This is a genomic window from Algoriphagus algorifonticola, assembly GCF_007655305.1.
Taxonomy (GTDB): Bacteria; Bacteroidota; Bacteroidia; order Cytophagales; family Cyclobacteriaceae; genus Algoriphagus; species Algoriphagus algorifonticola.
Map to the genome: position 1 here is coordinate 1 of NZ_VLOG01000047.1, position 51680 is coordinate 51680.

The 51680-nt window shown below is 38.4% G+C and carries 50 protein-coding genes; 16 read left to right on the forward strand and 34 right to left on the reverse strand.

What is annotated here, in order from left to right:
• Positions 1-152 precede the first annotated feature (152 nt).
• The 3 genes from FL972_RS12135 to mnmA are packed head-to-tail and all read right to left on the reverse strand — an operon-like array spanning position 153 to position 3635.
• Positions 153-1625: a M28 family peptidase gene (locus FL972_RS12135; protein ID WP_144605731.1), complete on the reverse strand. Its 1473-nt coding sequence runs from the start codon at positions 1623-1625 to the stop codon at positions 153-155.
• Positions 1626-1683: 58 nt separating this feature from the next.
• Positions 1684-2391 (reverse strand): pseudouridine synthase, encoded by a 708-nt coding sequence (locus FL972_RS12140; protein WP_144605732.1) that lies wholly within the window; start codon positions 2389-2391, stop codon positions 1684-1686.
• A gap of 32 nt (positions 2392-2423) precedes the next feature.
• Positions 2424-3635: a tRNA 2-thiouridine(34) synthase MnmA gene (mnmA, locus tag FL972_RS12145; protein WP_144605733.1), complete on the reverse strand. Its 1212-nt coding sequence runs from the start codon at positions 3633-3635 to the stop codon at positions 2424-2426.
• A gap of 222 nt (positions 3636-3857) precedes the next feature.
• Here mnmA and FL972_RS12150 point away from each other — a divergent pair, with 222 nt between their 5' ends.
• A complete protein-coding gene (locus tag FL972_RS12150; protein ID WP_144605734.1) occupies positions 3858-5237 on the forward strand; it encodes an MATE family efflux transporter in 1380 nt (459 codons plus the stop codon).
• A 42-nt stretch (positions 5238-5279) separates the two neighbouring features.
• On the opposite strand, the gene FL972_RS12155 is transcribed toward FL972_RS12150, so the two are convergent.
• From FL972_RS12155 to FL972_RS12205, 11 genes are all read right to left on the reverse strand, one after another.
• Complete coding sequence (locus tag FL972_RS12155; protein ID WP_144605735.1) at positions 5280-6032, reverse strand: hypothetical protein; 753 nt, start codon at positions 6030-6032, stop codon at positions 5280-5282.
• Positions 6033-6110: 78 nt separating this feature from the next.
• Complete coding sequence (locus FL972_RS12160) at positions 6111-6782, reverse strand: CAP domain-containing protein (protein WP_144605736.1); 672 nt, start codon at positions 6780-6782, stop codon at positions 6111-6113.
• Between the two features lie 87 nt (positions 6783-6869).
• Complete coding sequence (locus FL972_RS12165; protein WP_144605737.1) at positions 6870-7118, reverse strand: acyl carrier protein; 249 nt, start codon at positions 7116-7118, stop codon at positions 6870-6872.
• Between the two features lie 322 nt (positions 7119-7440).
• Positions 7441-9309: a monovalent cation:proton antiporter-2 (CPA2) family protein gene (locus FL972_RS12170; RefSeq protein WP_144605738.1), complete on the reverse strand. Its 1869-nt coding sequence runs from the start codon at positions 9307-9309 to the stop codon at positions 7441-7443.
• A gap of 3 nt (positions 9310-9312) precedes the next feature.
• On the reverse strand, positions 9313-9879 hold the full coding sequence (locus FL972_RS12175) for an NAD(P)H-dependent oxidoreductase (protein WP_144605739.1): 567 nt from the start codon (positions 9877-9879) through the stop codon (positions 9313-9315).
• Between the two features lie 8 nt (positions 9880-9887).
• Positions 9888-10322, reverse strand: coding sequence for a (4Fe-4S)-binding protein (locus FL972_RS12180; RefSeq protein ID WP_144605740.1), 435 nt, complete (start codon positions 10320-10322; stop codon positions 9888-9890).
• A 188-nt stretch (positions 10323-10510) separates the two neighbouring features.
• Positions 10511-12160 (reverse strand): SLC5/6 family protein, encoded by a 1650-nt coding sequence (locus FL972_RS12185; RefSeq protein ID WP_144605741.1) that lies wholly within the window; start codon positions 12158-12160, stop codon positions 10511-10513.
• 41 nt (positions 12161-12201) lie between these two features.
• A complete protein-coding gene (locus FL972_RS12190) occupies positions 12202-12696 on the reverse strand; it encodes a hypothetical protein (protein ID WP_144605742.1) in 495 nt (164 codons plus the stop codon).
• A 59-nt stretch (positions 12697-12755) separates the two neighbouring features.
• Positions 12756-13103 (reverse strand): hypothetical protein, encoded by a 348-nt coding sequence (locus FL972_RS12195; RefSeq protein WP_144605743.1) that lies wholly within the window; start codon positions 13101-13103, stop codon positions 12756-12758.
• A gap of 63 nt (positions 13104-13166) precedes the next feature.
• Complete coding sequence (locus tag FL972_RS12200; protein WP_144605744.1) at positions 13167-14657, reverse strand: glycoside hydrolase family 32 protein; 1491 nt, start codon at positions 14655-14657, stop codon at positions 13167-13169.
• Positions 14658-14666: 9 nt separating this feature from the next.
• A complete protein-coding gene (locus FL972_RS12205; RefSeq protein ID WP_144605745.1) occupies positions 14667-15935 on the reverse strand; it encodes a glycosyltransferase in 1269 nt (422 codons plus the stop codon).
• 195 nt (positions 15936-16130) lie between these two features.
• Between FL972_RS12205 and rfbA the strand changes: the two genes are divergently transcribed.
• From rfbA to FL972_RS12225, 4 genes are all read left to right on the forward strand, one after another.
• Positions 16131-16991, forward strand: a complete 861-nt coding sequence (gene rfbA / locus FL972_RS12210) for a glucose-1-phosphate thymidylyltransferase RfbA (RefSeq protein WP_144605746.1) — start codon at positions 16131-16133, stop codon at positions 16989-16991.
• A gap of 160 nt (positions 16992-17151) precedes the next feature.
• The gene (locus FL972_RS12215; RefSeq protein ID WP_144605747.1) at positions 17152-17925 is read left to right on the forward strand and encodes an MlaE family ABC transporter permease; all 774 of its coding nucleotides are present in this window, start codon (positions 17152-17154) and stop codon (positions 17923-17925) included.
• Between the two features lie 13 nt (positions 17926-17938).
• Complete coding sequence (locus FL972_RS12220) at positions 17939-18670, forward strand: ABC transporter ATP-binding protein (protein WP_144605748.1); 732 nt, start codon at positions 17939-17941, stop codon at positions 18668-18670.
• A gap of 2 nt (positions 18671-18672) precedes the next feature.
• Positions 18673-19662: an MlaD family protein gene (locus FL972_RS12225; RefSeq protein ID WP_144605749.1), complete on the forward strand. Its 990-nt coding sequence runs from the start codon at positions 18673-18675 to the stop codon at positions 19660-19662.
• A 168-nt stretch (positions 19663-19830) separates the two neighbouring features.
• Here FL972_RS12225 and FL972_RS12230 read toward each other — a convergent pair whose 3' ends face one another.
• The 17 genes from FL972_RS12230 to FL972_RS12310 form a co-directional block, all read right to left on the reverse strand.
• Entirely contained in the window at positions 19831-20505 is a 675-nt protein-coding gene (locus tag FL972_RS12230) for an ROK family protein (RefSeq protein WP_144605750.1), read from the reverse strand.
• A 152-nt stretch (positions 20506-20657) separates the two neighbouring features.
• Positions 20658-21275: an NADPH-dependent F420 reductase gene (locus FL972_RS12235; protein WP_144605751.1), complete on the reverse strand. Its 618-nt coding sequence runs from the start codon at positions 21273-21275 to the stop codon at positions 20658-20660.
• A 418-nt stretch (positions 21276-21693) separates the two neighbouring features.
• On the reverse strand, positions 21694-22149 hold the full coding sequence (locus FL972_RS12240; RefSeq protein WP_144605752.1) for a preprotein translocase subunit SecB: 456 nt from the start codon (positions 22147-22149) through the stop codon (positions 21694-21696).
• A complete protein-coding gene (locus tag FL972_RS12245) occupies positions 22146-22628 on the reverse strand; it encodes a helix-turn-helix transcriptional regulator (RefSeq protein ID WP_144605753.1) in 483 nt (160 codons plus the stop codon). Before FL972_RS12245 ends, FL972_RS12240 begins: the two co-directional genes overlap by 4 nt.
• Before the next feature lie 4 nt (positions 22629-22632).
• The gene (locus tag FL972_RS12250; RefSeq protein ID WP_144605754.1) at positions 22633-23175 is read right to left on the reverse strand and encodes a hypothetical protein; all 543 of its coding nucleotides are present in this window, start codon (positions 23173-23175) and stop codon (positions 22633-22635) included.
• Between the two features lie 69 nt (positions 23176-23244).
• Positions 23245-23964: a hypothetical protein gene (locus FL972_RS12255; RefSeq protein WP_144605755.1), complete on the reverse strand. Its 720-nt coding sequence runs from the start codon at positions 23962-23964 to the stop codon at positions 23245-23247.
• 13 nt (positions 23965-23977) lie between these two features.
• On the reverse strand, positions 23978-25030 hold the full coding sequence (locus tag FL972_RS12260) for a hypothetical protein (protein WP_144605756.1): 1053 nt from the start codon (positions 25028-25030) through the stop codon (positions 23978-23980).
• A 1-nt stretch (position 25031) separates the two neighbouring features.
• A complete protein-coding gene (locus FL972_RS12265; protein WP_144605757.1) occupies positions 25032-25922 on the reverse strand; it encodes a toll/interleukin-1 receptor domain-containing protein in 891 nt (296 codons plus the stop codon).
• Positions 25919-29866: a class I SAM-dependent DNA methyltransferase gene (locus FL972_RS12270; protein ID WP_144605758.1), complete on the reverse strand. Its 3948-nt coding sequence runs from the start codon at positions 29864-29866 to the stop codon at positions 25919-25921. The genes FL972_RS12265 and FL972_RS12270 overlap by 4 nt, the downstream gene beginning before the upstream one ends.
• Before the next feature lie 114 nt (positions 29867-29980).
• Complete coding sequence (gene mnmE, locus FL972_RS12275) at positions 29981-31363, reverse strand: tRNA uridine-5-carboxymethylaminomethyl(34) synthesis GTPase MnmE (RefSeq protein WP_144605759.1); 1383 nt, start codon at positions 31361-31363, stop codon at positions 29981-29983.
• Positions 31360-31815: a thioredoxin family protein gene (locus FL972_RS12280; RefSeq protein WP_144605760.1), complete on the reverse strand. Its 456-nt coding sequence runs from the start codon at positions 31813-31815 to the stop codon at positions 31360-31362. Before FL972_RS12280 ends, mnmE begins: the two co-directional genes overlap by 4 nt.
• Before the next feature lie 10 nt (positions 31816-31825).
• Positions 31826-32725, reverse strand: a complete 900-nt coding sequence (locus FL972_RS12285) for a metal ABC transporter permease (RefSeq protein WP_317129944.1) — start codon at positions 32723-32725, stop codon at positions 31826-31828.
• Positions 32712-34004, reverse strand: coding sequence for a metal ABC transporter permease (locus FL972_RS12290; RefSeq protein ID WP_144605761.1), 1293 nt, complete (start codon positions 34002-34004; stop codon positions 32712-32714). The genes FL972_RS12285 and FL972_RS12290 overlap by 14 nt, the downstream gene beginning before the upstream one ends.
• 1 nt (position 34005) lies before the next feature.
• A complete protein-coding gene (locus FL972_RS12295; protein WP_144605762.1) occupies positions 34006-34794 on the reverse strand; it encodes a metal ABC transporter ATP-binding protein in 789 nt (262 codons plus the stop codon).
• Positions 34791-35705: a metal ABC transporter solute-binding protein, Zn/Mn family gene (locus FL972_RS12300; RefSeq protein WP_144605763.1), complete on the reverse strand. Its 915-nt coding sequence runs from the start codon at positions 35703-35705 to the stop codon at positions 34791-34793. Before FL972_RS12300 ends, FL972_RS12295 begins: the two co-directional genes overlap by 4 nt.
• Positions 35702-36364, reverse strand: a complete 663-nt coding sequence (locus FL972_RS12305; protein WP_091650635.1) for a metal-dependent transcriptional regulator — start codon at positions 36362-36364, stop codon at positions 35702-35704. The genes FL972_RS12300 and FL972_RS12305 overlap by 4 nt, the downstream gene beginning before the upstream one ends.
• 312 nt (positions 36365-36676) lie before the next feature.
• The gene (locus tag FL972_RS12310; protein WP_144605764.1) at positions 36677-37801 is read right to left on the reverse strand and encodes a glycosyltransferase family protein; all 1125 of its coding nucleotides are present in this window, start codon (positions 37799-37801) and stop codon (positions 36677-36679) included.
• A gap of 20 nt (positions 37802-37821) precedes the next feature.
• Between FL972_RS12310 and FL972_RS12315 the strand changes: the two genes are divergently transcribed.
• Together FL972_RS12315 and FL972_RS12320 are read left to right on the forward strand one after the other, a co-directional pair.
• Entirely contained in the window at positions 37822-38637 is an 816-nt protein-coding gene (locus tag FL972_RS12315; protein WP_144605765.1) for a 2,3,4,5-tetrahydropyridine-2,6-dicarboxylate N-succinyltransferase, read from the forward strand.
• 10 nt (positions 38638-38647) lie between these two features.
• Positions 38648-39250 (forward strand): tetratricopeptide repeat protein, encoded by a 603-nt coding sequence (locus tag FL972_RS12320; RefSeq protein WP_144605766.1) that lies wholly within the window; start codon positions 38648-38650, stop codon positions 39248-39250.
• A 27-nt stretch (positions 39251-39277) separates the two neighbouring features.
• On the opposite strand, the gene FL972_RS12325 is transcribed toward FL972_RS12320, so the two are convergent.
• The gene (locus tag FL972_RS12325) at positions 39278-39973 is read right to left on the reverse strand and encodes an outer membrane protein assembly factor BamD (RefSeq protein WP_144605767.1); all 696 of its coding nucleotides are present in this window, start codon (positions 39971-39973) and stop codon (positions 39278-39280) included.
• A gap of 202 nt (positions 39974-40175) precedes the next feature.
• On the opposite strand from FL972_RS12325, the gene FL972_RS12330 reads away from it, so the two are divergent.
• The 6 genes from FL972_RS12330 to FL972_RS12355 all read left to right on the forward strand — a co-directional run bounded on the left by FL972_RS12330 (position 40176) and on the right by FL972_RS12355 (position 46430).
• Positions 40176-40583: a DUF4332 domain-containing protein gene (locus FL972_RS12330; RefSeq protein WP_091650644.1), complete on the forward strand. Its 408-nt coding sequence runs from the start codon at positions 40176-40178 to the stop codon at positions 40581-40583.
• A gap of 88 nt (positions 40584-40671) precedes the next feature.
• Positions 40672-42210 (forward strand): helicase HerA-like domain-containing protein, encoded by a 1539-nt coding sequence (locus tag FL972_RS12335; protein WP_144605768.1) that lies wholly within the window; start codon positions 40672-40674, stop codon positions 42208-42210.
• A gap of 33 nt (positions 42211-42243) precedes the next feature.
• Positions 42244-43458: a BaiN/RdsA family NAD(P)/FAD-dependent oxidoreductase gene (locus tag FL972_RS12340; protein WP_144605769.1), complete on the forward strand. Its 1215-nt coding sequence runs from the start codon at positions 42244-42246 to the stop codon at positions 43456-43458.
• The gene (locus tag FL972_RS12345) at positions 43455-43805 is read left to right on the forward strand and encodes a hypothetical protein (RefSeq protein WP_144605770.1); all 351 of its coding nucleotides are present in this window, start codon (positions 43455-43457) and stop codon (positions 43803-43805) included. The genes FL972_RS12340 and FL972_RS12345 overlap by 4 nt, the downstream gene beginning before the upstream one ends.
• Before the next feature lie 94 nt (positions 43806-43899).
• Positions 43900-44859: a YheT family hydrolase gene (locus FL972_RS12350; protein WP_144605771.1), complete on the forward strand. Its 960-nt coding sequence runs from the start codon at positions 43900-43902 to the stop codon at positions 44857-44859.
• A 53-nt stretch (positions 44860-44912) separates the two neighbouring features.
• A complete protein-coding gene (locus FL972_RS12355) occupies positions 44913-46430 on the forward strand; it encodes an FMN-binding glutamate synthase family protein (protein WP_144605772.1) in 1518 nt (505 codons plus the stop codon).
• Here the strand turns inward: FL972_RS12355 and lhgO are convergent, their stop codons facing one another.
• Entirely contained in the window at positions 46431-47633 is a 1203-nt protein-coding gene (lhgO, locus tag FL972_RS12360; RefSeq protein WP_144605773.1) for an L-2-hydroxyglutarate oxidase, read from the reverse strand.
• Positions 47634-47798: 165 nt separating this feature from the next.
• Here lhgO and FL972_RS12365 point away from each other — a divergent pair, with 165 nt between their 5' ends.
• Entirely contained in the window at positions 47799-50276 is a 2478-nt protein-coding gene (locus FL972_RS12365) for a DUF5686 and carboxypeptidase-like regulatory domain-containing protein (RefSeq protein ID WP_144605774.1), read from the forward strand.
• Positions 50277-50324: 48 nt separating this feature from the next.
• Here the strand turns inward: FL972_RS12365 and FL972_RS12370 are convergent, their stop codons facing one another.
• Positions 50325-50522, reverse strand: a complete 198-nt coding sequence (locus FL972_RS12370) for a hypothetical protein (RefSeq protein WP_144605775.1) — start codon at positions 50520-50522, stop codon at positions 50325-50327.
• Positions 50523-50541: 19 nt separating this feature from the next.
• On the opposite strand from FL972_RS12370, the gene FL972_RS12375 reads away from it, so the two are divergent.
• Together FL972_RS12375 and FL972_RS12380 are read left to right on the forward strand one after the other, a co-directional pair.
• Positions 50542-51105, forward strand: a complete 564-nt coding sequence (locus FL972_RS12375; protein ID WP_144605776.1) for a hypothetical protein — start codon at positions 50542-50544, stop codon at positions 51103-51105.
• A 99-nt stretch (positions 51106-51204) separates the two neighbouring features.
• Positions 51205-51680: hypothetical protein (locus FL972_RS12380; protein ID WP_144605777.1), on the forward strand; the 476-nt coding region annotated here is incomplete at its 3' end.

Sequence of the window (51680 nt, forward strand, 5' to 3'; positions counted from 1 at the left end):
GATTGATTTTGAAGCGGTTTGGACTCGTAATAAGAAGTCTACTGCATATTTCGGGTTAAAAAGACTACTTCGTACGGGGACAAGAAAAAGCCCGAATTCAATTTGAATTCGGGCTTTTTTATGAATCAGTTTTTAAATCAATATCATTAGAATCAATTTCCGTAAAGATCTTTTCCCGCTTTTTCATATTTATCACCAGCCACCCAAACTGGCTTAGAAGAATCATTGGCAATTAGCTGTGCTGCCAAAATGTAGGACTTCCAATACTTGATGGCATAATCCAAATCAAAATTCTCCACATGATCTCCAGGCTTGTGATAGTACTTTTGAATTTCATCATCAAAGGCTTGAAAACCCAAAGAGAAAGTAGGAGCGGGGATACCCTTTCTGGCAAAGTTCACATTATCGGAACGGTCATAAAGTCCTTGCTCTGGAGCAGGATCAGGTATTGCTTTTAATCCAAATTCAATGACTGCTTTTGAAATTTGATCATCTCCTGTAGTTCTCCCTAGGCCAATTACAGTGATGACTGAAGTATCATTATAACCTCCGTTGTCAATATTCAGATTGAAAATCACCTGATTAAGTGGGATTAATGGATTTTCTGCAAAATAAGCAGAACCGAGCAGGCCTTTTTCCTCAGCTGTCCAAAGGGCTAGGAGAATGGACCGTTTTGGAGGATTTTTTGCAAAGAATCTTGCGGCATTCATTACTGCTACGGTTCCAACAGCATTGTCTCTTGCTCCATTATAAATTGAATCACCTTCAGCATCAGGTCTTCCTACACCCACATGGTCATAATGTGCGGAAAGCAATACATATTCATTTTTTAATTGAGGATCTGTACCTTCAATCCAAGCTACAACATTTTTCCCGTCAATATTTTTATTGGTTTTACCAGATATCATCAAGTCAGCTTTAGAGATGCTCTGATCTGCCATAGCTGAACGAACTCCATTGTCCATGTCCTTTATCCAGATATAGGTGAGCTCAGAGCTTTCGCCTTGATCTACTCCCAGAGTTGGTCTATTTAGGAAATTGGAAACCAGCTGCCATGGTACGCTCGGCACATTAAATCTTTCAATCAAGGCGATTGCACCACTTTCTTGAGCTCTGGCAGTTTTTTCTCTACCCAAGGCGAATAAATCAGCAGGACCTAACCTATCAGGCGCGCCAACATTGGAAACTGCTATTTTTCCTTTTAAATCTTTTCCTTGAAAATCCTCTTCAAGACCAAAACCGACATCAACCAATTCATAGGATCCAGAAATGGACTTCCCGTCTAGGACCAATAAATCTTTACCTTGTTCAAATGTATTCTTGCCCAATTTGATCTGTCCGGTACTTGGAGGAGAAGACATTCTAAATGGAATATTCTGGAAATAGCCATCAGCCCCAGGGATCATTTTTGCTCCTGCTTTTTTAAGTTCTGAAGCAATGTAGTTATAGGCAAGTTCAATCTCCGGCCTTACAGGATCTCGCCCCATTAACTCATCTGAAGCTAAATACCTGAAATCCTCTATTGCAGATTGATTATTAAATGCTTTTTCAATAGCTACTTTTTGGGAAAAAAGAGGATTGGCCAGCAGTAATGCTAAACCAAATCCCAAGAGTTTTTTATTCATAGGGTGTAATTTTATTCTTCCAAAATAAGGGAAATCGGAGAAAAGATATCTGAGAATGCTACAATACTTGATCACTCAGATTCAAATCTTTCAAAATAGTTCGAAAGTGTACAGGTATTTCAGCTTTCAGAGTAATTTTTTCATTGCTGATTGGGTGATTGAACTCAAGCTTGTGTGCATGAAGCAATAAATTTTGAAGCCCAAACTGCTTTTCAAAAAAGCTGTTTTGTTTATTGTTTCCATGCTTTTTATCTCCTAAAATATAATGCCTTTTATGGGCTAGGTGCCTTCGTATCTGATGGGTTCTACCTGTTTCTGGTTTGGCTAAAAGTAAAGAATATCTACTGGTTGGATATCGTCCAGTAGTGTCATAAGGAATTTCCGAGCTATCTAAGACTTGAAAATGGGTTACAGCATCCTGAATCTTGCCTGATCTTTCGTTTTTCAAGCCTTGATCAACCGTAAAAGTCTTTTCAGCCGGAATACCTCTAACTATAGCGAGGTAAGATTTATGAACTGTCTTATTTTCAAATTGCTTTTTTAGCAAAGGCAATACTTCTTCTTTTTTTGAAAATAATAAGATGCCGCTGGTAGGTCGGTCCAGTCTATGGGCCGGATAAACTCTTTGACCGATTTGATCTCTTAAGATTTGTACTGCAAATTCTTTTTTCTCGGACGCGGCTAATGCCGTTCTATGAACCAAAAGCCCAGATGGTTTATTGATTGCGATGATGTCATCGTCCTCTAAAATTATTTCTAAATGCATAAAAAAAACCGGCTATAAAACCGGCCGTGAAGTTAGAAAATTGTACCTGAACCAATACATTCATCCGCATTGTACCAGGCAACAAATTGTCCTGAAGCTATCCCTTTCTGAGCTTGATCAAAAATGACATAAAGTCCTTTCTCTCTTCTTATCAAGGTTGCTTCTGTCAAAGGCTGTCTGTACCTGATCCTTGCTTGATATTTTGCTGATTGACCCGGGGTCAATACAAGATCTTCCCTAATCCAGTGAATATCCTTTTCTTTAACGAAAAGTGCATTTCTCAATAATCCTGGATGATCATCGCCTAATCCTGTATAGATATTATTCTCTTTAGTATCTGTGGCGATTACAAATAAGGGTTTGCCGGTTCCGCCTACTTGCAAGCCTTTTCTTTGCCCAACAGTGAAATAATGAGCTCCATTATGCTCTCCCAAGACTTTTCCCTGGTTAGCCTGATAGTGAACAGGAAGGGCTAAAGCATCCAATTCATCAGTATCTAAATCCTCCAATGCTACTCCTGCAGGAATTTTTAAACGATTGAATACCGCTAGATTATCAGGGATTTGAATGATTTTTCCTTTTTTGGGTTTCAATTGTTGCTGAAGAAATTCAGGAAGTCTCACTTTACCGATAAAGCATAAGCCTTGAGAGTCTTTCTTTTCGGCTGTGATAAGATCCAAATTTTTAGCGATGGCCCTAACTTCTGACTTTTGAAGATGTCCTATTGGGAATAATGCCTTTGCTAACTGCTCCTGAGAAAGCTGACAAAGAAAATAACTTTGATCTTTATTGGGATCTGCACCTGCCAATAGTTGATAAACAGGTTTTCCATCAATTTCAACACTTCCTTTTTGACAATAATGTCCAGTAGCAACGAAGTCTGCTTTCAGTTTTTGTGCTGCTTTTAGAAAAATGTCAAACTTTATCTCTCGGTTACAAAGGATGTCCGGATTGGGAGTTCGGCCTGCTTCGTATTCGGCAAACATGTAATCCACAATTCTTTCCCGATATTCTTCGCTGAGGTCAATGGCTTGAAATGGGATTCCTAACTTTTCAGCAACAAGCATTGCATCTGTGGAATCTTCCATCCAAGGACATTCATTGGATATGGTGACTGATTCATCGTGCCAGTTTTTCATAAACATGCCGATGACTTCATAACCCTGCTCTAGCAGCAGGTGGGCCGCCACTGAACTATCCACACCTCCGGATAAGCCGACGACTACTCTTGGTTTTTTATTCATAGCTGCATCAATTAATGGATTCAAGGTCCATTCGATTACAAGTGACAAATAAACTGATGCATTGAATGTTCAGTTCATTTTCAAACAAAAATACTTTGTTTTCTCCATAAAGAAGTGAAGTCTAAATTTTTGAAAATTCAATTGAAGGTGTCCTAACATGAATCTGCTTTGAATTGAATCCTCTATTTTTGCTTTTCTTTCAATTTCTCGAGGCAAATTTCCATGAATTTTCAGTTGATCAAAGACGCAATTTTGGGTAAAGAGCAAGATTTCACCGTTTTGCCTCTCAAAACCGCAATAATGGTTCTAGCTATTCCGATGATCTTGGAAATGATGATGGAGTCCTTGTTTGCGGTGGTGGATATCTTTTTTGTGGCCAAACTCGGTGAAAGTGCCATTGCAACAGTTGGATTGACTGAGTCTGTTATCGTTTTGGTTTATGCTGTTGGGTTTGGAATCAGCATGGCTGCCACAGCACTTATTTCACGGAGATTTGGAGAGAAGGAGTATGAAAAAGCTGGGGATGCGGCATTTCAGTTACTGGTTGTTGGAGTCATGATTTCTCTGGTTTTGGGGATACTGGGCTGGATCTTTGCCAAAGAAGTACTGATGCTCATGGGAGCTGAAGAAGAAGTCATTCGGACTGGAGCCAATTATGCCCGAATAATTTTTATCGGAAATAGTGCCATCATGCTTTTGTTCTTGATCAATGGAGCTTTTCGTGGTGCTGGACAAGCTCACCATGCCATGAGATCTTTGTGGATTGCCAATGGTTTTAATATCATCCTGGATCCCTTATTTATTTTTGGAATTGGTTCATGGGATGGGTTAGGACTTGACGGAGCTGCAATAGCGACCACTATGGGAAGAAGTTTTGGCGTGCTTTACCAATTATATCACCTCTTCAACGGGAAACACAGGCTACACATTCTTTCCAGAAATATTAAAATCAAATGGAAGACTATTCGAAAAATTCTGGATATCGCAGCAGGAGGGATGGGTCAATTTTTGATTGACTCAGTATCTTGGTTGGCTTTGACCAGGATGAATGCTGAATTTGGGTCAACGGCCTTGGCAGGGTATACCATAGCCATGAGAGTATTGATTTTTACCATCTTACCTGCATGGGGACTTTCCGGAGCAGCAGCTACTTTAGTAGGTCAAAATTTAGGTGCCAAAGAAATTGGAAGAGCTGAACAAGCAGTATGGTTGACAACTCGATATTGCGTAATATTTATGGCCTCAGTGACTGGAATCTATTTAATTTTTTCAAAGGAACTGGCAGGCCTTTTTACGGATATACCGGAAGTTCAAAGCATAGCAGCACAAGGCTTATGGGTGATTGTTCTGGGTTATGTGTTTTTTGCAGTTGGGATGGTATTAACTCAAGCTTTCAATGGAGCTGGTGACACCAAAACTCCCGCATATATCAATATTGGAGTGCTCTGGTTTTTGGAAATTCCCTTAGCCTGGTTCTTGGCTTTCCCGATGGGATTAGAATATTTGGGGATTTTTATTGCCATTGCATTCGCCCATTCCTTCCATGCTGTGGTTTCATGGTTTTTATTTAAAAAGGGGAATTGGAAAAAAGTGGCTGTTTAAAGACCTGCCGGGACTTATTGCCCCGACAGGTCTTTAGAGTACTTAATTTAAGGTAACAAACTTGCTGTCAACAGTTTCGTTGATGAAGTAGATTTTTTTACCTCCTATGGTTCTGCTTTCACTATTATAAGCAGCTACTTGAATGATTCCTTGGCCGGTGGTTTTCATGCCTGATAATTCTGAAGTGGAAAAGGTAATTGAAGTAGCCCTGCTTTCTTTGGTAACAACCTTGCTGCCATCTGAAATCACCCAAAGTATGTTGTCAACTCCTGAAGGAACTGATTGGATGGAAAGTGTGACTGAGCTAGAGATACTAATTGTTTCGCTTTGATTACTCGCAAACTTTACCACCCCCGGCATTACCTTGGCGGTCGTGTGAGTAAAGCCATCAAACCCATTTGCTCCAGCCACTTTCCAGCCATTGGCTTGGCCTGAATTTATTCCCAAAGTGATATCTGTGAAATTATTGATATAAGTGTTTCCGCTGATATTTTGAAGTTTGAAATCGTTCAACATGACCTCGCCAACATTCACCAAAGAGCTGCCTCCCGAAGTACTGTAAAAGTTAGCGGATGCAACATCCAATAAAATATCAGGCATACCAGGAACAGAGGGAGTGCCTGAAGGGGTATTGGATTTTGCTTTGATAGCTGCCATTACTCCGTCCGCATCACCCGGTTGAGGTACAGGATTGCTTTGCTGTTGTTCTAATGGATTTTCTGAGTCTCCGTCGCAGGAAGAAAAAAACGATAATCCTGCTACTAGGATGATAAAAGATAAGGCTTTGAATTTCATAGCTTGAAAGTTTAAATGTGTATTCAAAGCTCATTCTTTCCTAATATAAACGCCATACGACATTTGGCGTATCTATGCCTAGCGCCCGCTAAAGCATTGCACGTTCATGAAGTAAGGCATATTGTAGAAACTCCTTTCAGGATAAACTGCTGATCCTGCTGCCATGTATATAAATCCTGGATTTAAAATATTAGCTCGATGTCCGGGAGAGTCCATCCAAAGTTGCACAATAGCTTTGGCATAACTCAGGTAAGTATGATTGGGAATTACTTCTCTTTTATTGGACATATATGTGAAGATTCCGGGACTTTGTGGCCGATTTACTTTTCTTCCATATTCATATTGGATAGCAGCCGTGCTACTGATATTCTCTGCAATTCCTGATGGATTTAATCCAACAATCTGAAATCTGTCCCTCAATGTCCGCTTATTTCTTATTTTACTAAAATGGCCATAGAAATTATACTTCACCATATCCGCTGCATGATCGGCAGAAAGTCTTTCTATTCTATCTGAGTAAATAAAAGGCTTCAAGCGATTTCTCTCCCTAAATTCATTGCTCACATAAAAAATAGCTGCATGTAATAAAGGGTAATCTATATCGGAAAGATTTAGCTCTTGATGAGCGGTTGATAGTTTGTAAAATGATTTCCAATCAAATTTTGAGTAATCTACTGAGGACCAGCTTTGAGCGAAAGTAGAAATCAAGGAAAGGTAAAAGCAACAGGAGAGAAGAAAATATTTAGGCATGAATCAGAATACTTATCAGGGCTGATTTATTCACGATTAAAAAGTGGATTTAGTATAAATTGAAATAAAAAAACAGGCCGAAGCCTGTTAGTTTTCTTGTGGTATTTCCAAAAATAGCCGAATCAATTCTTTAGGAGTACATGCAGTTCTCAGTTTTTCTTCCTGAATGTAAACTTGAAGCTGATATTCCAATTCAAAAATCAACCCATTAATAAAAATAGGGTCCATGTTTAGCTTTTGAATGAAATGATCATTCTTTCTAGGGCCGTGGAGACTGATGCCATAAGAATGAAATACCTCCGCAGCTTTTTTTAGAATTTTAAATTGTTGGTTCATTAGTTCTTATATGTAGATCTGAAAAATCTAAGAAATGATCGTCAGGCGATTTTCACACATGACGTAGCAACTTATTCATATGCTACTTCGAACGGTGAAAACTCAATAATCTTATTATTAGATCATTGTAATAAATCAATTTCGAGTAGAAATAGTTTACTTTAAATTCAAAGCTTTAAATTTTTTTAAGAAAAGGACAAAAAAAAATGCTTCCTTATCAGACGATAGATAAATACTATGATTCGATCGTTATATATTTATAAAAGATTAAAAATCAATTAATTAGTCACTTTAATCTAGAAAATGATTTAATTTATTTTTATCATCTATTTTTCATCGGTTCGCTATCCCAGGCCTGATCATTCAAGGAGAATTTTTTGCTCAATTCGCCTGATAATAAAAGTTCCTGTTGCTCGATTTGCTTTTTTACTTTGGATATGTATTCTTCCCGGTCATTTTTATACTGGAATAATACTTTCAAGGCATCTTCATCGTATTTTCGAAATTGGCTTGCCAAGCGATGTATGGTATGAGCTCTAAACCCAAGCTTTTTTAAGACATCTTCACCCATTCGAATGGAAGTATCCAAATGCTCTCTATAGATATGTTCAACGCCCATTTCCATCAATTCATAAGCATCATTTCTGTTTTTAGTCCGGATCATGACTTCCAAATGAGGAAAATGTTCCTGACAAAGCTCCACCAACTTCCTGTTGGTTTCACTGGAATTAATCGCTGAAATCAGAATTTGCGCTTCTTCTGCACCTGCTGAATGAAGAAGATCTAGTCTTGTAGCATCTCCATAAAATACCTTAAAGCCCATTTTTCTCAACAAGTCCACTTGATCAGGATTAAAATCCAAAACAGTGGCTTCTATGCCATTTGCTCTGAGAAATCTTCCGAGTGTTGATCCGAAATGAGCAAATCCTACAAGGATGACCTTATTTTTTTCAGAGAAGGTATCAGCTTCCCGTTCATTTTTACTTTCTTTTTCCCGAAGCTTAGGAATGATTAATTTATCAATCACTAACATCACAATGGGCGTCAGGGTCATGGTCAATGCTGTAACCGCTATCAAAAAATCAGATGTAGAAGCTGCAAAAATCCCCAATTGCAAGGCAAATGCATAGGTTACGAAAGAAAACTCGGAAACTTGAGCCAATCCAAACGCAAAGCTGAGATTTTCAGGAATACTCAAACCTCTCACTTTTCCGATGATCAAAAGCACTAAAGCTTTCAACAGCATCACACCCAATGTCAAAGAAATAATGACTGAGGCATTACTTGAAATCAATTCAAAATTGATTGTTGCCCCTACAGCCATAAAAAATAACCCCAAAAGGAGTCCTTTAAATGGGTCTAAATCAGATTCTAATGCATGTTTATATGGTGAATTGGCTAAGATTACACCTGCCAGGAATGTTCCGAGTGCAGGAGAAAGCCCTACTAACTCCATCAAAAAAGCTATACCCACAACAATGAGCAATGCAGATGCTGTAAATAATTCCCGAAGCTTGGTTTTGGATACCCAGTTTAGAATGGGGCCAAAGCCATATCTTCCCATCAGTATCACTAAACCTATAGCGGCAAAAATCATCAAGGTTTGAACCCAGCCCGGTTGATGTTCCAAGAATCCTCCATGCCCCGAGTCTGCGCTCATTTCGGCTCCTGCCACTACCAATAAGGGCAATACGGCTAAAATTGGGATAACAGCAATGTCTTGCATGAGCAAAACTCCAAAAGACATCCTTCCAGAATTACTGTCCATCTGATGTTTTTCTTTCAAAGACTGCAAAACAATAGCAGTGGATGAAAGTGCCATAGAAAGTCCAACTGCCAGACCAACCCGCCAATTGACTCCAATCAGGATCGAGATTTCAAAAATTAGGGCCGCAGTGTTTAATACTTGAGAAAGACCAACTTTCAAAATCAGGTCTTTCATTTTCCAAAGGTTTTTTGGCTCCAGCTCTAACCCAATCAAAAATAACATCATTACTACCCCAAACTCGGTGGTATGCATGATGTCCTGACCTTGATTTCCATCTTCAATAAAGCCCAATAAGTAGGGACCTATTAAAATTCCTGCGATCAGATAGCCCAGAACTGAGCCCATTCCCAATCTTTTGGCAATAGGAACGCAGATTATAGCAGCTACGATAAAAATGATAGCGTTGATCAAAAATCCATTCATAGCCTAGGTTTTTTGTAAATAAGGAATGCTTATTTCTTTCTCATCTCTTAATTGTAGCACAAGCTCTCTATAGGCTCTTGCCTTCCTCTGCAATTCATCGACTTGGATTTGATGTGTACCTCCTATGTGGAAAGGGGGCAAATATCGCATCCAACATAAATAGGCGGTTTGCTCAAAAGGTCTCAAAAACTCCTCTAACGTAAACCTGTTTCTACCCTCATGACTATACACTTCCTGAGACCCTCCGGATGTGATGGCATTCAGTAAATATTTATTTTTCAAATAAACACCACCTGGTCCATAAGCCCATCCAAACTCTAAAACAAGATCAATCCATTGCTTCAACAAAGGAGGGCAGGAATACCAATAAAAAGGATGCTGAAAAATCACTACTTCATGTTCAAACAGTATTTCTTGCTCCTCTTGAATGTTGATGGTAAAATCAGGATATAACTCGTATAAATCCCTGATTGTGACATTTTCAAGATCCTTTACTGCATTGATTAACTGAAAGTTAACATCTGAGTGCTCAAACTTAGGATGAGCAAAAATGATTAATACCTTTCGCATGGATTTCCTCAGCCTTTGAAATCAATTTTCTTATGAGTTCCGTCACAAAAAGGTTTATTCTGACTTCCGCCGCACCTGCAAAAAGCCGAGACTTTATGCTGTTTTTTGGTCGTCCCATCCGCCATTTTGACGGTCATATTTCCATACACCATCAGTGGGCCATCTTTCATGACTTCGACAATTTGCTCTTTGTCTACTTCCACATTTTCTTTGGAAGATTCATTTTCAAAATAGTAACCCAAAGCACCCGAGGGACACTTTTGAACTTGTTCCACAATTTTCTCTGTACTGGATCCTTCGGGATCTATCCAGGGTTTTTTGGTATTGTCAAAAACTGAAGGTAAGCCATTTACACAGTTGGCAGAATGGATACATTTATGGGGCTCCCAAGTGATGGTTACCTCTCCATTGGAATATTCTTTTTTGAGTTGCTTCTCAGACATGGAAAAATCAATTTGGTAATACGAATATCATATTACCAAAAAGAACTGAAAATTCATCTAGGAACCAAAGTAAATTTTGAATTTGACTTATTTACTATTAGGTTTTTTGAGAATCAGATAAAAGCAAAGTCCTGTCACAATAAGAATACTTCCCTGGGTCAGAATGGCTAGAATTAGTGCTTCAGTATTCATTTTTTTAATCTTTTACGGTGAGAAACATAGACAAAACCAACTATTGTCAAGAATAAAAGAACCAACTGAATTCTCGCTGTATTTGAAAATAGCTTGATTTTTTCAATCTTTTCCAAGTTTTCAGGATGGGCTTGTAGTTCTATATCCAAGTTTTCATGAGAAAGCTTACTGATAATTGAGCTAGGATCAAGATTCCATGAATTTCCTGAAAAAAGATTTTGAAGTGCGGTAGACCAATCATTATTTTCCGGTGTAAATAAGGCCCCTACAAACACAATCAAAAGTAAAGCAGGAGTAATATACTTCATGATAAACTTGTAGACAGAGGGAATTTTGATATCCGCACCTGTGGTTAGTTCTTTCCATCCCTTATCCATTCCAAAGACCCATACAAACAAAATGGTTTCCAGTAAGGCAAAGACTACCAAACTGACTGTTCCGGCCCAGTAATCGAATTCGTCGAAATAACCATATTTATAAAATAATACGGTAGGAATCCCCATTATCATGACCATGAGTCCAAAAGATAAAGCTCCTTTTACCTTACTCCATCCAAATTCATCCTGCATAAAACCCATCCAAGGTGTACCCATGGCTAGGGAAGAGGTAATTCCTGCAAAGAACAATAAGCCAAACCAACAAAGCCCAGCTAAAACTCCAAATAATTCACCCCATTGCTGAAATAAGTAAGGCATGGTTTGAAATGCCATACCAAAACCTGCATTTTCCAAAACCCAATCCAAACCTAAGAAACCTGCTGCAATAGGAATTACGATAGCACTTCCTAAAACTACTTCGACAAATTCATTAGTGAACCCGGCAGTGACTGAGTTTAGAGCAATATCTTCATTTGCTTTCAGGTAAGAAGCGTAGCACTGAATGGACCCCATTCCGACCGATAATGTGAAGAATATCTGACCAGCTGCTGCCATCCAAACCTTTGGATCTAAAAGGCTTCCGTATTGAGGTGTCCACAAGAAATTGATTCCATCCCATGCATTTGCAGCAGGAAAGGCATCACTTGCATAATTACTTCCCATGGTCCAACCTTTGAAAGCCAAAATTGCCCCAAATGCAATCAAAAGAGGCATTCCTATTTTAGCCACCTTTTCAATCCCACCCAAACCAGTTGAAAGAATATACACGTTGATTCCCAATACTAAAAGGTAAATCCACAGTGGGAGCAGGGGAATACCGAAATCGGAACCTTCCAAATTGACATACAGCAGAAAGAAATCATTGATTTGTTCTTTGGTCAAATCAGTAAATGAACCAATAACTGTATGGATTACATACATAAAGGTCCAGGATTCTATATAGGTGTAATAGGCTACAACAGCGATATTAGTGAAGATTCCAAATACTCCAATGTACTTCCATATTGGTTTGGAACTCATGGAGTCCAAGATGTAGGGTGTACTGTGATTATCGGATTTTCCCCCAAATCTTCCTATAGACCATTCCACGAAAAGGAGCGGAATACCCATCAAGAAAAAACAAACCAAGTAAGGAATAATAAAGGCACCGCCTCCATTTTGTACTGCCTGAACGGGAAATCGCAGGAAATTACCCAAACCGACTGCATTTCCTGCCATGGCAAGTATCAGTCCGGTTCTGGACCCCCAAGAATCAATTGCTTTAGCCATTAATCGTAAAATAGGGAGGGGAATCCCCCTCCCGAATTGAATTATGAATGAATTGTTTTTTCCAATAGGGTTTTCCAGTTACCAGCTAATACTCTTTCACCAGCTAAGTCTGAAAACAACTCCCCATCGTAGATTTCCAAGGATTTTGTTGGATGATTGGGATCCTTATAGTGAAATTGAAGTGCTAGGTAATCGATGATAACCCGCTTTTCTTTTTTCACCTGAACCATGTGGTTTTTTTCATCCAAGGTGACTTTTGAAATCCCGGATAAGTCAATGATACCTTGGCTTGGATAGGCACCGTATCTATGATAAATGAGTTTTTTGGATTTAGGATCCAAGCCTAATTGGTAATGATTTCTCCATCTTTCCTGAATTTCAGGTTGGATTCCGTTTTGCTGAGCCACTTCTAGAAAACTCTTTTGAAGAAGACTTTCTGATGACTTTACTTTAAAATTTTGGTAGGCAAGAGGAGCTATAAATGCACCCATGCAAATTGCGGACACAATAAGTGTCACTGGATCTATGTCGATCATGATTTTTTTTTGGTTTTGTAAATTCTGAATTTGTAAATAGGGCGATTATTCAGAATCTACTACCAAGTGTAGAAAAAATGCAGAAAGGTTGTTTTGACGTCAAATAGGGGGCTGCTTTTTTCCAGAAGTCCTTTCTCGGAAGGAGAAGAAAGCAGGGATTTGACTTGAATATGGACTCCTGAAGCATTCAATTTTCCATAAAGCTTCCAGTCAACTTTGAAGCTTGGTACTTCAACTTGAACGACTTGAGCTAAAGAATTATCAAAATTGGAATCCGAAAGGGGATAAGCATAAATCTCTTGCTTTGAGCTAGAGGATTCAGCTTGTACAGGTTGGAACTGAAAAAAGGCTAACAGCCCGAAAATCCAACTCAGGAAAATCATAGACGCTGCAAGCCTTTTGTTCATATATCTTAGAATACTTCGCAAATGTTCAACAATAAATATCGCATCTGCAATAGCTAAGTATACTTATTTTTTCAAATCATATATTTTAACATTTTCCAACCCTTGGATGCCTTCCACATTTTTCCAAGGAGAGTTAGGAAATACAAGTGTCGTCATTGCAATTTCCCCATTATTGATAAATAGCTCAATAGAATGCGCATCTATAAAAACTCTGATTGACTTGGCTTCCCAACTCATGGGCGCTGAAAAAGTCTTTGCAAAATCCGGATGGAAATTCACTTTTCCTGAAATACTGCGGTCTATATTAATCAACCCCATTTCTTGGTTTATCACTACTTTTTCTCCTAATTCATTGCTTAAGGTTAGGCTGAATGATTCAGGATTTTCGATCTCAGCTGTTATCTCTGTTGCTACTGAAGGGAGGGCAGATTCCGAGGAGGAAATAGAGTAAGATTTTTTCCTCAAGGACTCTAGTTCTTTTGCCGGTTGTGATTGAACCAAAAGCTTGTCTCCAACCTGAAATAAATTCAACTCTCGTGGGATAGTCATAGAGGATCTCCATTTTTCTGTTGGAACGACCTGAGCATATAGCCAATTACTCATCCAACCTATAAATAGAGGATCTTTCCTTTCTGAAGGAATATTTGACCAGGTAACCCCCGCATAATTGTCAGGCCCATAATCCAGCCAACGAATCAATTCATCATCTGGAATGAATTCTCCATTTTTGAAATCTCCGATAAAATATTGAGTTGCAGAACCCTGTTGTGGTCCGCCCGGATTGATACTCACCAAAAGCACGTACTTTTCTTCACCTGAGGGGGTTTTCATAGGGATCAAATCCGGGCATTCCCAAACACCTCCATGTGCTCCTAGGTTTTGACCAAATTCACTTAAAAGCGTCCAGGATTTCAAATCACTTGACTCAAAAAATTGGATTCTGTCCAATACAGCCAAAGTCATCAACCACTTCCAATTGCCTGCTGAATCTTGAATTCTACTAACTTTTGGATCTCTAAAATCTTTGATCCCCTGATTTGGAAGCACAGGATTTCCTTCGTATTTAATCCAAGTTTTTCCATTGTCCAAAGAGTAGGCAATCCCTTGAGACTGATACTCTAATTCCCCCTCTTTTTCTCTTTCCATATCATGATAGGTAAAGATTGCTACCAAGGGAGGGTTTGATTCAGTTCCAAATCCTGAGCTGTTTGATTCGTCCAACACCGCACTACCTGAGAAAATATATCCCAAACTATCAGGATAGAGAGCTATTCCCTCGTCCTTCCAAGAGAGCAGGTCAGCTGAAGTCGCATGTCCCCAGTGCATAGGACCCCAAACAGTACTATCTGGATAATATTGATAAAATAGATGATAGGTACCATTTTGATATACCATACCATTGGGATCATTCATCCATCCAAATGGAGGAATAAAATGATATTCAGGCTCATATTGTGACAAGCTGGAAGGCTCAAATGTAATGGGAGCACTGAAGTCGCAAGATTGTATACTAACTGCCAAGAGAATACTCGGGATTAAGGGATGGATTTTCATTTAGAAAAGTCATTTTGGAAAGGCCAAATCTATCAAATTATTCTCATTTGCCTCATTTTTCATTTTTTCAGCAACATGCTTAGCATTCAACTTGTAATTTTGATTTTGGTAGAAATCCAAGAGCCTTTCTTCCAGTTTTTGTTGAGAAAATTGATGAATTGAGATTCCTAAAGGCCCTAATCCTTTGCTTTCAATGACCTTGTTCCAAAAAAATTGATCCATGATGTGCGGAATGATCAATTGCACACAAGCATTGATGGCGGATTGGTGGGTAGTGCCTGATCCACCATGATGAATGACCCCATACATTTTTGGGAAGATCCAATCATAAGGGATATGGTTGACAAAAAATATGGAATCCGGTGTATCTGTAAGCTCGGTCAAACCTCCCCATGAACAATTGATGATTGCTGGAATTTTAAGTTTGACAAGAGCTTCTATAAATAGTTGAGTAAAAAATTCAGGTTTAGGGTTGGTCATTGAGCCAAATGTCAGAAAAACTGGTTTTGGGTATTTTGCTAGCCATTCCAACAACCTTGAATCTGCTTGATAAACGGATTCTTGATTTCTTTTGAAATAGCCAACTATCTGAGCAGAATCCGGCCAATCATCGGGTCTTGGAAATAAGGTTGGAGATAAAGCATAAAATGTTTTTAGCTCCTTGAGCTCAAATTCGCGAAGCTGACCCGTAGTCAATTTTGATAATCCCAATTCTTTCAGCTCATTTTTCATGCTGAGCTTCATGATAAAATACCTGGCTTGATTAACCCAATTGTATGATTTTCTAATAAATCGTTTAGGGATATTCCATTTTGCTAAACCCATATGAGGATATTCATCTGAGGGATGAACAATACATGGAATAGGTGAGACCAAGATATATTTTTTGGGATCTAAGCGCGCTATGAGATAATAATAGAGTGCTTTGGGATGGAAAAAAACCAGATCTGGAGCTACTTCGGCTAGACTGGTTTTCTGTTGATTCAATAATGTTTTTTGGAGCGAGATGGATTCTTTGGCAAGCTTAAAGTAGTTTTTTAGCTGAGACCAAGCAGATTTTCCACCACCCATTAAGTTTTTGCCAGTCGGGCTTTCTATGAGTTCAAGAAACCTTCTATCAAATGCTAAAAATTTATAACCAAGTTCTTGAACCTCTGATTTGAACTGCTCTGGAAAAAGGCAGGTAACCTCGATATTTCTTTTCGAGAAAACCTCAGCTAAAGCGAGAAATGGTTCAATATCGCCTCGAGTACCTAAAGAAATCAGCAGGATTTTCATTGATAATTTTATTATCAGAACAGCTAATTGTAGCTTTATGCCTAAATCTAGTTTGTATTTCCAATAATCCTTCTTGATCAGAAGGTTTTTTATTTGTCATAATTCATAAACTGAAATCTGTTTCGAGGAAAATCAAATTGAAGTGCTCTTTTTCCAAAAGCTTGATTTCAAACTATTTGAAAATAATTTGTAGCTATGAAAGGAATTATTTTGGCCGGTGGGTCAGGAACTCGACTTTATCCTTTGACAATCTCTGTGAGTAAGCAGCTGATGCCTGTTTATGATAAACCCATGATCTACTATCCTTTGTCAGTTCTTATGATGGCCGGTATCCGGGAAATCTTAATTATCACCACTCCTGATGATTCCGAGGCTTTCCAAAAATTATTGGGTAATGGTTCTCAGGTAGGTTGCCGATTTGAATATGCAGTTCAGCCTTCTCCAGATGGATTAGCGCAGGCATTTATCATTGGTGAGGAGTTTATTGGAAATGAAAAAGTGGCCTTGATTCTGGGGGATAATATATTTTATGGCTCGGGATTGCATAAAACTTTACAGGAAAATACCAATCCTGATGGAGGTGTTGTTTTTGCTTATCATGTCAATGATCCGGAAAGATATGGAGTGGTGGAATTTGATGAAAATAACAAAGCCATCAGTATAGAAGAAAAACCGGCAAAGCCTAAATCGAAATTTGCGGTACCTGGCCTATATTTTTATGATAACAAAGTAGTTGAAATTGCCAAAAACATCAAACCTAGCCCAAGAGGGGAGTTGGAGATCACTGATATCAATAATGAATACCTCAAAATGGGAGCTCTTCAAGTAGCCATCTTGAATAGGGGAACGGCCTGGTTGGATACAGGGACTCATCAATCTCTACTTCAAGCCGCGCAATTTGTGGAAGTTATCGAAGAACGTCAGGGATTAAAAATCGGATGTATTGAAGAGATTGCCTATAGACAAGGGTTTATCGGTAAAGAAGAGCTTTTAAAAGCTGCTGATAAATTGGGAAAAAGCGGCTACGGGCAATACTTGAGACGGTTATTGAATTGAGTTCAATGGATTTTCTTGCTCAATAAACTCTCAAAATCAGAGACTTCCGTCTCTAGGGTTTTATTTGCAAATATGATAAAGATCATGCTTTCACTTGAGATCATTGTATTGATCTTATTCAGATTTTCGCCAAATTGGAGAAGGACTGAAGGTGGGAACTGTGAAACTACTGAAGCAAATTGATAATGCATTTTTTAGGGAAGTGGGTGAAATTGCCCAGTTCACGGCACGCTTTTTTCAAACTGTAACCAAGCCCAAACAAGAATGGGAGGAGTTTGTCAACCAATGTTTTTGGGTTGGATATAAAACATTGACCCTGGTTGGAATTACCGCGTTTATCATGGGTTTGGTGCTCACGATTCAATCCAGACCGACTTTGGTTGAGTTTGGAGCTGAATCTCTTTTACCTTCCATGGTCTCTGTATCTCTTGTTCGCGAAATTTCACCTGTCATTACGGCCTTGATTTGCGCTGGGAAAATTGGCTCTGGAATGGGCGCTGAACTGGGTTCCATGCGAGTTACAGAGCAGATTGATGCCATGGAAGTTTCTGGGACAAATCCCTTTAAATATCTCGTGGTAACCAGAGTACTTGCTTCCACAGTGATGGTACCTATTCTTTCCAGTGTTGGAATTGCCATTGGGCTTTGTGGAGGATATCTTGGGGTTAACATTAGAGGACATATAAGCTGGAATTTATTTTGGCATCAGGCCTTCGAAGCTTTGAGTTTTGGGGATCTAATTCCATCCTTGATCAAGACCTTTTTCTTTGGATTTGCCATTGGAATTATAGGCTGTTACAAAGGATATAATTCTAAAAAGGGAACCGAAGGGGTAGGCCAATCTGCCACAACTGCAGTGATTGTAGCTTCTTTGGTGGTATTTGTTTTGGATTTGATTGCTGTTCAAGTCACGGACTTGTTGGGACTTACTTAATTCAGTTAACAAGATGGAACCAGTGATTCAAATAAAAGATCTCAATAAATCATTCGGTGATAATCATGTTCTCCGCAATTTCAACATGGCTATCAACGCTGGAGAAAATCTCGCAATTCTTGGAAAATCAGGTTCCGGAAAGTCAGTATTAATTAAGTGCATTATCAGCCTCATGGAAGTTGATTCAGGGGAAATGATAGTGCTAGGAAAAGATATTCAGCTGTTGAATTCGGATGAATTAGATAGTCTTCGGGCTGAGGTGGGATTTCTTTTCCAAAGCAATGCATTGTATGATTCCATGACAATCAGGGAAAATCTGGAATTTCCTCTAAGGAGACATTGGAGTAAAGAAGAAAGAAAAAAAGGTGCTGATGCTGCTGTAAAAGAGGCATTGGAAGATGTTGGATTATCTCATACCATAGATATGATGCCAGCCGAACTTTCAGGTGGTATGAGAAAGCGAATTGCTCTGGCTAGGGCCTTAATTCTCAAACCTAAGGTAATTATGTACGATGAACCTACAACCGGGCTAGACCCGATTACTTCTCGTGAAATCAGTAATTTGATGCTGAGTGTTCAGAAAAAATATAAATCTGCAGCCCTGATCATTTCTCATGATTTGAATTGTATCAAAATGACTTCCAATCGAGTAATTATGCTCATCGAGGGAACAAGGTACGCTGAGGATACTTACGAAAATTTAAGGAAATCCGAAGACCCAAAGATCAAGGAATTCTTTGACTGATTATGAAAGGAAAAAAGAAAATAGAACACACCAAATTAGGCGCACTAGTCATTGCAGGAGTGCTATTCTTGGTTTTTGCACTCTATATGATAGGCAAAAACCAAAATATTTTCGGCACTTCAATCACCTTGTTGACAGTGGTGGAAAATGTCAATGGCTTAGTTCCTGGAAATAATGTGAGGTTTCAGGGTATGGACGTGGGCACAGTCAAATCAATCGAAATGGCGAACGATTCAACCATAGAAGTAAGCCTTTTGATTAAAAGAAAAATGCAGGAGCACATTAAGAAAAATGCGGCTACCATCATTTCTACCGATGGATTGATGGGAAATAAAATTCTTCACATAGTTCCACAAGAGGGGGAGGCTGGCCAAATTGAAGAAGGAGATGTACTTTTTGCCATGGAACAGGTAGGCACAGAAGATATGCTTAAAAAGCTGGATATGAGTGGAGATTACCTTCAAAAGACCCTTGTAAATCTTGCGGATATTACTAACAAATTGAATAAAAGTCAGGCGATATGGAGCCTGTTGAGAGATACAATGTTGGTGGAAAATATCAATTTGGCAGTAGATGAATTCCGATTAGCTGGTAGAAAAGCCACTGAGATGGCCCAAGCAGGGAACAGGCTACTGAGAACATTAGAAGAAGGCGAGGGCTTAGTCGATCAGGTATTCACTGATACAATTTTAAGCGCAAATTTTTCAAAATCAATCGATCAAATATTAAAAACCGGGGAAGAAGCTGAAAGAGTACTTTTGGAGGCAAAAACTATTTTGAATGAAATCCAAGAAGGAAAAGGAGCTGCTGGAGCTTTGTTGAATGATACCTTGGTGAGGGAATCTTTATTGAATACAATTCAAAATATAGAAAGTAGCACTGAGAGCTTTAATCAGAATATGGAAGCTCTGAAGCATAACTTTCTTTTAAGGGGCCATTTCAAGAGGTTAGAAAAAAGAAAGACCAAAGAGCTCGAGCAATTTGAAAAATAAAAAAGAGGTGGTCTCATTATTAGCTCTAGTGTCTGCCTGAGCGCCTGCCTGACGTCAGACAGGGAGTCGAAGGCCATTTCTATCGTTGTGGCTTACATTTCGATCCCGTACAATTGTCGGGACGCTCAATGTGACAATTTGCACTTTTGAGACAGCCTCTTCGAAATTTTAAATAAAGAAATCTTCCTCCCAGATTCTAAAGCCTCCTTTAAAGGCATTTTGGTTAGTTCCTAGGCGACAACCTTCAGGGACTTCATTGAGAAGTTTAGAATTCCCTCCTCCCAATACAATATCCTCAGGTTGGAAGGCATCTGAGAAGATTTCAACAGCCTTGTGAACGTGTTTTTCCCATCTTTTTTGTCCATTCTTGAAGAGGTATGGCTTGCCTATATAACTTTCAAAAGTGGTCTTTTTATAAGGTAAATGGCCACCTTCGATAGGGATGATAGTTTTGTTTAAAACCATAGCCGTACCGAGTCCCGTTCCAAGGCCCAAGAATAGGAGTTTCTTTCCTTCGAAACTTCCCAATGCTTGCATGGCTGCGTCATTAATTATTTTCAAAGGACAGCCGAAAGCCTCTTGAAAGTCAAAACCAGCCCAACCCGAACCCATATTTACAGGTTCATTGACAATTTTATTATGCTTTACTACTCCGGGAAAACCTATCGTAATTACATCATATTGCCAATTTGCGGCATGTTCTCTGACCAAGGGAATCATTTGTTCAGGAGTAAAATCTGCTCCAGATGGAATTTTGATACGTTCAGGCTGTCCCGTTGCTAGAATTTTCACATTGGAACCACCTATGTCGATTACGAGGATTTTCTTGTTGAATTTTTTCATTCGTTAAGCAAAACCACCAAAGGGGTTTATCAAAATTGGGTTTTTAAAGATGTTGATTCGAAACTATAAAATTTAAGGCAAAAAGCGTGTCGCTAATTGCCTTAAATATTAGAAAAATCGGAAAATAGAAGATTTTAGTAAATAACTGACATTTAAAAGGAAACTAGTTTAAAATGGTAGTTACTTCTTTCATTTTTATTCCAGGTGATTTCTTTGGATAGGTGATAAAAGGCTTCCAAGAGAAATGCATTGGACATTTTTCCTGCATCAATTGCCTTAAAACCAATGAGTTCTATCATTCTTTTAACTCTGATTTTCTCCGGAACATCATCTCCACAGTAATAGGTTTCTTTGACTATTCCCATTTCATCATTTAAAGGATACTCCACGCCAAGATTATTAAAGGCCTTGAATAAGTGAGCCTTGGGAGCTGCTTTCTTCAAAAGAGAGGTATGAGAATTGGAGAGTTTCTTAATAAATGAGGCATTTGTACAATCAATGATGATTTTATCCTCAGTATCTGAATTTTTCAATGCACACCAGATTTCTGGAAGGTATCCGTTTTCAGAGCAGATCAAGATAATTTCTCCCTGAATAATAGCTGATTCGTAAGGGCAAATTCTGTGATGGAATTTATTGAGAACCTTCCATTCCTCATCTTCAACCTCAAAATCAGAGCGAACTCCAAATACAACATTGATACCTGCTTCAATGTATTTTTTTCCTAAAGTTTTGGCTAGCGAGGTGCCGCCTAGTATTCCAATTTTCATAGATTTTGTCAGTTTTATGAAAGAAACCGTGGGTGAAAGGAAGAATTATCTTCTTCCAATAACTCACATAAAACATTGAAAACTAGGATATTGAAAAGGATTATCAAAATTTTATTTCGAAAAAAATCGATTTACAATGCACAAAGCATATTTCAGAATACTAAGTCCAAATATTGTATTTTGAAATACACGGCCAAAATAGGTGAGTAAGTGTGATTTTATGTGGAAGACTTATTTCCCGATATAGAAAGTGAAACCATTTAATAAAAATATAATCTGAATATCCGCGATCTTGCCACTTACCATATTTTCTTTGCTTAAGCTTTTTCAAATTGGGTAAATTTCGATGGCCAATTGAATGAACAGTCAAGAATTTCTTGACAGTTTTTAAGAAATTTAATTTTTAATTAAAAAACAATTATTCTGTCTCCTGTTCTTCAGCCTTATCATTTAGCAGTTTAGTGATGTCAATCGGAGGTAGGAGATACCCGCCCATAGGGCCGAGATTTGTTATTTGATAGATGATATTACGAAGGTTATTGATCATCATGTTCAAAGTCGAAAACTTTAAAAGGTTGTTTTTTAAGCCTTCAGCAATTTCTTCTGATTCATTGAGTTTGAATGTACCGCCACCTTCGACCATAATCTTATAGCCTGAATCTATACTTTCTCCTCCTAAATTAACCTCTATCATGGTAACCAGCTGAACTTCTCCATTTTCATCTATTGGGCTCATATCAAAATCTATTTCGACGTGGTAGGCACCAAATAACTCTTTAGGCTCCAACTCATCATCCTTTGGAATGATAAATTCATAATGTGATTCCAAAAGCTTGAAATCCAATAATTGTAATGGTGAAAATTTTGCTCTCATCCTGCTAAAGCATATTCATCCTCGGTTGTAGACTCAACAGCCATCACAGTTTGAGGATCTGATTTTTGATTTTTTAATGCGAAATATTGCTGAGTCATCATCCATTTTCTATGATAATCAGTAACACCTTGATTCACTCTTTCCTGAATCATTTCTTCTGACATAACAAATTCACCATCAGCCAAGATTGCTTGTAACTGAATTCCCAATGCTTTTTCTAACTGAGTTATGGTTGAAAGCTTGAAATCATTCTGTCCCTTTACCAATTTGCTTACCTGCTGTCGAGTTACCCCTAGTTCTTTTGCCAAGTCAGTTTGGTTCCAGCGCTTTTCATCCAAAACATCCAAAACTCGCAAAGCTATTCTTGAGGACTTTTTGAGCCAAGCCTTGTTTTCTTTTCTAAAGGCAACTTTTTCCTTCCAATTGGAAGTTGGATTTTCTGATGCTAATTTTTTTATTTTCTCTTCCGTAATGCTCATTGTCTTAAATGTCTAAGTAAACGAACTCCCCATCTTCACCATTCTCTTTGAGATAATCTCTTACCAAATTGAGTTTATACAGCTCAACTTTCGTGTGCTTCCGATCCTTCATCTGATCAGTCAACTTGATTGCCCCACCTGTAATTACATAAGATGTGCCATACCGTATAGCGTAAACGCGCAAAAATGAATTACTGAGCGTTCCATAAGCTTTTAGCTGTTGTAGTTCGTAAGATTTTCCAGCTTCTTTATTGTGTAAAGGTTTAAAAAATTCGCTCAGATGTTTTCCTGATTCATCTTCAGCCAATTCGAATAAGGTTTCAAATAATGTGTCTGCATCCTCAATTGCTTTCTCAACGATGGAACTGATTTTTGCTTTCCCATAATAATTTTCATAATCCTTCTGAAATTTTTTGAAAAACTTTCGTAATTCTTCTGGATCATCCCAGAACCTTTGAAGTAATTCTAATGCGTCCAACTCACTCTCATCATACTTTACAGCATAAAGACAGTCCTTTGAGCGCTCAAATATACTAACAATCTTCATAGTGTCAACCTACAGGCTTACATTTTGGTTCAATATTTTAATTTATATTCATCTTAAGACACAGTTTCCTTATCTTAAACTATTCGACTCTTGGTCAAAAAAGAAATCAGAATCAATTTTTTTCCGATACTTTCCTAATCCTGCCTTGTGTAGAATAGGCTTTTTCAGCTCTTGAATGGGTAAAATATACAATTCCGCCGGACTGGACGGTTTTCCACCAATTCCTAAAACTATAAAAACTGGATAGTTTTCTTGTTGGGCAAATGCTTTATATCGCTCCAATTGTCCTTCATTGGCAAAGCGGATAAAATCCCCTTTGGGTTCAGATCTCCATTTGCATTCTACAGCAAGAGGGTAGGACTGACCACGAAGAATCAGCGATAGCTGAATATCAGGCTGTGTAGTGGTATCGGCATATCTGCCTTCTACAAACTTGTCGCCTGCCCAATTCCGAATTTTGAAGAATTTCTTGTCAAACTTCTGCACCACAAACTTTTCGAAATCCAATCCAGCTTTTTGGTTGACATCAATCAGTTCTGTCTCAGAATCTTCTTCCGATTCTTCCAGTTCACTTTTGATCTGACGGATGGCCAATTCGGCATCTTTTCCTTCACTGATGGCAATTTCTCGAATGAGCTTTTCTTCTTTTGGGGTCAATACCCCATCAGCTTTTACCGCCGCAATGGCCTGATTTAGAGATTCGTTCTTAATTGGCTTTGATTTAACCAAAAGTACAATTCCGGAAACCAATAAAATTCCGCCGAGGATGATTAGGGAGATGGGTAGCATGCGGGGCATTATTTTATAAATCTACTTTGTAGAACTCGACTTCCACAGATTCGATGGAATTGGATATTATATTGCACTTATTGAAGCCTAGTTTTCTAGCCCATTTACCAGTTGGGGTGCTAAATGCAGAAATCACCTCGTCATTTCCATTTTCTATAGAATCTTTAAAAATTTTAAGATTAGTAGATTTTCCATCCTCATAATCTTGAAATTCTCCACCAGCGTGCCAACTTCCATAAATCACTTTAATTTTTGGATAGCCTCCGAGAGTCAAAAATAAATATTTAAAAATTTTAAATCCGATGCCTTTATTCCTGAGTTCTTCCTTATAAATTTTAATCACACTTACTAAACATCCAACATCATTAATTATTCCATAGACATCACCCACAACCTCATCATTAAACAATAATTGAAAACTTATCTCATTATCAGACCTATTTATTTCTTTCCCAGAAATATCTATATAAGGAGTTGGTAAAATTTCTAATCTAACAAATTCATTTTTTATGGAATTGTTAAAATGTGTTAGGAGTTTCATACAAATTAATAATCCCCAATGAGGAAATAGTTCAAGTAATCCTTCAACAGAAACAGATGAAAAAGCGCCAAATTTCTCCCTTATTGTCCTCCCAACTTGCCATAAATCTTTCTCTGGAATTTGATGTAATAACTCCAAAGCTATTTGATATTCAGATTTATTGTAATTTCCACTTGAATCCCCATATTCAATTGACATTTGTAAAGAAAATAATGAGGCAAATCCTTCTTCTAAATAATTCGCTCGAATTGCAGGATTCAGTAAATGGACAGTTTCGTGAGCTAATTCAAATAGAGCAGTAGGCCAATAAGTTGCTGCATTTCTACTCAAAGAAGCAAAAGCGCCATCTGAATTAGGAGTGTTTATAATGCAAGGTGGTGAGTCATTAAATACAGGCTGATAAATTATCTTACTGACATCTTTCTTGCCTAAATAGCTTTCACAAATTTTCATCAAGAATAATTGTAATTCCCATAATTTAGGTCCGTTTTCTTTTGGGTAATTTTTCGCAAAATGATATTTCATTCTAAATTAATCCATTTTCGATTTCCTTCACAAATTCCTTTACCTCTTCTGAATATTTTATAGCTAGTTTATCTCTAAGCCAAGGATAATCTTTTAAATCATCTAAGTCAATATCCAACCAAATTGGAATAATTACTTTCTTTTTTTCGTAAACTTGCTTATTAATTAACGATTGGAGCTCGAATCTTACCCACCCTTCATTTTTCAAAAATGATTTGCTTATAAAAAGTAATCCATTGTCACATTTATTTAATCCTTCAGATATTTTTTCAAATATAGAATCGCCAGGTTTAATTGAAAATTTATCAAACCATACATTATACATCTTTCTTGATAATTCTGCATTTACTTTATAAACTATTTCTTTATCGTTGAAATCATGGCATAGAAATATGTTTTTTAGAGTTGTTTTGTCCATATTCTCGTAATCTTCAGTAGTTCTAATGGAAAAATATAATGGAGTGTTGTTATATGTGAATTTTAAATTGTCAATATGTTTATATAATGTTTCTCTTTTATATGTTATTCTGTTGCATTCAATAAATATCCTTCCAGTAAATAGCATGTTTTTTCCAGTATATAACCTTGAAGGATCAATTGGGTCCTTAACTTCAATTATCAAATTTTTATATTCTTCATTGTTTAAATATCTTGTTAATATCTCAGGTATTAGAAAAAGTTCTCTTTCGCCAAAATCATCAAATATTATAGCAATTTGTTTATATAATTTAAAAATATTGAATGCTGTTGCAACTTTGAATTTAAATTCCTTTTTTTCATTTTCATTTTCTTCAAATAAAGTGTAGTTATGGTTTGTTACCATAACATGCTTCTCTTTTTCTACTTTAAATATGTAATCCGAGAATCTGTCGTGAATTTCTTGCAAGGTCATAATTTCCTCCCTTCCACTATCCCAATCTCCTCCTCACTCAACCCATAAAGCTCATAAACCAATTGGTCAATTTCATCTTCAAGAGTCGAGGTATCCGAGGTTGGATCTTGCTTTTTGGTTTCAAGGATTTGTTCTACTAGTAAATCTATTCTTCCAGTATCATCTTTGAGTATAGGGAAATCTTTGAAATAGAGATAACTAGGTTCAAAAAAGCCTCCTCTTAATTTTGGCAAAATCTGTTCAAATAAGAAATAGGAAATCTTGCTATTTAATATTCCTAATAGACCTTTATCAAATTTTGAGATAATAAAACATTTTTGATTGGTGTACTGAGATTGATCATCTAATGTGAATTCAGGCCTTTTACAAATATTTGGGTAAATAATCTTTTCTTTCTCAAACTCATTATAGTAATCACAAGCTCTCAATTCCCACCAAAAATCTCCTTGATCAGTTCGCTTTTTTGCTGCTTTTTCAAATGGTTTTAGATGATTCGAAATAGCGGGATAATTTTTTTGAAGCCATTCCCTTGCTGGGTCATAGTCCATGTACCCATATCTTGGTGGCTCATTTACATGAATTATTTTATTAGGGTCACCATCGGGTAAATTACTTTTGATTGTGAATCCTTTCGGAAATAGAATCAGATATTTCTCAGGGGTAGGGGTTTGAAACCTTTTAATTTCCCTACCTGCCAAAAAGGGCTTGATCACATCCGCACTTCGGGGATCTTCTGCTATTAATCGCTCTTTGGCAGCTAGATCGATCACAAAGGCTTCGTTTAAACCAGTTAGTACTCCCCTGAAAATTTTTCCATCTACATATTCTGATAGCGGAACGCCTTGGGATTTGAGTTTGAGCAGCAAGGCTTGCGATCGACTGTCAGTCAGTGTCCAGCCAGCTTCGGAGAGACCGGCAGGGGAGACTTCGAGTTGATTTTCATTGAGGTAGTTTACCATTCCAGTCGGGAAATCCAGTGTATCTAAGTTTACCGCTCTGAAATTTTTGCTCGAATAGGAGTTGGAAAGGGAAATTATCAAGGGGTAAGTCGTGGCTTCTTCGAATACAGGCAAATCTCCAAAATCCAATAATTCATTGATTTGGAAGGTTTTGACATAATTCCTGAGCGATTTGCCATATCCGGCACGCATCCATTTATTGGGAATGATAAAAACGAAGTGTCCTGAATCCCGGAGCAGGTTCATGCTCAGCTCGACAAAATAGACGTAGAGATCGGCTGTTCCCGCAAAAGTTTGGAATCTAGATTTTAGATAAGGTTTGAGCTCGGAAAATTCCTCCTGTCGGATGTAGGGCGGATTGCCGATCACCACATCGAAACCCACAAAATCACCTTCGTCATTGAGCACTTCAGGAAACTCAAACCGCCATTCAAAGGCATTTTCATAGATCTGATTGGATCTAATTTCCTCGATCTGAGCTTCCAGTTTGATAAGCTCCGCGGTGACTTTTTCCACTTTGGCCAAGCGGATTTTTTTCTCTTTCGCAGATTCCTCGAAGAGTCCGGTCTGACTGGTCAGGTTGTAAAGTTCCCCACCAAGTTTTGCTTTGCGGAGAATCTTGGGGTCGTTTTTGGAAATCTCGGATCGGAAGTTCGTTTTGATCTGTGCGATCAGGGCTTCCATGGCCCGTTTTTCGTCCTTGCTCTTTGCATTGCGGTAGGTGGAAACTGCCGTTTTGTAGTCTTCGATTTTCCAAGACCCTTTTAAAGCGGATTTAAGATCTGAATGCAATTCAAATCTTGAAACAAGGGAATTACCAACTTTGATATTGATGTCGATGTTGGGAAGGGTTTCCAACTCGCGTTGACCTTTGAGGTTTTCAAAACCTCGAAGGTCTTTGTATTCCTGTCTTACTTCCTCACTATCTGCATAGCAAACGGGAGAGCTGTTGCCTTTTCCAGTACTTGACTCCTTGTAATAGGCACTTTTCAAAAGCTCAATCCAAAGCCTCAAACGGCAGATTTTGACGGAGTTGGGATTGATGTCCACCCCGAAAAGACAGTTTTCGATAATCGTCTGCTTTTCGTGAAAAAGCGTTTCCTGAATGCGTTGGCTTTCTTTACTTAAATAACTGTATTCAAATAAATTACCCTCCAAGTCAGCAATGATCAATTCATCATTGACCACTTCGACCACATGACTACTGATCGGGTCAAAATTGGAATCCACCAAGATTTTCAACTCACTCTTGATGGCAATCAATTCATTTAATACCGAAACCAGAAAATGTCCGGACCCGACCGCGGGATCCACGATTTTCAGGCTATTGATGATTTCATTGGCTATTCTTCTGACTTCTTTTCTGTTTCCCGATCTGATTTCCTCCTGTATGTCTTCCTTCAGTTCTTCAAAACTTTGGCAGTTCCACCCTTTGGCCTGATTGAATTTTTGGATGATTGTTTTCCGAATTGTCTTGGACGACAAATACATGGTGATAAACCCTGGGGTAAACACGGATCCATCTTTGTAGCCATTGATTTTCTCGAATATCAGACCGAGGACAGAAGCGTTGATCAGGGTCTTGTTTTCTTCCTGAATGTCCTCTGAACCCTCCGAACTGAAATCGTAGGCATTCAGAAACTCCAAGAGGTATTCCAAAGCGGGAAGACTTCCAGTCCGCTTTTTCCCCTGATCATTTTTCAAAACCGTGCTTCCGATAATCGGGATGGATTTTTCATCTTGGAGATTGGAGATGAACAGGGTGTCGTGTTCCATATCCGTCGGCTCAAATAGCGAACTATTCAGGTAAGGAACATTTCTAAAAACCTGCTTGATCTCTTCAGATCGGTCTTGGTACTTTCTTGCTAAGACTTTAAAAAATAAGCTATTGAGGTCGTCATAATTTCTGATTTTATCCCGATTCAGGAAGGAATAAGAGCGGTCACCTTGATGATAATTGATCAACTGAGCTTCCAATAGCTTGAGAAAGAGGATTCTATTGATCCAAGTTATCGTGAGCTCTAAGCCAACGTTGAAAAGCCGTTCTTCATGGGTGGAACCAAACAGACCGGGTTTTCCCAATCTGCTGATTTTGTCCAAGCTGTCCAGTTCGGTGATGGTACTTTCCAAAATGGAACCCGCATTCCGCTCCCCAACCTTACTTCTCCCGATCACCTTTTTCCCGCCATCGTTGGTTTCGCTTAGTCCAATAATGTGCAGCAGTTCGCTGTAAAATCGTCTGTCCAGGCTATTGCTGTCGTTGGCAAAGGGCAGTTTTAGTAAATGTTCAGGTGAAAGGAGTTTGAAAAGTGCAATCAGCTTGATATCATCGCTTTTGTCTGTATTTCGCAGTGGTTTTTCATAGTCCCGGAAATCAAAGTAGGTGAAAGGAATCTGATCCTTTACCTTTTCGATGGCGGGTTCAGCGATGTTTTTGTAGAAAAAATCCGTCTTAAACTCCGCCAATCTCCCCGCTTCAAAGTCCTCGAATTTCTTGACCAATGCTTTGTCCTGGGCAAAATGCCGATCAAAGGCGAGTGCATCGAAAATAAACCACTCATGAATATTGGTGACAACCAAATGCTTGACTTCCAGATTAGTATGAGAAATTCGCTCACGCAGATAGTATAACACTAGTTCCTGAAAAGCCTTGTAGTTCAGATTAGACCTAGTGATCATATCCGCTTTATTGGTTGGTTTTTTGGCTTCTACGATGACTCCTACGCTGGATTTGGCACTATCTCCGGTATGGATAACTAGGTCATTTTTGCCTTTGGTGTTGACAAAGTGGGAGGGATCGTAGTAGGTTTTCTTTAAAAAGTCGATGACCAGATTTTTGTGAAACTCCTCGGATTCAGATTCATTGATTCGGTCGATCAGTTGAATGAGATTCGATTTAAAGCTCTCAATGGCAACCCGGTTAGGTTTTACTTTTCGGAATGCAGGATTGAGGGCCTGTTTGGGTTTGAGATACTTTTCGGTCATCAGAAATCAACTTGCTTGAAAAAACTGTCTTCAAGATGCATTTTTTTTGACTAAAAAGGCAATCGATTTTCCAGAAAAAATAATTAAGACACAGGCTGTCTTGATTTGGGCGTTTTACTTCCCGATACAAAACTTCGAAAAGATATTCGCCAATAAATCATCGGTTGTGATCTCACCGGTGATTTCTCCAAGATAATGCAGGGATCTTCTGATATCCATGGCCAAAAAGTCATTGGTCACTTCCTGATCCAATCCTCCCAAAACATCCAAAAGCGATTCCCTGGTTTTAGTCAATGAATCATAATGCCTAATATTGGTCACCACGGTATTTCCGGTTTTGAATTTATCCAAATTGACCAGCTCCAGAATTTTAGCCTTGAGACCTTCTAAATTTTCTTTTTGACCTGCTGAGATAAAAATGCTGTCCGGATGCTTTTCTTTTAATTCACTGATCAATTGGGTATTAGCCTTATCTACCTTATTGGCTACTTTCACAAAAGGAACTCCCAGATTTTCCAGCTTATTGACATCCCGATTGATCTCTACTAAGTCTGTGTCACCCAAATCAAAAAGGTATAAAATCAGAGAAGCCGTTTTCATTTTCTCCTGAGTTCGGCTTACACCGATTGCCTCAATCGTGTCTGTGGTTTCTCTCAAACCTGCAGTATCGATAAATCGGAAAATCACTCCACCAATATTGATTTCATCTTCGATAAAATCCCTAGTGGTTCCTGCAATATCTGATACAATGGCTTTTTCCTCATTGAGCAAGGCATTGAGTAGGGTAGACTTTCCGGCATTGGGTTTTCCTGCTATGACAGTTGGAACCCCATTTTTGATAACATTCCCGAGGTCAAAGCTGAGAATTAGCTCTTCTACCACTCTCAATAACTTCTCTACCAAGTCTCTCAAGTCATCTCTGCTGGCAAATTCCACGTCTTCTTCGGTAAAATCAAGCTCCAACTCAATCATAGAAGCAAAGTGAATGAGTTTGGATCTCAATTCCTGAATCTCAGAAGAAAACCCACCTCTCATTTGATTCAATGCTGCTTGATGGGAAGCTTCAGAGTCTGAGTGTATCAAATCCGCAACGGCTTCTGCTTGAGCCAAGTCAAATTGCCCATTCAGAAAAGCTCTCTGAGTGAATTCTCCAGGCTTGGCAGGCCGAACACCTTTTTTCATGAAAAGGCGAATTACCTGGTTGATGATATAGGAGGAACCGTGAGTTGAAATTTCAACCACATTTTCCTTGGTAAATGATTTGGGAGCTATAAAAAGCGATACGAGAACTTCATCTATGATCTTGTCGCCATCACGGATTGTTCCAAAATGAATAGTATGAGAATCTTGCTTTTCAAGGTTTTTCCCCTGAAAAACCTCATTAACCAATTTGATAGAATCTGGTCCTGAAAGTCGGATGACCGCAATGGCACCTACACCCTGAGGTGTGGCCAAAGCAATAATAGTGTCATTTCGCTCGGAGAGTGAAAAGCTCATGGCTTTGGTCTAAAGGCTTTTTCTATTAATTCATTCAAGCCCGCTAAAAATTGCTCCGGCTGTCTGTAACCTGGAAGTTGGGCTATATTTTGTAAGGTCGGTTCTATTATCACAAAATTAGGATAGGAGCGAACCCTCATGGCTGCAGCCATTTCTGCTTCATTGAATTCTCTGCCACCAAAAGTAAAGGTCCTTTTAGTATCCTCGGCATTTAATTTTACCGCATAAAATTTTGCGTTGATATATTCTACCACCTTTGGATCTGTAAAGGTTTCCTTATCCATTTTCTTGCACCAGCCACACCAATCGGTGTATACATCTACCAATAGCATCTTAGGATTTTTCTCATTGGCCGCGATAGCATCCTCAAATTTCATCCATTTGATTTCTTGCTGGGCAAAAACCAATTGAGTGAAAGTGAAAAGGAAGAAAAGAAGAAATAATTTTTTCATAAGCTGTAATTCAGGAACTAAACGCCTCCTCCTTAGATTGAGTTCCGAATTTAAATTTAGACTTTTTGCTTGTTAAAACAGCTGAAGTCAAGAAAACGAAACCGGCAACGCTAACCATCATACCAGCAATCGAAGAATCCAACCAAAAGGCGAGGTAATATCCGATGACTGAAATTCCGATTCCAATACCTATCGTCAATTTGATTAAAGACTTGATTTGCTTGGTCCAGAGGAAAGCAGTGGCTGGAGGCACTACTAATAAAGCTACTACCAAAATCGCACCAACTGCCTCAAAGCTGCTAACTGTTGTATACGAAACCATAGACATTAAAGCTAAATTGATGGCACCTGCAGGAATTCCCAAAACGATCCCGAAGCTTTCATCAAAACTTGTGAGCTTTAATTCTTTAAATAACAGCCAAATAAATGTGATTACTAAAAGTAGGTTTAAAACAGCCAGCCAAGTAATCCTTGGCCCAAGACTAAAACCAGATTTGGTGATCCATAAATCAATGGGCAAATAGGCGATTTCACCGTAAAGCACACATTCCTGATCCAGATCCACCTTGTAGGCAAGCATATTGATCAGAATTATTCCGATAGCGAATAATAGAGTGAAGGTGATACCAATTGAAGCGTCCAATTGAACTTTGGCTTTTTTTCTCAACCAATCAATGATAAGCGTGGCTAAAATTCCCAGTAAACCGGCTCCAATAATCACCTCAATACCTCTCTGGGTTCCGGAAATAAAAAAGCCAATGACAATTCCAGGCAATACTGCATGTGAAATAGCATCTCCTGTCATAGACATTTTGCGAAGCATCATAAATACTCCCAAAAGTCCACAGGAAATGGCAATCAGGGATGCTGTGAAAATGATCAGAAAAGCATTGGTATCAATGGTCATCATGGTCTCTTGGGATATTTTCCTGATGAGGATCTAGCTTTGGATAATTCAATCTGTTATCTAAAAGCTCCTCTAATTCAGGAGTGATCAAATGTTCTAATTTTTCAGCAGAATCATGTACGTGATCAGGGGCGATATTCATGTATTCATTCAAATACAATTCCCACAATCTATGTAGTCTTACAATCCTTTTTGCTTCTTTCTTTCCACTCTCATTTAATTCTATAAAACCTTCTTTAACAGTTAATTGATTTATTTTATTTAGAGTTTTAATTGATTTCAAAGTTTCAGTTTTATGGACTGGATACATTGAAAGAAGTTCTTGGATTTGAAGCCCGGATTTTTGCTTCTCCATTGCTTTGTAAAGACTCTTAAGCACATGCTCCTTATGCGTCTTTTTTAAATAAGATTGACGGGAAATAAAACGGAATAGAACTCCCTTTTTTGGAGCGAAAAGAAAAGAAATCAAAGCCAGGGTTGATAGGCTGACCACAACCCAAGGACCGGTTGGCATTTGGGGGATGATAAACGAAATGTAGGTTCCGACTATTCCGGAAATAATCGCAAAAAGAGCCGCCAAAATCAAAAGCGTTCCGAGCCTATCAGTCCAAAACCTAGCTGCTGCTCCAGGGGTGATCAATAAGGCTGCCATCAAGACAACTCCAATTGCCTGAATACCGATGACTACTGAAAGGATCATTAAAATGTTGAAGACAACACGAATTCCCTTCATGGGAAAGCCGATTGCTTTTCCATATTCAGCATTGAAAACCAGAAGACTGAATTCTTTTAGCAGTAAACTGAGCGTTAGAATAATCAATAGTGATAGGGAGCCATAAACCCAAAGGTCTTCTTCCAGTATTCCTATGGCATTGCCGAAAATAAACTGATTTAATCCGGCCATTTCTGGATTGCCTGTCTTTTGGATCATAGTCAAAAGCACGATGCCAAAACCGAAAAAAACAGATAGGATTACAGCTATGATAGAATCCTCGCTCAGTTTGGTGTTTTCTTTAAGCCATGAACTCAAAAAAGTAGCAAGAGCTCCGGAGAAAATGGCTCCTCCGACTATGTAAAACGGATTTTTTTCACCTGCTAAAATGAACCCCAAACATATACCTGGCAATACTGCATGAGAGATGGCATCCCCGAGAAGGGCCTTGTTATCCAAAAAACTGAAAGTACCCACATAGGCTGACCCTATACCCAATAAGGTAATCCCCATCACTATAAATAGGATGGAAGAGTCTTGGAATGAAAAGAAATAGAGAAAATCCTCCATATCAGTTTTTAAGTGGATTGAATTCTTTCTTACGGATGAGGTCAGTTACTTTGGTCAGGAGATTTAACTTTCCTCCGTATGTTTTTCTGAGTAGTTCTTCACTAACTACCTCTTGCTTCGGGCCTGAGGCCACCAAGTGTAAGTTGAGCATGATGATCCATTCGAAGTAACTCATTGCTGAATGTATATCATGATGCACCACGACGATAGTCTTTCCTTCCTTACTCATTTCCTGTAGTAATTGGAAAATGGCAGTTTCAGTTGCCATATCCACTCCTGCAAAAGGCTCATCCATCAAATACAAATCAGCTTCCTGTGCTAAAGCTCTTGCAATAAAGACTCTTTGCTGTTGTCCGCCTGATAGTTCGGAAATTTGCCGAGAGGCAAAGGCACTCATTCCTACCTTTTCCAGACAACTATGAGCAAGCTCTTTTTCTTTTTTCCCAGGCCTTTTGAATAGGCCCAATTTCCCATAGGTACCCATAAGCACTACATCCAAAACAGAAGCAGGGAAATTCCAATCTACAGATTCCCGTTGGGGAACATAGCTGATCCGGTTTCTTACTTGGTCCAAATCCTTATCGAAAATTTTAACATAACCTCCACTAGCCTGGACCAAACCCATGATAGCCTTGATCAAGGTTGATTTACCAGCTCCATTAGGCCCTAAGATTCCAATCAGCTTTCCTTCAGGCAAGCTTAAATCCACGTTCCATAAGACAGGCGATTGATCATAACTCACCGTTAGATCATGGATTTCTAAAATTGGATTTTCTACTTGTTGGATCATGGCAATAGGCTTTTGAATATGGTTTCAATATTGGAGCGGAACATACCTATGTAAGTTCCCGCCGGAGTTTCAGGACCATCCAGACTGTCAGTGTATAATGGTCCGGCTAATTGGATAGGATGGCCTGCATTTTCACATCCTGCCACTACAGCTTTAATGGCTTTTGGGGAAATGGTTTGCTCTGCAAATACCGCTTTGATATTTCTATCTACAATAAATTGAACGAGACCGGTAAGATCTCTAAGACCCGGTTCGCTTAAGGTGGATAGTCCTTGTAGACCCTTAACTTCGATAGAATAAGCTTTACCAAAATAGGCAAAAGCATCATGCGCCGTAATTAATGCTTGCTGACTCTGATTCAAGAGTTGGGCTTTATCTATGACTTCTTGATGTAGCTGATCCAATTGCTGGAAATACTGTTTTGAATTTGATTCAATAGTGCTTTTCCATTCCGGTTTCCAGGCGATAATTTCTTCAGAAGCGAATTGCATAGCCATTGTCCAAAGGGAAACATCGAACCAAATATGTGGATCTACACTATGAGCTTCAGGCCCTGCTCTAATCAATAATGAATCGGGTATTTGCTTCGAAACATTAATCAAATCTTTGCTAAAGGCTAATTTTTCAAATATTTCCGTCATTTTACCTTCTAAGTACAATCCATGGTAAATGACTAAATCTGCATCCTGCAAAAGATCCAAATCCCTTACTGAAGCTTTATATAAATGCGGGTCAACTCCAGCAGGCATTAAGGCGATAACCCGAGCATTTTCTCCAACAAGATTTTTAATTCCATCAGCCAAAATGGAAGTGGTGGTTACGATCACCGGTAATCCATTTTTTTCGGTTTCACGAAACTTACAGGATGAAAGTAAAAGGATACAAATTAGAATAGGATAAACCCTGATCATGACTGAAGCACCAAAATGTTACCGGCAACATCCTTGGACATAAAGATATTTTTCTTTTGATCAACCAATATTTCCAAAGAACCATCAAACTCTACCTTGTCCAAAACTTTGATTCTCGCCCCAATGTAAGCTCCGACTTTATCAAGATATCTCAAGAAGGCAGCGGAACTATCTTTCACCGCCACGATCTGACCGGATTGATTAAGCTCCATTTCATTTAATGGAATCCTTGGTCTTGCTCTGACATCCCCAAATTCATCCGGTATTGGATCACCGTGAGGATCAAATTTCGGATAATTAAGAAATGCATCCAGCCTTTGGATCAGTAGGGGAGACTGTATGTGTTCAAGTTCTTCTGCGACCTCATGAACTTCATCCCAAGCAAAGTTGAGTTTCTCAACCAAAAAAACTTCCCACAGTCTGTGTTTCCGGATAGTTTGTAAGGCTCTCTTTTTTCCTTCATCGGTAATATTGACCCCGTAATATTTTCGGTACTCAATCACTTCTTTCTCTCCAAGCTTACGGAGCATATCAGAGACAGAGGCCGGCTTGGTATTCATTTCACCAGCAACATCATTGGTTGATACAGATTTTTTTCCACCATCGGAGAGATGGTAAATGGCTTTTAAATAATTCTCTTCAGCTGTGGTCAAGTTCATCGTCTGGAATTTAATAAGACAAAGATAAAAATATTTTTAGATATAGCTAAAATATAATTTGAAACCGTCTAAATCGCCTGTGGATAAGCTCATTTTTATTGTGATTTGGATTTTAGTCTAGGCTAAAATATAAATTAATACTATCTAAAAAATGGGTTAAAATGCTTTATATCAATATTTTAAAAATATACATTTCATAAAATAACCTCAATAGGGTACTTTGGAAATGAGTTTCCATTTATGAAAATCGAGTGTAAAAAGGAGTTGATTGGTGGATAAGTTTTCCACTTATCCCCGGGGTAGGGAATTGTACTAAGAGAGAGATTGGATTAATCTCTGGAAATCAGGCTTAACCGTATCCCAATGGATTTCTGATGGGATTTCTCCTTGAAAGTAATAATTGGATAATGCTACCTTGAAAGAAGATCTAGCATTTAATAAGTCTAAAAAGTCAATTGATTTACCTCCTCCAAATTGAGACAAAAAGTTCTCCCAATTGGGATTAGGACTATGTAAAACTGCTTTCCCTAAACCGGCACATTCATACAGTTTAGTCGGCATTTTGGGAGCTATTTCAGGGCTTTGTTTATAAGGTAAGAGTACAAAGTCGGCCAGTTCCATAGCTTCAATGATTTGCTCATGAGCTATAGGTTGCCTGGAAATTTCAAGATTGATGTAGGATTTGTTTATAACAAAATCAGTCAGCTCTTCCCCGAATTTCTCAATTGTGCAATGCCCGATAACATGAAGCTTAATTTGTGGGAAGTCTTGGATAAGTATATCAACCCATTTTAAGGCGTCTAAGGTACCAAATGCAGGGCTAAGGGTACCAGTAACTAAGAGATGGATCTCTGGTTTTTCATCGACCTTAAATGGCTTTGTTTTTCTGATCTTTCCCTGAAATAAATTAGGGAGTATTAGCGCTGGTTTCTTTTTCGGCATTTCTATAGCATAGCAAGATTCAGCCAAGAGATAATAATCGACGGAGGCCAATCTTTCTGATAAAAAAATGACTGTTTTTGAGAGGCTTTTAGCCAAAGAACTTCTTGAATTAGGAAGATTTTGATTGGCTAGATAATTTTCCTGAACATCATAAATCAAGCTATATCTCAGGAAAAATTTGAGGAGTGTAGCGGGCAATAAATATTCCCAAGTACAACAAATGAGAACTTTTGGCCTTGTTTTGATGGTTAGGTATAGAAATCGGATCGGCAAAAAGGCTCTCTGCCAAAAAGATTTTATATCGCTGATAGAATAAAAATATCTAACATCACTGGATTTTAAAGGTCTTTTAGAGGAAAAGCCTATGAAGTTTAGCCTGTATTTATTTGTTTCACGCAGCGAAAGGCCAAGCTTCGCAAAAGCTCTTGTATCCTGTATAGGTTTTAAGCTTGAAGCGATCAGTACAGGAGTCTTATAGGCCGATTCAACATGCATAAACGAAACTAAACAATTTAATGGAACTCAGAGAAATCATCGAAAGAGCTTGGGAAAAAAGAGAATATCTTAAGGAAAAAGATACCGAAATCGCCATCAAAACTATCATCGCCGATTTGGACGCGGGTCAAATTCGTGTAGCTGAACCACAGGAAGATGGTTCATGGAAGGTAAATGACTGGGTGAAGAAGGCAGTAATCCTGTATTTTCCAATTCAGAAAATGCAAACTATTGAAGTTGGGCCTTTTGAATTTCATGATAAAATGGCGCTTAAGACCAATTATGCCAAGCAAGGTGTTCGTGTAGTTCCTCATGCTGTAGCTCGATATGGTGCACATCTAGCAAGCGGAGTGGTCATGATGCCAAGTTATGTTAATATCGGTGCCTTTGTGGACAGTGGCACGATGGTTGATACCTGGGCAACTGTCGGTTCTTGTGCTCAAATCGGCAAAAATGTTCATTTAAGTGGCGGTGTAGGTATCGGAGGTGTGCTAGAACCTGTTCAGGCAGCTCCGGTAATTGTAGAGGATGGAGCTTTTGTTGGCTCTAGAGCGATCATCGTAGAAGGAGTGAGAATAGGAAAAGAAGCGGTAATCGGTGCCGGTGTGACTTTGACAGCCAGCTCAAAAATCATTGATGTGACGGGTTCTGAGCCTAAAGAATATAAAGGTTATGTTCCACCTCGTTCGGTGGTTATTCCAGGATCAATCAGCAAAGAATTCAGTGCTGGTACTTTCCAAGTTCCTTGTGCATTGATCATCGGTCAAAGAAAAGCTTCTACGGATTTGAAAACCTCACTGAATGATGCATTGAGAGAAAATAACGTAGCAGTCTAAACCAACTATTATGAAAATGTTACTCCGAGCCGGGTGTGTTGTACTATTAAGTGCAACATTTCTGGCTTGTTCTAATTCAAAGCAAAACAAAGGGGATGCTTATTTCAACAAGGGTAAATATGAAGAAGCTGTAGGCGAATATTCAGAAACCCTGAAATTTAATCCTAATGATGTTACTTCCCTTTATAACAGGGGAAGGGCATTTGAAGAGCAGGGCCAATATGATTCTGCATTGAATGATTTTGAAAAAGCGATGCAAATCGATCCTAACAACTTTCAGATTCTTTTAAGCATTGCCAATATCCATTATCTCAACAAAGAGTATTCTAAGTCCTTGCTTTTTGCAAATAGGGCAGAAGAAATCTCAGGAGCTCCTGCAGCAGCTTCTTTTATGAAGGGTAGAGCTCTTCATCAGTTGGGAAATACCCTAGACGCGATGAAGGCCTATAATAATGCGATTAAGCTTGACAAAGATTTTGCACAGGCTTATTTTAATAGAGGAATGCTTAAAGTAGCTACCAATAAAAAAAGAGGAGGCTGTGAAGATTTTCAGCTAGCAAATGGCTTGGAATATCCAGGAGCTAAAGAAGCTTTAGAAAAGTACTGTAATTAAAAAATCCCGCTTCGTGCGGGATTTTTTTTAATGTTTATGCTCGATTTTTTGATGATTGCAAATGAGTTCAGTAGACAAACTTCCTGTGCCTCCACATACTTTACATTCACTGATTTCTTTGAGGCTTCCTTGACAGTTGGGACAAGTCAACCTTCCATCACCTCCGCATCGGTCGCATTCGAAGTATTCAACTATATTGAAAATATTCCTTTTTGTAATCATTCCAGTAGCTGCACACTTACTGCATCCTACAATACCTTTGCCTCGACAATAGGTACAACTTTGTTCTAATTTCTGCTTTCCTCCACAGTTTGAACAGGGTTCAAGTCTATAGCCCTTTCTATCACAGAGCTGACATTGAATGATATCTTTGAGCGGCCCTTCCAGCTTTTTCTGTAATTCTTGTGCTCCTTGATAATTAGCTCCCCTGAAACCATTAATTTCTAAATATTTATTCAAAAAGTTGGAGCTATTATCATATTGACCTAACTGATAAAGTGTCTCTGCAAAATAATAGGGCATTTCTTCCGGTAAGGGTAATCCTGAGTCGATCAGGTTTCTGAATATGGAATTGGCAGTGGTATAATCCTGTCTTTCCATGGCAGCTAGGGCACCTTTCATCCAACGGTCAGTCTGACCAAGATTGGGAACTCCCTGAGCTATAGAGGCAAAAGAAATTAGGAAGAAAATACCGATGAATAGTGGCAGATATTTTGAAAACACGGGTTGAATCAATTTTAATTTCAAGGTTACAAACTTGCTTTTGAAGACGAAAGTTAATGTTTGTAAATGGAGTTTTTTTAAAACATTCTTTAAAATGGATTTTGGAAGATAAAAATTGTCTTTATTTTAGGATAATAGTTTTGTTTAATCACCTGATTAAAAAGCTAGAGTCAAGAAACATTTTAACCTAAACACTAATAACATGGCAAAATCAATTGATGCTATTGAAGGTATCGGACCTGTATTCAAGGAAAAACTAGCAAAAGCTGGAGTAAAAACAGTAGAAGGCTTGCTACAACATGGAGCTTCTAAATCTGGAAGAAAGAAAATTGCAGATGCTTCGGGTATAGATGAAGGAAAAATTTTGGATTGGGTCAATATGGCAGATCTTTTCAGAATCAATGGCATTGCCAGTCAATTTGCAGAATTACTCAAAGCAGCCGGAGTTGATACTGTAAAAGAATTAAGAAATCGTAATGCAGAAAATCTTCATGCTGCTTTGGTAAAAACCAATGCTGAAAAGAAACTCACAAGAGCTATTCCTGCATTATCCAGAGTAGAGGATTTTGTAGCCCAAGCAAAAGCATTGGATCCTGTTGTAACTCATTAAGTTTCCCTTTTATCTAATTTCAAAAAAACCTTTTTGCGACCTGCATCAAGGTTTTTTTTGTAGTTTGTCATTCAAATCAGTAAAGAAGATGAGTCAAGAAGAAAAGTTTATCTCCCATCTGGCTGAAGGTCAGGTTTATAAAAAAGACTATATCATCATGGGAACTGGTATCCTAAATGGAGAGGCAGTTTCAGGAGCCCAAATCAAGGTGCCTCTTAAAACCATGAACAGACACGGCTTGATAGCAGGTGCCACAGGAACAGGTAAAACCAAAACTCTTCAGGTAATTGCAGAACAGCTCTCATTAAAAGGTGTTCCATCGGTTTTGATGGATTTGAAGGGAGATTTATCTGGCTTGGCTCAACCTGGAGAAGCTTCAGACTTCATCTTAAAAAGATCTCAAAAAATAGGGGTAGACTATGAGCCGATGGGCTTACCCGTAGAATTAATGTCTATCTCTAAGGAGAAAGGTGTCAAATTAAAGGCTACAGTTTCTGAATTTGGTCCCATCCTGATTTCTCAAATTTTGGATTTGAATGATACGCAGGGAGGAGTTATCTCTTTGGTATTTAGATATTGTGATACACATCATCTTCCGTTGGTAGATTTGAAAGATCTGAAAAGGGTGCTTCAGTTTATCGTTAATGAGGGCAAAGAAGCTATCACAAAGGAATTTGGAAGTGTATCCTCAGCATCGGTGAATACCATCATGCGAAAGATTATAGAACTTGAGCAACAGGGTGCTGAAAGGTTTTTCGGAGAGAAATCCTTTGACGTGGAAGACTTCGTAAGAACTAAAAATGGAAAAGGTGTCATTTCTGTGATTCGATTGACTGATATCCAATCTACGCCCAAACTCTTTTCTACCTTCATGCTCAGCATTCTTTCTGAGATTTATGAAACCTTTCCAGAGCAAGGAGATGCTGATCAACCTAAGCTTTGTTTGTTTATAGACGAAGCACACTTAGTTTTTTCTACTGCTTCCAAAGATCTTTTAGAGAAGATTGAAGCAATTATCAAGTTGATTCGTTCAAAAGGTGTTGGGGTGTATTTTTGTACGCAAACCCCTACAGACGTTCCAGATTCTGTCCTAGGACAATTAGGTTTAAAGGTCCAGCATGCTTTAAGAGCCTTTACAGCAAAGGACAGGAAAGCCATCACTAAAACTGCTGAAAATTACCCTGACTCTCCGTTTTATGATACTTCCAAAGTATTGACCTCCATGGGGATAGGAGAAGCCTTAATTACTGCTTTGAATGAAAAAGGTATTCCTACACCTTTGGCTCATACCCTTGTCAGAGCGCCAATTTCAAGAATGGACATTTTAACCAATTCAGAAATAGATGATTTGGTTAATAAATCTTCTTTGACCTCAAAATACAATGAAGATATAGACAGAGAAAGTGCATTTGAGTTGCTGGAAAAGAAGATGAACCAAATTGAAAAAGAACAGGAAAAAGCTGTTTTGCCTGGTCCATCTTCAAGATCCAAAACAGCAAGTCGTACCAAAGAAGACGAATCTCTAATCGAGGAGTTGAGTAAAAATACCATGGTTAGGCAATTGGGAAGAACTATTTTCCGAGAATTGACGCGTGGTATTTTAGGTTCATTTACCCGTAAAAGATAAAGTATTTAACTTTCTACAAATCAATAAATTAAAGTGAAAACTGCAATTATTGGGGGAGGGGCAGCCGGGTTCTTTGCTGCGATTCATGCTGCTTCACCTCACAATGAAGTATTCATTTTTGAGAAAACTCCAAAGCTACTTTCCAAAGTAAAAATATCCGGTGGAGGAAGATGCAATGTCACTCACCGTCCTATGGAAATAGCCAAGTTGGTAAAGAATTACCCAAGAGGAGAAAAGTTCTTAAAAAAGGTTTTTAGGCATTTCAAGCAGGAAGATACTTTTCAGTGGTTTGAGTCCCGAGGTGTTCAGTTAAAAATTGAATCAGATGGTAGGGTTTTTCCTGTTAGTGATCAATCTTCTTCTATAATTGAAGCTTTACTGAAAGAAGCCAAAGCGAAAAATATTCGAATCGAAACTGGAATGAATCTAAAGCGTATGGAGGCCAATGGGAATACCTGGACTCTTCATTTTGATTCCGGCTCCCGGCAATTTGATAAAGTGGTAATTTGTAGTGGAGGTCATCCTAAAACTGAAGGTTATCAATTTTTAAAGGGTCTTAAGCACACTATTGCATCACCTATACCTTCCCTTTTCACTTTCAATACTCCACAAGAATCCATTCGTGAATTAATGGGTTTATCATTACCGAATGCCTATGTGAGGTTGGAGGGTACCAAACTTTCCTATCAAGGTCCGGTTTTGATCACTCATTGGGGAGTGAGTGGTCCGGCAGTTTTAAAGCTTTCAGCCTTTGGAGCAGCTTGGCTTCATGAAAAAGAATATCAGGCAAAAGCGATAATTAACTGGAATCAGGATTTTGGTGAAGAGGATTATCAAAATCAGATAAGAAATTATATCCAAGCGCATTCATCCAGAAAAGTTAAAAATTACCCACTTTTTGACATTCCAGGCAGATTATGGGAGCATATCTTGGAAAAATCACTAATTGAAGAAGGACAGATTTACGGAAACTTGGCCAAAAAGCAAATTAATAAATTGGTTCAGCATCTTTTTTGCTATATTTTGACTGTCAAAGGTAAAACCACTTTCAAAGAAGAATTCGTAACTGCAGGAGGTGTTCAATTGAATGAGGTGGATCCTGAAACAATGGCAAGTAAGTTTCACCCAAATTTATACTTTGCTGGAGAAGTACTTAACGTGGACGGTATTACTGGAGGTTTTAATTTTCAGGCTGCATGGTCGACGGGTTTTCTGGCAGGAAAAACTATTATCAATAGCGCGATATGAGTTTAGCTTATCCTGAACTGAACCAACGGATCCTAGAAATGGCCGAAGGTGATGAGGAATTTAGAATGGAATTAACCACTGCTATCCATGCAGGATTACTTGAATTGAAAACCAAATATGCTGAAGGTTTTCATGAAAAAGATGAAGTTAAAATCCAACAAATCAGACATAAGGTCAAACCTACCTTGGGTATGTTTGAGTTTGAAGATTTATCAATTATCCTACAAGAAGGAAAAGATATTTTAGAATCCGAGGGCTTTAATCAGGCTTTCGAAGGACATTTCCATTTACTTCATGAAAAACTGGAAACAGCTATCGAAGAAACAGCCAAACTCTTAAATAATTGATCAAAAAGTATTTTTTTTGAGATTGATATCTCTTCAGAGGGGCTTCAACACCCTGCTGTACTTAAAATTCAATTCCAATTTCCATTTTTAGGATATGCCAATTATTGATTCCTCTTCGTACCAGGGTCCCAGTTATTTAATCAATGGTCATTTCGAAACTATAGTCCCGAGTTTATTTCGAAAAATCAAAGGGCTAACCTATGAAAGAGAAAAGATTCATACTCCTGATGATGATTTTTTAAATCTTGATTGGTCGAAAGTTGGAAGCGATAAACTTTTGATTATTTCTCATGGCTTGGAAGGAGATTCCTATAGGCATTATGCAATGGGTTTGGCAAAATTATTTAATCAACATCATGTTGATGTTCTTGCTTGGAATAATAGAAGCTGTGGTGGAGAAATGAATCTGCAGCCTATCCTTTATCATCATGGAGCGAGCTATGATTTGGATACGGTAATCGAACATACTAGAAATACAGAAAATTATAAGGAAATATATCTCTGTGGAATCAGCATGGGAGGGGCTCAAACCTTAAAATACCTAGGCGAAAAAGGTAAACATATCCCATCAGAAATTGTCAAAGTTGCGGTATATTCCACGCCCTGTAATTTGCCTTCAAGTGCAGCCACTTTAAAATACCCTTCTAATAGTTTTTACAAAAATCGGTTTTTGGGTAAACTCAAAAAAAAGATGATGCTTAAGTCAGCCCAATATCCGCAATTGATCGACTTGGAGCTGCTGGACAAAGTCAAGGACTTTGACACCTTTGACACCCATTTTACGGCCAAACTGCATGGGTTTAAAAATGCAGAAGACTTTTATCAATCAGTCAGTGCTGATAATTGGATGCAGGATATTCAGATTCCTACATTGATTTTCAATGCGCTCAATGATCCTTTGCTGGGTCAGGCTTGCTATCCGGTAGATTTAGCGAGAAAGAAGAAAGAGATTATTTTAGAAATGCCGAAGAGGGGCGGGCATACGGGATTTACCCTAAAAGGTGACGAATTTACTTGGGCAGAATATCGATTTTTGGAATTTCTGCTTGCTTAAAGGAAACTGATTTAGCTTTACTATATTAGTATTCCATCAAACCCACCTTTGGAATGCGGAAGCTTTTCTTTTTATCCATTCTCCTCATTTTCCTCCTCACTTTATTTCTCATGTGGTTTAGTGAACTTCGGGAATTTAGCTTTGGATATTTTTTCCTGATTGTTTTGGCCTCTTTGACTGCATTGGGTATTTATGATTCTATTCAAAAGAAACATGCGATCCTTCGGAATTTTCCCGTTGTCGGGCATTTTAGATACATTTTGGAATCTATCAGTCCCGAAATCCAGCAATACTTCATTGAGAGCAATACCGATGGAAGACCATTTTCCAGAAATCTAAGAGCCTTGGCTTATAGAAGAGCCAAAGGAGTCAATGACACACATCCTTTTGGAACTCAAAAGGATATTGATGGAGAGGACTATATAGCTTTAAGACACAGTATATACGCCGTAAGTCCCAGAGAGGAAGATCTTCGTGTTACGATCGGTACTCATTCTTGCGCTCAACCATATTCAGCCTCGATTTTTAATATTTCAGCAATGAGTTTTGGCTCTCTTAGTTCCAACGCTATCAAAGCATTAAATCTAGGAGCTCAAAAAGGTAATTTCTATCATAATACGGGAGAAGGAGGGATTTCCAGTTATCATTTGTCAGGAGGAGATTTATGCTGGCAAATCGGAACTGGTTATTTCGGATGCAGGGACAAGGATGGAAATTTTGACCCTGAAAGTTTTAAAGAAAAAGCTCAGTTACCTGAAGTGAAACTAATAGAGTTGAAAATATCCCAAGGCGCAAAACCTGGGCATGGTGGAGTTTTACCGGGCATTAAAAACACTTCTGAAATTGCAAAAATCAGGGGACTAGAACCCGGAACTACTGTATTATCCCCTCCATCTCACAAGGCATTTTCCGATCCTAAAGGAATGATAGCTTTTGTACAACAATTGAGAGAGTTGTCAGGCGGTAAACCGGTCGGAATTAAACTTTGCATTGGTCGCACAGAAGAATTTATAGAAATCTGCAAGGAGATGATCAGTCAGGAATGTTTACCTGATTTCATCACAATAGATGGAGCAGAAGGAGGAACTGGTGCGGCTCCTCTGGAATTTTCAGACAGTGTTGGCTTACCGCTGGAGCCAGCCTTGATCTTTGTGAGAGCTGCATTGGAAAAATTCAATCTCAGGGATAAGATTACAATCATAGCATCAGGGAAAGCATTGAGTGCTTTTTCGATTTTGAAAAATATTGCTTTGGGAGCCGATATATGTAATTCAGCCAGAGGCTTTATGTTTAGCTTGGGTTGTATTCAAGCTTTAAGGTGTAATACCAACGATTGCCCAACTGGAGTGGCAACTCAAAGAAGAGGTTTGGTAAAAGGGTTGGTGGTTCCAGATAAAGCTGAGCGCGTTTACAATTTCCATAAAAACACAGTTCACGCTGTAATGGAATTATTGGGGGCTTCAGGGCACTATCATACTTCTGAAATGAGTGTTCATGACCTGGTCAAAGGCGATGAAATGATAAAGCTAGCCAATAGATATTTCCCTGATACTGTCAATACTCAGGTTTGATTATTCAAAGCGCTTGAGAGCCATAGAGGCTACAGTACCTCCAATGGATAGGGAACTGGTGGCAGCTGGAGATGGAGCATTTAATACATTGATGACTGTTGCACTCTCTCTGATAGCGAAATCATCCAACAATCCACCGCTTCGATCGCAGGCTTGAGCTCTCACACCTGCTCCACCATCTACCAAATCTGATTCCTGAATTTCCGGTATCAATTCCTGTAGTGCTTTCGTGAAGGCAGCTTTGGAAAATGAGCGATATAATTCTCCAAAACCGGTTTTCCAATATTTTGCAGCAACTTTTTGGAATCCAGGCCAGGCCAAAGTTTCCGCTAATTCTGAAAAATTAATCTGAGACTTTTTATAGCCCTCTCTTTTAAAAGCCAAAACTGCATTGGGTCCTGCTTCCACGCCACCTTTCATCATTCTTGTGAAATGCACTCCTAAAAATGGGAAGTTTGGATCTGGAACCGGGTAAATTAAGTTCTTCACCAGATATTCCTTTTCTTTTTTGAGCTTGTAATATTCGCCTCTAAAAGGAATGATTTTTACATCATCTGCCTCATCGCTATTCATTCTGGCAATTTTATCTGAATATAAACCTGCACAGTTGATGACCAACTTAGATTCTATGGTTTTTATTGAAGTTTCAATTGTATTGATATTATTTGAAGTGCTTATTTTCAATACTTTATGTTTCAATAAAATACTTCCGCCGAGCTGCATGAATTTTCTCCCATAAGCTAAAGCAACCTGGTAATAATCTACTATTCCAGTTTGTGGGACATGAATAGCCGCCACCCCTGCACAATGTGGTTCGTACTCTTTCAATTCATCCAAACTGATTTTGCGCGTGCCGGTCAAGCCATTTTCCAAACCTCTTTTCCAAAGATTTTCCAATAAAGGCTTTTGCTCCTCCCGGGTAGCGACAACCACTTTTCCGGTTATTTCATAGGGGATTTTTTCCTTCTGGCAAAAGTTTACCAATTCATGGTATCCATTGATACAGTTGATGGCTTTTAAGGAGCCTGGTTTATAGTAGAGCCCAGAGTGAATTACTCCGGAATTATTTCCGGTTTGATGCTTCGCCAGCTGCTCTTCTTTTTCGAGAATAACGATTTTCAGCTCAGGCTTTGATTTGATAAGTTTAAGCCCTGTAGCCAATCCGACAATTCCACCTCCGACAATCGCAATATCGTAAACCATAGATTATTCTTTGAAAGCCCAAATATATTAGATCGAGCAACAAAATTGAATCTAGGGTGGGTTAGTCTTTCTTCAAATTGGAAATTATATTTCATTTTGGACTTCATGGCAGCGGAATGAAATTATATTTGCAGCTGTGCTAATATTTCCATGCGGAATTTCTAAATGAAGCGACTGTTTTCTCTCACATTTTTATTCTTTTCCCTGAGTTTTTCTTACGCCCAAGTGACAATCAAGGGCAAAGTGACCGATGCAGAAACAGGTGATCCAATTCCTTTTGCTTCGGTTTTGGTCCTAGGAACAGGAAAGGGAATGAATACTGATTTCGAAGGAAATTATGAATTGAGCTTTTCGGGAGAGGCAGATAGCGTTCGGGTAAGCTATCTGGGATATATCACCCAATCCAAAAAAATTGGATCTTCAGCTAATCAAACCCTTAATTTCCAACTCAGACCATCTGACTTTGAATTGGAAGCTTTTGTATTTGAGGCTGGTGAAAATCCGGCTTTTGAGATCATCAGAAGGGCGGTTGATAAAAGGAAGGATTTTGACAAAAGAAGTTTGGAGGCATATGAAACCAAGAACTATACAAAAATAGAGATTGATATAGATCAGGTTTCGGACAGGTTTACCCAAAGAAAAACAGTCCAGAAAGTAACCGCTGTTTTGGACAGCATCCGGCAATTGACCAACGATGAGGGAGAAAAAATTCTGCCTGTTTTTTTCTCAGAGACCATTTCCAAATTTTATTACCGGAATAATCCTGAACTGAAGAAAGAGATCGTTGAAAAGTCTAAAGTCACTGGGGTCGGTATCACAGATGGCTCTACTACTTCTCAAATTACAGGCTCTGTCTTTCAGGAATATAATTTCTATAAAAATTGGTTGAATATTCTGGATAAGGAGTTCATTTCACCTATAGCTGATGGCTGGAAAGTTTTCTATGATTATGATTTGCTAGACTCGGTCTTAGTGGGAAAAGACAGCTGCTATAGGTTGCAGGTTTATCCCAGAAGAGAGCAAGACTTGGCCTTTAGCGGCACCATATGGATTAATAAAGAAACCTATGCGCTCAAGCAAGTTGACTTGACTGTTCCCAAATCTGCAAACCTGAATTTTATTGAAAGAATCAAGATTCAGCAGGAATTAGAGCCTACTTCCAAAGGCCCATTAATTCCAACCAAAAGCCGAATTCAAATAAAAATAGGTCAGGTAACGCCCAATACTGCCGGGCTTCTTGCGAAGTTTTATACGGCTACTGATTCAGTTATTCTCCAAGAACCTTTACCCACTTCCTTTTTCAACAATGCTGTTGAATTGAGACCTGATTTTGGGAATGCCGGAGAAGATTTTTGGAAAAGAAATAGGGTAGACCCTTTGAGTTCTGAGGAAATAGCCATTCTTCAGATGGTGGATACACTGAAGAAGATACCCATTATTCGATTTTATTCAGAAGGTTTAAAGTTTTTTGCAACTGGTTTTCTTCCAGTGGGAAAAGTGGATTTAGGCCCCTGGACTGAATTTGGAAATTACAATAATGTAGAAGGATTTCGGGCTGGCTTTGGGATGCGGACCAATTATTCATTCAGCAATAAATGGTTGATTCAAGCCTACTTAGCGTATGGGTTTAAAGATGAACGCTTTAAATATTCAGCATTTGTAACACGGATTTTGGATAGGCAACATTGGACTACCCTTCAATTCAAATCCACGAAAGAAATCGATCAAGTGGGTTTGGAAATGGAGTCTTTGGCTGGAAATAGTATTTTCTTGGCTGCCAGTAGATTTGGGACATTGAGGAGACCATTTATCAGCACGACGCAGCAGGTTAATTTTCAGCGGGAATTTTTTAAAGGCTTTTTACTGAAAGGTGGTCTTCAGATTGCAGCGTTTGATCCGCTGTTTGATTTTTATTTTTTGGAGAGAGAGAATAGGGAGCTGAGAAGTAGATTCGAAACCACTGAAGCAAGGGTAGGACTTCGCTATGGAAGGGACGAAATCATCATTATCAATGACAATGAACGGGTCTCATTTGGACCTTCTAAATGGCCAATTTTTGAAGTGAACTATGCCAAAGGTCTTCAGTGGCTAGGTGGAGATATAGATTATCATAAGTTGAGTTTTTATCTTTACCAAAGGCTAAATATGGGGCTTTTTGGGGTTTCCAGATATGAAGTAGATGCAGGTAAAGTCTTTGGTGAAGTTCCTTATCCGATATTGAAAAACCACTTAGGCAACGAAACGCTTTTTTATACTACAGCTGCTTTCAATACCATGAATTTCAATGAGTTTGCCTCAGATCAATATGTCAGCTTAAGATATAGACATTCTTTTGAAGGGTTTTTGTTGAATAGAATTCCATTGATGAAAAAACTCAAATGGAGAGCAGTAGCCAATGGAAATTTACTTTTTGGATCAGTCAGAAATGAAAATGTATTGAACGTTCCGAGCTTAGATCCTGCAGGAAATCCTTTGGAAAGTTTTGGAAGATTAGATCCTACTAAGCCTTATTTGGAGTTGGGCTATGGTATTGAAAATATCTTTAAATTCTTCCGGGTGGACTTTTTCCATCGCATGACCTATTTGGATGTGCCAGAGGCTAGGCCCTTTGTGGTAAAGGTTAGTGCACAGATTATATTATAATAAAAGGAAAAAATATTTTTTTTTTAAAGATAGTTGAAAATTTAAGAATTAGTTTATAAGTTCAATATCAATTTTTATATGTAAATAAACAACGCTAACTATGAATCCAATTCTTACTTCTTCGATTCCTAACATTTTATTGCTTTTCAATTCCTTCTTACGACAAAAGATTATTTTTTCTTCTTTTCTACTTTTTGCCTCTTTCGGTTTTTCCAACAAAGCGTATGCGTCAGTAGATATTACCATACAACGAAATTGAAAAACCATGAATATTCAACATAAATCTTCGTTATTGCTTGTTTTGATCTTGGCTTTTGCTATTTCTTTAGGGGCAACAGCTCAGACCGAACCCGGAACCTTCACCGCAAAAAAAGGGGTTTATCTTGAAGTTGGCGGAAGTTCTGGATTCTATGCGATTAACTACAGCAAGATTTTCCATCAAAAAGGGAAGCTAAAGCTAAATGCCAGTGCAGGGTTTTCTATATGGCCTAATAGAAATATAGACTCGAAGACTAGTTGGCTCCCTGCTTTGCCATTAGAGATATCTGCACTATATGGCAAGTCAAATCATCATCTGGAATTGGGTATGGGATTCACTTCTTATTTAAACACAAGCTTTGATTTTGATTCGGAAACATTTGAAACAATCAATAAAGTAGTTTTTGACGCCTTTATTCCTCTAAGAGTTGGATACAGGTACCAAAAACCGGAAGGGGGATTCTTTTTCAGAATTGGTTATACGCCAATTGTTACTTTTCCGGTAAGAGCTGGGAAAATTTGGTCTTTCAATCCTTATTGGGCCGGACTAAGTTTTGGGAAGAGTTTTTGAAAGAGGCTAATTGGGAATTTTCCTCGTTTTGATTCTATTTGAAGATTATCAATTACTTAGGTAAATGGAAATCAAAAAATGTTATAAACCCGCTACACCATGAATTACAAATCCAAATTTATTCTTTTCGGTTTTTCTCTGGTTTTATTGATTAGTTCCCCATCTATTTTTGCTCAAACCAACTCCCAAACCTTTACCTCAAAAAATGCTGTTTACCTTGAAGTTGGAGGAAGTTCTGGAAGATATGCAATCAACTACAGCAAGATTTTTCATCAAAAAGGAAAGCTAAAATTGAATGCCAGTGCTGGTTTTTCTATGTGGCGTAATAAAATAAATGATTTCAAAACGTATTGGCTTCCCGTTATTCCTTTGGAGGTTACTGCCTTATATGGCAAGTTAAACTATCATCTGGAAATGGGTTTTGGATTTACCTCACTCTTAGATAGAACTTTATTTTTTGATTCAGGATCATTAGAATTAGACGAAAAAGTTGTTTTTGATGCATTTATTCCTCTAAGAGTCGGATATCGATATCAAAAACCTGAAGGTGGATTCTTTTTTAGAATTGGTTATAC

Coding starts and splice junctions, on each gene's coding strand:
- FL972_RS12135 (WP_144605731.1), bottom strand. CDS start 1,625: ATGAATAAAAAACTCTTGGGATTTGGTTTAGCATTACTGCTGGCCAAT.
- FL972_RS12140 (WP_144605732.1), bottom strand. CDS start 2,391: ATGCATTTAGAAATAATTTTAGAGGACGATGACATCATCGCAATCAAT.
- mnmA (WP_144605733.1), bottom strand. CDS start 3,635: ATGAATAAAAAACCAAGAGTAGTCGTCGGCTTATCCGGAGGTGTGGAT.
- FL972_RS12150 (WP_144605734.1), top strand. CDS start 3,858: ATGAATTTTCAGTTGATCAAAGACGCAATTTTGGGTAAAGAGCAAGAT.
- FL972_RS12155 (WP_144605735.1), bottom strand. CDS start 6,032: ATGAAATTCAAAGCCTTATCTTTTATCATCCTAGTAGCAGGATTATCG.
- FL972_RS12160 (WP_144605736.1), bottom strand. CDS start 6,782: ATGCCTAAATATTTTCTTCTCTCCTGTTGCTTTTACCTTTCCTTGATT.
- FL972_RS12165 (WP_144605737.1), bottom strand. CDS start 7,118: ATGAACCAACAATTTAAAATTCTAAAAAAAGCTGCGGAGGTATTTCAT.
- FL972_RS12170 (WP_144605738.1), bottom strand. CDS start 9,309: ATGAATGGATTTTTGATCAACGCTATCATTTTTATCGTAGCTGCTATA.
- FL972_RS12175 (WP_144605739.1), bottom strand. CDS start 9,879: ATGCGAAAGGTATTAATCATTTTTGCTCATCCTAAGTTTGAGCACTCA.
- FL972_RS12180 (WP_144605740.1), bottom strand. CDS start 10,322: ATGTCTGAGAAGCAACTCAAAAAAGAATATTCCAATGGAGAGGTAACC.
- FL972_RS12185 (WP_144605741.1), bottom strand. CDS start 12,160: ATGGCTAAAGCAATTGATTCTTGGGGGTCCAGAACCGGACTGATACTT.
- FL972_RS12190 (WP_144605742.1), bottom strand. CDS start 12,696: ATGATCGACATAGATCCAGTGACACTTATTGTGTCCGCAATTTGCATG.
- FL972_RS12195 (WP_144605743.1), bottom strand. CDS start 13,103: ATGAACAAAAGGCTTGCAGCGTCTATGATTTTCCTGAGTTGGATTTTC.
- FL972_RS12200 (WP_144605744.1), bottom strand. CDS start 14,657: ATGAAAATCCATCCCTTAATCCCGAGTATTCTCTTGGCAGTTAGTATA.
- FL972_RS12205 (WP_144605745.1), bottom strand. CDS start 15,935: ATGAAAATCCTGCTGATTTCTTTAGGTACTCGAGGCGATATTGAACCA.
- rfbA (WP_144605746.1), top strand. CDS start 16,131: ATGAAAGGAATTATTTTGGCCGGTGGGTCAGGAACTCGACTTTATCCT.
- FL972_RS12220 (WP_144605748.1), top strand. CDS start 17,939: ATGGAACCAGTGATTCAAATAAAAGATCTCAATAAATCATTCGGTGAT.
- FL972_RS12225 (WP_144605749.1), top strand. CDS start 18,673: ATGAAAGGAAAAAAGAAAATAGAACACACCAAATTAGGCGCACTAGTC.
- FL972_RS12230 (WP_144605750.1), bottom strand. CDS start 20,505: ATGAAAAAATTCAACAAGAAAATCCTCGTAATCGACATAGGTGGTTCC.
- FL972_RS12235 (WP_144605751.1), bottom strand. CDS start 21,275: ATGAAAATTGGAATACTAGGCGGCACCTCGCTAGCCAAAACTTTAGGA.
- FL972_RS12240 (WP_144605752.1), bottom strand. CDS start 22,149: ATGAGAGCAAAATTTTCACCATTACAATTATTGGATTTCAAGCTTTTG.
- FL972_RS12245 (WP_144605753.1), bottom strand. CDS start 22,628: ATGAGCATTACGGAAGAGAAAATAAAAAAATTAGCATCAGAAAATCCA.
- FL972_RS12250 (WP_144605754.1), bottom strand. CDS start 23,175: ATGAAGATTGTTAGTATATTTGAGCGCTCAAAGGACTGTCTTTATGCT.
- FL972_RS12255 (WP_144605755.1), bottom strand. CDS start 23,964: ATGCTACCCATCTCCCTAATCATCCTCGGCGGAATTTTATTGGTTTCC.
- FL972_RS12260 (WP_144605756.1), bottom strand. CDS start 25,030: ATGAAATATCATTTTGCGAAAAATTACCCAAAAGAAAACGGACCTAAA.
- FL972_RS12265 (WP_144605757.1), bottom strand. CDS start 25,922: ATGACCTTGCAAGAAATTCACGACAGATTCTCGGATTACATATTTAAA.
- FL972_RS12270 (WP_144605758.1), bottom strand. CDS start 29,866: ATGACCGAAAAGTATCTCAAACCCAAACAGGCCCTCAATCCTGCATTC.
- mnmE (WP_144605759.1), bottom strand. CDS start 31,363: ATGAGCTTTTCACTCTCCGAGCGAAATGACACTATTATTGCTTTGGCC.
- FL972_RS12280 (WP_144605760.1), bottom strand. CDS start 31,815: ATGAAAAAATTATTTCTTCTTTTCTTCCTTTTCACTTTCACTCAATTG.
- FL972_RS12285 (WP_317129944.1), bottom strand. CDS start 32,725: ATGATGACCATTGATACCAATGCTTTTCTGATCATTTTCACAGCATCC.
- FL972_RS12290 (WP_144605761.1), bottom strand. CDS start 34,004: ATGGAGGATTTTCTCTATTTCTTTTCATTCCAAGACTCTTCCATCCTA.
- FL972_RS12295 (WP_144605762.1), bottom strand. CDS start 34,794: ATGATCCAACAAGTAGAAAATCCAATTTTAGAAATCCATGATCTAACG.
- FL972_RS12300 (WP_144605763.1), bottom strand. CDS start 35,705: ATGATCAGGGTTTATCCTATTCTAATTTGTATCCTTTTACTTTCATCC.
- FL972_RS12305 (WP_091650635.1), bottom strand. CDS start 36,364: ATGAACTTGACCACAGCTGAAGAGAATTATTTAAAAGCCATTTACCAT.
- FL972_RS12310 (WP_144605764.1), bottom strand. CDS start 37,801: ATGCATGTTGAATCGGCCTATAAGACTCCTGTACTGATCGCTTCAAGC.
- FL972_RS12315 (WP_144605765.1), top strand. CDS start 37,822: ATGGAACTCAGAGAAATCATCGAAAGAGCTTGGGAAAAAAGAGAATAT.
- FL972_RS12320 (WP_144605766.1), top strand. CDS start 38,648: ATGAAAATGTTACTCCGAGCCGGGTGTGTTGTACTATTAAGTGCAACA.
- FL972_RS12330 (WP_091650644.1), top strand. CDS start 40,176: ATGGCAAAATCAATTGATGCTATTGAAGGTATCGGACCTGTATTCAAG.
- FL972_RS12335 (WP_144605768.1), top strand. CDS start 40,672: ATGAGTCAAGAAGAAAAGTTTATCTCCCATCTGGCTGAAGGTCAGGTT.
- FL972_RS12345 (WP_144605770.1), top strand. CDS start 43,455: ATGAGTTTAGCTTATCCTGAACTGAACCAACGGATCCTAGAAATGGCC.
- FL972_RS12350 (WP_144605771.1), top strand. CDS start 43,900: ATGCCAATTATTGATTCCTCTTCGTACCAGGGTCCCAGTTATTTAATC.
- FL972_RS12355 (WP_144605772.1), top strand. CDS start 44,913: ATGCGGAAGCTTTTCTTTTTATCCATTCTCCTCATTTTCCTCCTCACT.
- lhgO (WP_144605773.1), bottom strand. CDS start 47,633: ATGGTTTACGATATTGCGATTGTCGGAGGTGGAATTGTCGGATTGGCT.
- FL972_RS12365 (WP_144605774.1), top strand. CDS start 47,799: ATGAAGCGACTGTTTTCTCTCACATTTTTATTCTTTTCCCTGAGTTTT.
- FL972_RS12370 (WP_144605775.1), bottom strand. CDS start 50,522: ATGGTAATATCTACTGACGCATACGCTTTGTTGGAAAAACCGAAAGAG.
- FL972_RS12375 (WP_144605776.1), top strand. CDS start 50,542: ATGAATATTCAACATAAATCTTCGTTATTGCTTGTTTTGATCTTGGCT.